Consider the following 55,661-nt stretch of genomic DNA (forward strand, 5'->3'; position numbering starts at 1 on the left):
TTTCCACTTCTTTAGACAAACGCAACATGCCGGCCACCGCGCCACCGGACGACACGCCACAGAAGATGCCTTCTTCACGGGCCAGGCGGCGGGTGGTGTCTTCAGCTTCGCGCTGGGCCATGTCGATGATGCGGTCCACGCGGGTCGCGTTGTAGATCTTCGGCAGATACTCTTCGGGCCAGCGGCGGATACCCGGGATGGCCGCGCCTTCCATCGGTTGCAGGCCAACGATCTGGATCGCCGGGTTCTGCTCCTTCAGGTAGCGCGAGTTGCCCATGATGGTGCCGGTGGTGCCCATGGAGCTGACGAAATGGGTGATGGTGCCCTGGGTCTGGCGCCAGATTTCCGGGCCGGTGGTGGTGTAGTGCGCCTCGGGGTTGTCGCCGTTGGCGAACTGGTCCAGCACCAGGCCACGGCCTTCGGCGGCCAAGCGCTCGGCCAGGTCCCGTGCGCCCTCCATGCCTTCTTCCTGGGTGACCAGGATCAGCTGGGCGCCGTAGGCGGTCATTGCCGCCTTGCGTTCGGCACTGCCGTTGTCGGGCATGATCAGGATCATCTTGTAACCCTTGATCGCGGCGGCCATGGCCAGGGCGATCCCGGTGTTACCCGAGGTGGCTTCGATCAGGGTGTCGCCGGGCTTGATCTGCCCGCGCAGCTCGGCGCGGGTGATCATCGACAACGCCGGGCGGTCCTTCACGGAGCCGGCCGGGTTGTTCCCTTCAAGCTTGAGCAACAGGGTATTGCTGGTCTCACCCGCCATGCGTTGCAAGCGGACCAGGGGCGTGTTGCCGACGCAATCGGCGATTGTAGGGTACTGCAAGGTCATGGCGTATTCGCAATCCAGACTGCGGGGGCGAACATCATACCGGGAAAGGCCGGCGGGCCATATCACGCAAAGTGCGGTGCTTATGGCTTAAAGGAATAAGGCACCGAATGTTCACCGCTCGCCATGGTTGCGGTTGAACACATCAGGCCCCATCGCCGCAATCTGGCCGTCGATCAACGCATCGAAGGGTTTGAGCAAGGGTGCAAATGAAGCTGGCGACTCCAGGACCCCCAGCGCCTGCACAATCGCTTCCACTGTCGACAGCGCGCCGGGGCCAGGTGCCTTGCGCAGCCGATAGCGGGACACTGCGCCTTCGGCCAACGCCACCCTGGGTAGCGCAGCCAACAACGGATTGAGGTGCAAGAGTTTGCGCGCCTTGCGCCAAGTGCCGTCGGGGACCACCAGCAGCAGCGGCTGATCTTCTGGCGCATAGACTTTAAGTGGCTGGGCGTCGTCAGCCGGAAACAGCAGCCGTGCCTGGTAGCCGGGCACGTTCAACAACGCCGGCAGGTCCTCAAAGACCTCTCCCACCACCAACTGCGCGTTGTTCAAACCCAACGCCGCCAACCGCGCGGTATTCAGCGCATGGTTGACCTCGCTCGGATGCTGCAACAGCAACACGCGGGTCCGGCTGTCGAGGTTGGGGATCAGCGGGCACAGGCAGTGGGCGACAGGCCTGAGGCAACGGGAACATTGGGGTCTGGACATGGTTTATCAGGCCTGGTTGAGCTGGGCTTTGAGCAAGTCGCGGAAAGTCTGGATCAGCGGTTCGCGGCTGCGACCTCGACGCATGATCATCGAGAATGGCGCCTGGTAGCCGAAGGTCGCCGGCAGCAAGACGCGCAAATCGCCCTTGTCGGCCCAGGCCTGGGCGTAGTGTTCGGGCAAATAACCGATGTAGGCGCCGGACAGCACCAGGATCAACTGCGCCTCCATACTTTCCACGGTGGCTGCACTGTGTTTGAAGCCGTGCCTTGCCAATTCGGCCTGGCTCCAGTAGCCGCGACCGACCATGCGCTGCTGGGTGATGACTTGCTCGGGGATGCGCCGTTCATTGAACAAAGGATGCCGCGTGCTGCAATACAACCAGTGCTGCTCGCGGTACAGCGGCATGTAGATCAACCCACTCATGCGGTTGGAAAACGCGCCGATGGCCAGGTCCAGGCGGTTGTCCTGCACGCCCAGTTGCAGTTCATAAGGGCTCATCACCGACAGATGCAAGTGCACCGCCGGATGTTCCAGGCTGTAGGCGCCGATCACTTCGGCGAAGGGCAACGCTTTGTCGCTGACCGTGGAATCCAGCACGCCCAGTTTCAGCGTGCCGCGCAACTCGCCCTTCAACGCGGCGGCGTACTGCTCGAAGCCTTCAAGTTCGCCCAACAGGCGCAAGGTTTCCTGATGGAACAACTCGCCCTTGCTGGTCAGGCTAAAACCGCCTCGCCCGCGATGACACAGCACCAGGCCCAGTGCCGCTTCCAGCTGACTCATGTAGGTGCTGATGGCGGAAGTGGACAGGTTGAGTTCGTGCTGGGCATTGGCGAACCCCTGGTGCCGCACGACGCTGACGAAGATGCGCAGGAGTTTCAGGTCGGGCAAGGCGTTGGCCATGGTCGGCTCCGGGTGTGGGTCGTTGCAGTCTACCTGTGCGCATTAGTTTAGAAAAATCTGAACTAAGTATTTGCCCCTGCCGATTCTTTCGTTTCCACGTATTTCGCAGAATCGGCCCCTAACAAACAAAACAACGATGAGGCACTCCCGTGGACAAGATTTTCCACCAACCACTGGGCGGCAACGAAATGCCGCGCTTTGCCGGCATCGCCACCATGATGCGTCTTCCCCACCTGCAAACGGCCAAGGGCCTGGATGCCGCCTTTGTCGGCGTGCCGCTGGACATCGGCACCTCGCTGCGCGCCGGTACTCGCTTCGGGCCGCGTGAAATCCGCGCCGAATCCGTGATGATCCGCCCGTACAACATGGCCACCGGCGCCGCACCGTTCGACTCGCTGTCGGTGGCCGACATCGGCGACGTGGCGATCAACACCTTCAACCTGCTCGACGCCGTGCGCATCATCGAAGAAGCCTACGACGAGATCCTCGAACACGACGTGATCCCGATGACCCTGGGCGGCGACCACACCATCACCCTGCCGATCCTGCGGGCGATCCACAAGAAACACGGCAAGGTCGGGCTGGTGCACATCGATGCCCACGCTGACGTCAACGACCATATGTTCGGCGAGAAAATCGCCCACGGCACCACCTTCCGCCGCGCGGTAGAAGAAGGTTTGCTCGATTGCGACCGTGTGGTGCAGATCGGCCTGCGCGCCCAGGGCTACACCGCCGAAGACTTCAACTGGAGCCGCAAACAAGGCTTCCGCGTGGTCCAGGCCGAAGAATGCTGGCACCACTCCCTCGCGCCCTTGATGGCTGAAGTGCGTGAAAAAGTCGGCGGTGGCCCGGTGTACCTGAGCTTTGACATTGATGGCATCGACCCGGCCTGGGCACCGGGCACCGGCACCCCGGAAATCGGCGGGCTGACCACCATCCAGGCCATCGAGATCATCCGTGGCTGCCAGGGTCTCGACCTGATTGGTTGCGACTTGGTAGAAGTTTCGCCGCCCTACGACACCACCGGCAACACTTCGCTGCTGGGCGCCAACCTGCTGTACGAGATGCTCTGCGTACTGCCTGGCGTGGCACATCGCTGATGAGCGCCCAAGAAGTACTGCAAGCCGCCGCCGACCTGGTGGCGGCCTTCGCCCGCAATGACCGCGCCGCCTACTTCGGCGCGTTCACGGCGGACGCCAGCTTCGTGTTCTACACCCTGCCCCAGCCACTGCTCAGTCGCGACGCCTACCAGGCGTTGTGGGACAGCTGGCGCCGGGACGAGGGGTTCGAGGTACTGTCCTGCACCTCGAGCAACGCCTTTGTCAGCCTGCAAGGTGACGTGGCGATTTTCATGCATGACGTGGCCACCGAGCTGCGCATGAACGGGGAGCAATTCAAAAGCCAGGAACGCGAGACCATTGTCTTCAAACGGCAAGGGCTTGGCGCAGAACAACAAGAAGGCCTGTGGCTGGCCTGTCACGAACATTTGTCCGCTATGCCGGAAGGGCTGCCGCCCCCTTAGCCAATGTGATCGGAGCAGATCATGAATAATAAAAACAACGATAAAAGTATTCGTAAGATAGAAACCAACGGGGTCGAGCAGATCCCGGACCACGAACGTACCGCCGGCCCCAAGGATCTGTTCCGACTGATCTTCGGCGGCGCCAATACCTTTGCCACCGCCGTGCTGGGTTCTTTTCCCGTGCTGTTCGGCCTGTCGTTCCAGGCGGGTGTCTGGGCGATTGTGCTGGGCGTGCTGGTGGGTGCGCTGATCCTCGCGCCCATGGGCCTGTTCGGGCCGATCAATGGCACCAACAACGCGGTGTCTTCCGGTGCGCATTTTGGCGTGCACGGGCGGATTGTCGGCTCGTTTCTCTCGCTGCTGACGGCGATTGCCTTCTTCTCATTGTCGGTGTGGAGTTCAGGTGATGCGCTGGTGGGCGGTGCGAAACGTCTGATTGGCTTACCGGAAACCGACCTGAGCCTGGGCCTGGCCTACGGCGTGTTCGCGATCCTGGTGCTGACCGTGTGCATTTACGGTTTTCGCTTCATGCTGTGGGTCAATCGCATTGCGGTGTGGGCGGCGAGCCTGCTGTTCCTGCTGGGGATCTTCGCGTTTGCGCCGGCCTTCGACAGCCACTTCGCCGGTACCGTGGCCCTGGGCCAGACCGGCTTCTGGGCGGCCTTTATCGGCGCCGCGCTGGTGGCCATGAGCAATCCGATTTCGTTCGGCGCGTTCCTGGGTGACTGGTCGCGTTACATCCCGCGTGAGACGCCGAAAATACGCATCATGCTGGCAGTGGTCCTGGCGCAAATCGCCACCTTGATTCCCTTCCTGTTCGGCCTGGCCACCGCGACCATCGTGGCGATCAAGGCACCGGACTATATTGCGGCCAACAACTATGTCGGCGGTTTGCTGGCCGTGGCGCCGAGCTGGTTCTTCCTGCCGGTGTGCCTCATTGCGGTGATCGGTGGCATGTCCACCGGCACGACGTCGCTATATGGCACCGGGTTGGACATGTCCAGCGTATTCCCGCGCCTGCTGTCGCGGGTCAAGGCCACGTTGCTGATTGGGGTGATGTCGATTGCCTTCATCTTTATCGGACGTTTCGCCGCCAACCTGGTGCAGAGCGTGTCGACCTTCGCCGTGCTGATCATCACCTGCACCACGCCGTGGATGGTGATGATGATCATCGGCCTGATCGTGCGTCGCGGCTTCTATTGCCCGGATGACCTGCAGGTGTTCACGCGTGGTGAAACCGGCGGCCGCTACTGGTTCAGCCATGGCTGGAACTGGCGCGGGCTGGGGGCGTGGATCCCGAGTGCGCTGGTGGGCCTGTGCTTCGTCAACCTGCCGGGGCAGTTTGTCGGGCCGCTGGGCAATCTGGCGGATGGCATTGATATCAGCCTGCCGGTGACGCTTGGGCTGGCCTCGGTGGTGTACCTGACCTTGCTTCGTGTGTTCCCGGAACCGGCGGCTGTTTATGGGCCCCAGGGGCCGCTTCGCAGCCCAACGGGAGCAAGCTCCCTCGCCACAAAAAGCGCCTCAATAGCCTAAAAAAATAATCGGAGAACCGCCGTCATGGCTTTGGATTTATTCGTCGTACTCATCTACGCCGCCGGCATGCTCGTGCTCGGCTACTACGGCATGCGCCGCGCCAAGACCCACGAAGACTACCTGGTGGCCGGGCGCAACCTGGGCCCGTCGCTGTACATGGGCACCATGGCCGCCACGGTACTGGGCGGGGCGTCCACCGTCGGCACCGTGCGCCTTGGCTACGTGCATGGCATCTCCGGCTTCTGGCTGTGTGCCGCGCTGGGCATGGGCATCATTGCGCTGAACCTGTTCCTGGCCAAGCCGCTGTTGAAGCTGAAGATCTTCACCGTGACCCAGGTGCTGGAAAAACGCTACAACCCCATGGCCCGCCAGGCCAGCGCGGTGATCATGCTGGCCTACGCACTGATGATCGGCGTGACCTCGATCCTGGCCATCGGCACCGTGCTGCAAGTGCTGTTCGGCCTGCCGTTCTGGATCTCGGTGCTGCTCGGCGGTGGCGTGGTGGTGGTGTACTCCACCATCGGCGGCATGTGGTCGCTGACCCTCACCGACATCGTGCAATTCGTGATCAAGACCGTCGGCCTGATGTTCATCCTCTTGCCGATCTGCCTGTACCGCGTCGGCGGCTGGGACGAACTGGTGGCCAAGCTGCCCGCGTCGAGTTTCAGCTTCACCGCGATCGGTTGGGACACCATCATCACCTACTTCATGATCTACTTCTTCGGCATCCTGATCGGCCAGGACATCTGGCAGCGGGTGTTCACTGCCCGTGACGAAAAGGTCGCCAAGTACGCAGGCACGTTCGCCGGGTTCTACTGCATCCTCTATGGCCTGGCCTGTGCATTGATCGGCATGGCCGCCCATGTACTGATCCCGGACCTGGATAACGTCAACAACGCCTTTGCCGCCATCGTCAAAGCTTCGCTGCCGGACGGCATCCGTGGCCTGGTGATTGCCGCAGCACTGGCGGCAATGATGTCCACCGCCAGCGCTGGCCTGCTCGCCGCCTCCACCGTCCTGACCGAAGACCTGCTGCCGCGTCTGCGTGGCGGCAAACAGTCGAGCCTGGCCATCAACCGCCTGTTCACGATGCTGACCGGCATTGCCGTGCTGGGTATCGCCCTGGTGGTGAGCGATGTGATCAGCGCTCTAACCTTGGCTTACAACCTGTTGGTGGGCGGCATGTTGATCCCGCTGATCGGCGCGATCTTCTGGAAGCGCGCCACCACATCAGGCGCCATCACCTCCATGACCCTGGGCTTCGTGACGGCGCTGGTGTTCATGATCAAGGACGGGTTGGATGCAAACACGCCGATCTACTACAGCCTGGCGATTGGGTTGGTGAGTTTTGTAGTGGTGAGTTTGCTGTCGCGCCGGCCAGAGGGTGTGGCGGCCAACGCGGTTTGAGATACAACTGGATTTAGAGCGGTTTCTTCAGCGGGCGCGACGTCGGATGTCGTGCCCGTTTTTTTACTCAGCATCCAGGCGGACCTGTTCGAACAAATCACCGCAAGACTTACAGCCAAAATACTGCTCGCTTGAAGGGCATTCGATCTCCCCTGTCGCCCCCGCCCTCACCCGCCAAGTACACGCCTTGCCGCGATACTTCAGTGTGCCTTCGAGGTAACAAGGTGCCCAGTCGTATTCGTCATGCAGCGTGCGTGCGTTAATAGGTTCAGCGCGCTTGAAGAAGGACGCGACTTGTCGCCCATCCAACATAACGTCGCTGGGTCGACAGCGCTCCGGCTCTTCGGAGTGAAAGCCCGAGATGGCAATGCCGTCGATATCCGCAGCGCAAGCCGCGCGCCCGGCAAGTATCATCCATACGCCCAACAACCCTCGCCGCAGGTTCATTGCCACACCGCGCTGCTGGCTTCACCCGGATGTTTGTAGGAAATTTGCGGATGCGTGTAGACGTCCTCCGGTGTCAGGCGGAAATGGCCATACAACTCAGCCACCAACCACCGCAGGGATTGATTCTGCATAGCGGTCACGTCCTCGTAACGGGCAGCATCCAGATGCTTGCCGACCAATTCAACTCCCAAAGAGTCCCCGTTCATCGGGTATCGCTCAGGGTAGTCCTTGGTGCGCTCATAGCGGTCCAGCGCTCGAATCTGCAAGGTCCAGGTGAGTGCCTGGATAGGTTGGATTTGAGCGGTATCGCACGTCGCCTTATCCGTTGCCAGGCACTTGGAGCGCAGGAAGCGCCCAACGTGGTAACAGCGTTTTTTGAGGCTCGCCGTCTGATAGATCACGCCATTTTTCTCGATGAGAAAGTGCGCTCCATTGCCCTTGGCAAGGTAAGCATTAAAGGTGTGTTGCGCCGTCGGAGCGTCCGTCTGGTGGACTACCAAAGCGCTCACGCTACGCAAATCCCCATGCTCGATCGTCGGAAACCGACGGAGTTCGACTCTTTCGGAAATCAACATGCCTTCGCTATCAATGCTCGACATTCCAATGCCCATTCATCCATGTGAAGGCAAAAATATAGAAGGACGAACCGGGAAAAGGGCACGGATGACAAAATAAGAAGAAGGCTCTGACAATGAGGCATGCCTCGTCAGACAGTTGCGGACACTACGAAATGTACGGCGAATACAGCCTGATTACAGGGAACCGAACACGCCCTGAAGAACGATCCGAGGTGTCAGCGCCCGCGCGATTGGATCGCGTGAGCGCTTCCAGGACTTACCTGCGACGTGGGCGACGCTGCTCGTCATCGGTGCGAATCGGCACGGGTTGCAGCGGAGGCTCGATCAAGCCCAGTGCAACACCCAGATCATGGAGCCAGTTTTGAATTTTCTCTTTCATGGTTGCCCCCTTTGAGGGTAATGCTGGTAGGCGCAAGTTCTGTCGCCTTTTCCTACAGTGATAGTAGCCCTAAGTCCTACGTAATGCTTGAACGAAACCACAACGAACTATTACTGAATTCATCAAAATCCTGACGGATCGCTCAAGCAATGGCGCGCGTGTCGTGCAGGACCGCAGCCTTGCTGGCTTGCTGCAGGTCGATCCATGCGTTGAGGTTAGCGCCGAGCATACCCTTTCGCCACATCAGCCAGGTGGTGGCAGTGGCAAAAGGCCCTTTCAACGGATGAACGGACACGCTGTCCTTGCCTGGCAAACTCTCCAGCATGGATTCGGACATCAACGCCACCCCGGACCCGGCGATCACGCACGCCAGCATGCCCTGATAAGACTCGATCTCAATCGCCCGGCCCATGGCCACCCGCTCATGGGAAAACCAGGTTTCCAGGCGGGTGCGATAGGCGCAGCTGCGACGGAAGGTGAACACCGAACGCCCCGCCACATCCTGCGGCCCCTGTACGGGCGGATGGTCGGCCTCGCAGATCAGCACCAGGCGTTCTTCGCACAGAGGCACACCGTCCAGGGAAGCGATGGTGATGGGGCCGTCCACAAATGCCGCATCCAGCCGGCCGGTGATCAACCCTTCGAGCAGCTCTCCGCTGGGTGCCGATTGCACCTGAAGGTTCACCATCGGGTAGGCCTTGTGATAGCCCGCCAGCAGTTTCGGCAAGTGCACCGCCGCTGTGCTGTACATGCTGCCCACCACAAAATCGCCGGCCGGCTGCCCGCCTTGCACCGCGCCGTGGGCTTCGTCGTGCAGGGCCAGCAGTCGAGTGCTGTAGTCCAGCAACACCTTGCCGGCCGGTGACAGCTGCAAGCGCTGGCGCTCACGCACGAACAGCTCTACGCCGAGCTGCTCCTCCATTTGCTTGAGGCGCGTCGACAGGTTCGACGGCACCCGATGCAAGCGCTCAGCCGCGCGCGTGATGGAGCCCTCTTCCGCCACCGCCTGGAAAATGCGCAATTGACTGAACTCCATACCTTTCTCCAAAACTGAACAAGTTACTCACTATTATTCATTTTTTCAGAAAGTCAATTCACTTTAGCCTGAGGGTATTCGTTTACTCGCAGGAATACTGATCATGTCTCCTTTAGTCCGCTTACTCGCCAGCTTTGTCGCCCTGATGATGGCGATGGGGATTGGCCGCTTCGCCCTCACCCCACAAATGCCCCATCTGCTCAGTGAAGGGCAGATCGACCTGACCGGCGCCGGCCTGATTGCCGCTGCAAACTACCTGGGCTACTTCGTCGGCGCGGTAGATTCGATCTTCGCGCGCAGCCACCATCATGTCCGTGGGCGTTTATATGGCGGGTTGTGGCTGTGCGTGCTGCTGACCCTGGCGTCGTACTGGGCCAACGGGTTCTGGCCGCACCTGTTGCTGCGCTTTGGGACCGGTGTCGCGAGTGCCTGGGCCCTGGTGATGATCACCAGCCTGAGCCAGCCGCTGGCGATTGCTGCCGGGCGTCCGCGCCTGGGTGCCTTGGTTTTTGCCGGGCCGGGGCTGGGAATTTTGTTGACCGGTTTGCTGGCGCTGGGCTCCAACCTGATGGGGCAAAACTCGGGCACGTTGTGGCTGGTATATGGCACGGTGGCGCTGGTGATGTTGCTGTCCATCTTGCCTTTCCTGCCCAAACCCTCTCCCACCGGTACGCCCGTTGCCGGGCACGTCGACGCGCGCAGCAACGGCAGCATCGCGCATTTGTGCTGGATTTATGTGTTGTATGGTCTTGGCTACATCATCCCGGCGACGTTCCTGTCGCAGATGGCCAGCGCGCAATTCAAAGGTGCCTGGCAAGCCGACCTGTTCTGGCCATGCTTCGGCCTGGCCGCCGCGATTGGCGTAGTGGTGGCAACCCTGCGCCGCAAGGACCCAGACACCACTCGCCGCTGGCTGATGACCACATTGTGGCTGCAAGCGGCCGGGGTGTTTGCCTGCTTGCTGGGCAATGGCTGGGGCCTGGCACTGGGGGTGTTGCTGTGCGGCGGACCGTTCCTGGCCTGCATGCAGTTGGTGATGGCCCGCCTGCGCGAGGTCGCTCCCCACGGCTACCAGCGCAGCACCGGACTGCTCACCGCCAGCTTCGCCATCGGCCAATTGAGCGGGCCGTTGCTGGCCTCGGTCAGCAGCCACCTGAGTGGTGGGCTGCAACCGGCATTGGTGGTGGCCGGCGCTGGCTTGCTGTTGGCGGGCTCGATCCTGGTCAGCCGGCAACCAGCGGTGCAGGCACACGCCCCTGTTCACGCCGCGCCAACACCAGGAAAAACAGCCCACCCAGGAAGCAGCCGGTAAACCAGGCAAAGTTGGCCATGCCCTGCAACGCCGGGGTAAAGGTGATCGCGACGCCCACCAGCGTCGCGGGCACCAGCGCTTTGACTGCCGTCCAGTTCACACCGCCGTCGAAGTAATAGCGCCCGCTCGGGCTGTCATCGAACAACGCGTCCACGTCGATCTGCTGTTTTTTGATCAGGTAGAAATCCACCAGCAGGATGCCAAACAGTGGCCCGATAAAGGCCGCGAGGATATCCAGGGTGTAGTGGATCATCAGCGGGTTATTGAACAGGTTCCACGGTGTGATGAAGATCGACGCTACTGCGGCGATCATCCCACCCGCACGCCAGCTGATCTTGCTCGGCGCAACGTTGGCGAAGTCAAAGGCTGGGGACACGAAGTTGGCGACGATATTGATACCGATGGTCGCGGTGACAAAAGCAAACGCCCCCAGCAACACCGCCATGCTGTTATCGATGCGCGAAACCGTGGCGATCGGGTCATGCAACATTTCGCCAAACACCGGCAAGGTGCCCGAGACGATCACCACGGTGACCAGGGAAAACGCCAGGAAATTCACCGGCAGGCCCCAGAAGTTACCGCGTCGCACGTCCCGCATGCTGCGGCAGTAGCGGCTGAAGTCACCGAAGTTCAGGGTCGGCCCGGAAAAGTACGACACCACCAACGCCGTCGCCACGATCACCTGGCCGAAGGCCTGCCAGCCCGACAGTGATTTTTCCGCCAGGGTGAAGCTGATGTTCGACCAGCCCGCCTTCCACACGATCCAACCCGCCAGGGCGAACATCACCGCGTAGACCACCGGCCCGGCCCAATCGATAAAACGCCGGATGGATTCCATGCCGGCCCAGAACACCGCCGCTTGCAACAGCCACAGACTGAGGAAGCCAAACCAACCAAGGTAGGACAAGCCCGCAAAATGCGGCTCCGCGTACACCGCCATCTGTGGGAAGAAGCGCAGCACCACGATGATCAAGGCGCTCGACGCCAGGTACGTCTGAATCCCATACCAGGCCACCGCGATCAAGCCGCGAATCACCGCAGGAATGTTCGCGCCAAACACACCAAATGCCAGGCGACAGATCACGGGGTAAGGCACCGCAGCCTGCTGGCTCGGTTTGGCTACCAGATTGGCGATCATTTGCACGATGCAGATCCCGGCGAGCAAGGCGATCAGCACCTGCCAACTGGCGAGGCCCAGGGCGAAGAGGCTGGCAGCGAACACATAACCGCCGACGCTGTGCACGTCGCTCATCCAGAAGGCGAAAATGTTGTACCAGTTCCACTTTTGCGGCAGCGGGCCCAGGTCTTGGTTATACAGGCGTGGGCTGTAGCCTTTGGGCAATTGTTCGGTCATCGCGGGGCTCCTCGAAATACCGGCCTGCGCTTCCGTCACGGGTGTGCATACGGGAGGCGGCCTTGTTTGTATACGAGGTATTCAGCAGAATGCGTGCCAATTGAGCCCAATCCCTCTGGAACGGTGTTCCAAAGGGAGGGGAACAGGCTTGGACACAGGGCATGCGCTCAGCAACGGTGCACAAAAATCCTGTACACAATCAGCGCTGCACTCGATGTGCACACAGATAACCTGCCGTGCAGCAGGCTGCAGTCAGGAAGGTGCCCCACGCCATGTCCATGACCGCCAACTGCGCGGACCAACCTTGCAACGTGGCCCAGTTGCTCAAGTCATAGGTGCCATAGGCGACCAGGCCCAGCAAGGCACCCAGCCATGCAGCGCGCTGCCAGCTTGCGCTGGGCAAGACTACGAACACCACGCAACCGAGCACGTAAAGGAGATAGAAGAGTGTGGCGGGCAACAGGCGAGGTTGGTCCAGCATCAGTGGACCCAGCAGGGATTTGTAGGTGGGGCCCATGAGGACACCGAGCCAGAGGCCGTCCAGGATCAGGAAGGCGAGCAACGTGCCGAAGTAGGCGAACAGCGATTTCTTGCTCATTGATGCAACCTCTGTAGACGCCGACGGGCGTCTACAGAAGAGCAAAGCGGGGTCAGCTTAGTTCAATGCGATCCGCGTGGATCACGATCTGGCCCTGCTTGTACAACGCACCAATGGCCTTCTTGAAGTTGCCCTTGCTCACACCGAACAAGTTGCTGATCACGGCCGGATCGCTCTTGTCGCTGACCGGCAAGCTGCCGTTGTTTTCACGCAACTTGGCGAGGATCTTCGAGTTGAGGCTGGAGGCCGCTTCCTGGCCAACCGGCTGCAGGCTCAGGCTGATGTTGCCATCGGCGCGGATCTCTTTGATAAAGCCTTTTTCTTCTTTACCTGGGCGCAGGAACTTGAACACTTCGTTCTTGTGGATCAGGCCCCAGTGTTTGTTGTTGATGATCGCCTTGAAGCCCATATCAGTGGCTTCGGCCACCAGCAGGTCGACTTCCTGGCCCACCTGGTAGTTGGCGGGCGTCTTGTCCAGGTAGCGATCCAGGCGCGCAGTGGCGGTAATGCGCTTGGTGTGCTTGTCGAGGTAGACGTGCACCACGCAATATTCGCCTGCGGTCATCTGGCGTTTTTCTTCCGAATACGGCAGCAACAGGTCCTTGGGCAGGCCCCAGTCGAGGAACACGCCAATGCTGTTGACTTCTACCACTTTCAAACTGGCGAACTCACCCACTTGAACTTTGGGCTTTTCAGTGGTGGCGATAAGTTTGTCATCGCTGTCCAGGTAAATGAAAACGTTAAGCCAGTCTTCATCTTCACTGGGAATATCTTTGGGGATATACCGATTAGGCAAGAGGATTTCGCCATCTTGCGCACCGTCCAGGTACAAACCAAAGTTAGTGTGTTTAACCACTTGCAAGCTGTTGTAGCGCCCGACCAAAGCCATTTTCAATACCCTCATTACGTGGGCGGCATTCTACCCGAGTTGCGCTCGCCACGCGCGCGTGCCTGAAAAATCGCGGGTTGCCATGGCGCTGCCCCGCTCGTCTGATCAATCGGCCCATTTTTTCCAGGCAGTCGGTCGCGGACAGCTGCATGGTTTCGAGTTAAAACAGTAAGTTAGGGGATTATTTCAGCGATCAACTTCGGCTACTTCCCACCGTCCCAGTTATTCCCGGGGGATATTTGCCAAGCAATTGTCAAGTATTTCCTGTACGATGCCTGGCCAAGTTAATTTTCTACAGGTTAGTGGCCGCCATGCGCGTAAAAGCATCCAACAGCAAAGCAAAGCCAGCTCCCGCCGTTGAAACCAGCGAATCGATCAACAGCCAGATTGCTGCCTTCCTCAAGTCCGGCGGCGAAATCCAGCAGATTGCCAAGGGCGTGAGCGGCCAGACTTTCGGCCCATCCAAGCAGATCAGCCTGGGTAAGAAGTAATACCGCGCAACACACCTGGTCCCTAAGCGTCTTGCCATCAAGGCGCTAGGACTAGAGCTCGAAAGACCCTCTGCAGTACCTTCAATCACGTGCTAATCGACGAACGGGCCTCTCCGCCTGGCATTCGCCGGTATGCTTGCACACGTCTAGCACGGGCATCTGCCCGATTTTCTCCGTCACTGCTCCTCGCTTTTCATGGAGTGAAGCATGTTCAAACCCTGCATGTTCCTGGTCGGCGCCCTGATTGCCAGCCCTCTCGCCGAAGCCCAGATCTTCCAGCGTGAATTGGGTGACTTCGACTTGAAATTGGGCACGACGCCCAGTCGCAGCATGGCCCAGGGCCTGGTCAAGCCGACGTCTCCCGGCAGCGATTCGTTCCATGGCGGGCTGGACCTGAGCCACGACAGCGGCCTGTACTTCGGCCAGTTTTCACCGAACATGGGCCTGTCCTCGTCCAGCACCCTCGAAGTCGATTCCTACATGGGCTTCAAGCATCCCTTCGACCAGACCCTGGGCTACGAAGTGGGCCTGATCCACTACAGCTACCCCAAGCTCAGCCCCCTCGACAGCCAGGAGTTCTACGGTGGCCTGAACCTATTGGGCAATCGCTTCGGCGCCTCTTTCAGCAACGACCCGGATCGCCAGGACAGCACCCTGTTTGCTGACCTCGGCGGCACCCAGCCGTTCGGCATTGGCGTCAGCATGAAGTACACCACTCATCAATTGGGCACGCCGGTTTCAGTGGAAGGCGGTTCCATCCGCACCTTCAGCGATTGGTCGGTGCAATTCTCCCGGCAGTGGATGGGCGTGGACTTGAACCTGATCTACAGCGACTCCAGCCTCAGCGGCGGGGATTGCTCGGCCTATTCCGGACACAACTCGCAATGCGATGGCCTGTTGACGTTGAAGGCCGCGCGGTCGTTTTATTGAGGGGCTGAACTGTCGCACCCGGCGCGGGTTCACATGTGATAACCCACTCTGCGAAGGACCCGCCCATGCTGCGTCGGCTCAAACTACTGGTGGTACTGCTGACCCTGAGCCTGGTGCTCGCCGGTTGCAATCGCGTGGGCCTGGCCTATCGCAACCTCGACGTGATCATCCCCTGGACCCTCAACGACTACCTGGACATGAACGCCGGGCAGAAGAGCTGGTTCAACGACAAGCTCAAGGAACACCTGGCCTGGCACTGCACCACGCAATTGCCAGGTTACCTGGATTGGCTGGACCGCCTGCAACGGATGGCCGACGACAACCAGGTCACCGACGCCGCGCTCCAGGCCCGCACCACCGAAGCCAAACAAGCCATCGACGACGTCGCCCGTGAGATCACGCCCTCCGCCATCGAACTGCTCCAAGGCCTGGACGACCAGCAGGTCAAGGAAATGAGCGACGCCCTGGCCAAGGACCTGCGCAAACGCCAGGACGAATACCTCAAACCGCCCCTGGCCCAGCAGATCAAGGAGCGCGCCGAGCGCATGAACAAGCGCCTGGACGCCTGGATCGGCCCGCTCAGCGCCAGCCAGCAGAACCGCGTGACCGCCTGGTCCATTGCACTGGGCGAGCAGAACCAGGAATGGATCGGCAACCGCGCCCGCTGGCAGGCGCAGTTTATCGACGCCGTGCAACAGCGCAAAAACGCCGACTTCCCACAAAAAATGCAGCAGTTGCTGGTGGACCGCGAAAGCCTGTGGACCCCGCAATACCGCAGCGCCTACGCACAGACGGAAGCTGCGGCCCGCAGCCTGATTGTCGACGTAATGACCGAAAGCACCGTGCAGCAACGGCAGAAGCTCACCCAGAAAATCGACAAGGTGCGTAGCGACTTCCAGGCGCTCAAATGCCTGAAAAGTGCGCAGTCCTAGCGGGGGGCCAAGGTTCCCAACCAGGCCACCAGCCCCAGGATCAGCACCACCGCCCCAAACTCCAGAGTGATGCTGCGACGCAAGGCTTCACGCGCTGCTCGGTGGTCACCCGCCGCCAGGGAGCGCTGCAACAACGGCGTCAGGTGTGAGCGATTAAGCGCCGCCAGCCCCAACATCAATCCAAACAAGCCCAACTTCAAGCACAACAGGATCGCGTAGACGCCGCCCGTAATGCCATTCAGGTTCGGCCCGACCACAAACAGATAATTAGCCACGCCCGTGCCAATCAGCACCGCAACAAAGACCGCGCCGACACGCTCGAAGCCTGCCAGGGCATGTGCCAACACTGGCACCGCCTGCTCAGACGTACTCCTCAACATCAGCCCGAACGCCGCCAATGCCCCGACCCAACCCGCCGCCGCCAGCAGATGCGCACTGTCGCTGAGAAGATGCCACAGCCCCAACGAGCCTTCATGCATCACCCCATGCCCGGTCCAGGCCAGCGTCACCAACGCGACACCGCCGAACCCGGTGGCCAACCGGGTATTGAGTGCAACCAGAACCAGCGCCGCAATCCGCAGCCACCACGTCCAGCCCAATTCGGTGTGCCAGAGCATCATCTGCAGGTGCGTCCACAGCGTTGGCCAATCCTCGGCACCGCTCATGGACTGGGTCATGGACAGCAACGACGCCACCGACAGCAGCAAACCCAGTGCCGCCAATGCCCGTAGCTGAGGCTTCAGATTCAGCAACCGGCTGTCTGCATAAAGGCCGAACAGCCCCAGTCCAAACACCAGCATCAAGTCCAGATACAGGGCGAAGCGCAGTAACACCGGGACCAGTTCACTCATGGCTGGACGCTGAACACCACATTGCCAAGGATCGGGTGGGTATCGGACGACACCGCGCGCCAATCCACCCGATAGGTGCCCACCGTCAGCGTGGAGGCCGGCTTGATCAGCATCACTTTGGGATCAGCACTGGCGGCGACACTGGCCTTTACCAGCATTGGCGAATTGGGCATGCCGGGCATATCGGTCATGGTCAGCTTGGCGCCGGAAAACTGCGTCAGCAGGTTTTCCGAGAAGCGCAGTTCAATCACTGCGGGGGCAACACCTTGGGCACCGGATGCCGGGCTGGAAGACAGCAGCGTGGGATGGGCTGAAGCCGCCACGCTGGTGCATAACACAACGCCCGCCAGGGCAGTTTTCAACATCGACATGCAAGGCTCCAGGCCGCTCATGGCGGCGAGTTATAGGAAGAGTAAAAACGTCAGAACCACAAGCGCACACCCACGACCCAACGCAGTTGCCGCGTGTCTTCGCCTTCATCCCTGGCGTATTGCGCGGTCTGGCCGTAGCTGCGATTCCAGGTCACGCCCACATAGGGCGCAAATTCGCGGCGCACTTCGTAACGCAGCCTCAGGCCCAACTCACTGTCCGACAGGCCCGAACCGACGCCGCGCTGCGGATCGTTGCGCCCATAAAAGTTGAGTTCGGCGGTGGGCTGCAGGATCAGTCGATTGGTCAGCAGGATGTCGTAGTCGCCCTCCAACCGTGCAGCAGTGCGCCCGGCTTCACCGACAAACACCGTGGCTTCGGTTTCAAAGTTGTACAGCGCCATACCCTGCGCGCCGAAGGCCGCCCAGGTCTGGCCGTCACCGGGTTTGAAGTCCTGGCGCACACCGCCAACAAGGTCCCACCAAGGACTGATGGCATGCCCCCACAACGCCTGGACTTCAGCGCTTTCGGTGCGACCGGCACTGCGCTCGCCTTCGCTGCGCAACCACAGGCGATCGATATCACCACCGAGCCAGCCCTTGATATCCCAGTTCAACGCGCCGTCGCCCTCGCCGCCTTGCCATTCCAACTGGTTGATCAGCAGCAGGGAATGGATGCCACTGTCGTGAACCACGTGCCCACCGGGCGCGTTGTAGACCGCAGCGCGATCGGCGTCCGTCAATACGGGGATCGGTGTGCGGCTCTCAGTGAGCGCCGGTATCGCCGGGCTCATGCCCTGGAATTCATCGGCCTGTGCCAGCGGAACAAACGCCAACGCAATTAAGCCGGATAAGACACGACGGCTCATGCTCGTTTCCTTATTCATGCACGCGTACCTCACGGAACATGCCCATTTCCATGTGGTACAGCAGGTGGCAGTGATAGGCCCAACGCCCCAGCGCGTCGGCAGTCACCCGGTAGCTGCGCCGTGAGCCCGGCGGCATGTCGATGGTGTGCTTGCGCACCTGGAACTGGCCGTTTTCGTCCTCCAGATCACTCCACAGACCGTGCAAATGAATGGGGTGACTCATCATCGTGTCGTTCACCAGCACCAGCCGGACGCGCTCGCCGTAGGTCAGTTGCAAGGGTTCGGCATCGGAGAACTTCACGCCATTGAATGACCAGGCGAATTTCTCCATATGCCCAGTGAGGTGCAGTTCGATGGTGCGACTGGGATCGCGTCCGTCAGGGTCTTCGAAGGCGCTGCGCAGGTCGGCGTAAGTCAGGACACGCCGGCCGTTGTTGCGCAGGCCGATGCCGGGATCGTCGAGCTTGGGCACCGGGCTCATGGCTTGCATATCCACCAGCGGGTTGTCTTGCTCGCTCGCAGGATGGGCCTGCATCGACATGGCACTGTGATCCATGCCCGCCATATCCGGCATGTCCGCCATGGCGCCGTGGTCCATCCCACCCATGCCCATATCCTCCATGGTGATCCAGGGGCGCGGGTCCAGTGCCGGTACGGTGGCCATCGCCCCGGTTTGTCGGGCAAGCGTGCCGCGGGCATAACCACTGCGGTCCATCGACTGGGCAAACAGTGTGTAAGCCTCGGCCGTCGGCTCGACCAGCACATCGAAGGTCTCTGCCACGGCGATACGGAACTCGTCGACGCTCACCGGCTGCACTGGCTGGCCATCGGCGGCAATCACGGTCATCTTCAGCCCCGGAATGCGCACATCGAAGTAGCTCATTGCCGAACCGTTGATAAAGCGCAACCGGATCGTCTCGCCCGCCTTGAATACGCCGGTCCAGTTGCGCTCCGGCGGTTGGCCGTTGAGCAGGTAGGTGTAGGTTTCGCCGCTGACGTCGGCCAAGTCCGTGGGGTTCATCTTCATTTGCGCCCACATCAGGCGGTCAGCCACCGTGGCCGACCCGCCTTGCTTGCCCACATCCCGCACGAAGTCGCCCACGGTCGGCTTGTGCAGGTTGTAGTAGTCGGACTGTTTCTTGAGGGTTTTCATCAAGGCGACCGGGTCTTCGTCGGTCCAGTCCGACAGCATCACCACGTAGTCGCGCTGATAGGTATACGGTTCGGGCTCCCTCGGGTCGATCACCAGCGCGCCATACACACCCTGCTGCTCCTGGAACCCGGAATGGCTGTGGTACCAGTACGTGCCGTGCTGCTTGACCGTGAATTGGTAGACAAACACGCCACCCGGCTCGATGCCCTTGAAGCTCAAGCCCGGAACGCCGTCCATGTTCGACGGCAGGAGAATGCCGTGCCAATGGATCGATGTCGGTTCGACCAGGCGGTTTTTCACGCGCAGGGTTACGGTGTCGCCTTCGCGCCAGCGCAGCAGCGGGCCGGGCAGGCTGCCATTGATGGTCAGTGCCGTGCGTTTACGGCCAGTGAGGTTGACCGGGCTTTGGTCGATGAACAGATCAAATTCGGTGCCGGCCAGCACCGTGGGCTGGCCGGGACTGGTCAAGGCCCAGACCGGGCTGCGCCAGAGGCCGAGCCCGCCCAGCAAGCCGCCGGCAGCCAGGCCTTTGACGAAGGTACGTCGGGTAGTGTTGGAGTGCATGCCGATTCAAATCCATGAGTTGAATGGCAGCAGAGTAGGCAGGGCCGGCTGTCAGCCAGCTTAGCGACAGATTACCGATCTGACAGTTTCGCCCCGGCGTTGCGACAGCGACGGGGCGTGAGAGGGATCAGGCGATCTGGGCCTTGGAGGCCACCTCGGCGAAGGTCGCCGGGTCCAGAGCGTCGGGCTGTTCATCCAGCACCTGACGCGGGTGATCATTGCCAGGGATCGAACTGTCGATCAGCGCCAGCAATTGCGCACCCAGCGGAGTCAGGATGAAATTCTCGCCATTGCCGCCCTCGTCTTCGGGGCGCGACTCGATAAAACCGCGCTTGAACAGCAGCGCTTCGTAGTCCGCAGCGGTCTTCTTTAGCGCGTCCAGGTTGCCGGTGGACTCGCCCGCCGTGGCCTTCTCGGCCGCTTCCTGCTCGGCGTATTTGCGCGGGGCGAAGCTGCCCTCGCCGTTCTGCACTTCATGCAGCAGACGTTCGATCAGATCCCAGTTGTAAGTCGTCATCCTGATTCCTCCTGCGGGCGGGTGGAAAGTGGCCCGTTAAAGGTGTGACCCGCCGCGCCACTGGCCGTTCAGCCCAAGAGACGAGCGTCATTGGCGTGAACTTTCCAGGTGCCCACGACCTCAACTGAATATCCCTGCCAAGGAGGTCCACCCATGAAAACCCTGATGAACCTGGCCATTGCCGCCACCTTATTGACCGCCCTGCCCGCCTGGGCCTGTACGCCCGACGAGGCCACGGCCAAGCGCGAGCAACTGGCCCAGGAAGTGGCCAAGCTGACCGAGCAGAACCCGACCAAGGCCAAGGAGATGAACGACGAGCTGCAGAAGATGGACCTGGACACCGAAAGCGCGGAGTTCCCTGACAAGTGCCAACTGATCGATGCTCGCCTGAAGGAACTCAAGGAAGCGGCCGCCAAGGCTAAAAATTGATGGCATAAAAAAACCGGACAATCGTCCGGTTTTTTCACATCACCTGCGCCTTATTCGGCAGCCGGGGCTTCAGGCTTGCGGCGCTTGAGCGGCGCCATGCCGTCCTTGCTGACGAGCGACAGGTTGTCGGTCTTCGGCCGGTTGGCGATCTTGCGCTTGGTCGGCGACTTGGCACTGGTTTTCTTCTTGTCGCCCTTGGCGTCGGTCTTTTTCTTCTTCACGCCAACGGCCTTGCCCGACGCCTTGACCTTCTTCGGCCCGGTGTAGGTGCCTTTGACTTCCTTGATAGTGCGGCGCTCGAACGACTGCTTGAGGTAGCGCTCGATGCTCGACATCAGGTTCCAGTCACCGTGGCAGATCAGCGAGATCGCCAGGCCATCGTTACCGGCGCGCCCGGTACGCCCGACACGGTGTACATATTCGTCGCCACTGCGCGGCATGTCGAAGTTGATCACCAGGTCCAGGCCGTCCACGTCCAGGCCACGGGCGGCGACGTCGGTGGCGACCAGGATCTTCACGCCACCGGCCTTGAGGCGATCGATCGCCAGCTTGCGGTCCTTCTGGTCTTTCTCGCCGTGCAGCACGAACGCCTTATATTCCTGGGCTACCAGGCGGCCGTAGATGCGGTCGGCGGCGGCGCGGGTGTTGGTGAACACGATGGCTTTCTGATAGGTCTCGTTGGCCAACAGCCAGTTGAGGATCTGCTCTTTATGCACGTTGTGGTCGGCGGTGACGATCTGCTGGCGCGTGGTCGCGTTCAGGTCGCTGACGTTGTTGACTTGCAGATGCTCTGGGTTGTTCAGCACCTTGGCGACCATGTCGCGCAGGGTCGAACCACCGGTGGTGGCGGAGAACAGCATGGTCTGCTGGCGGTTGACGCACTCGGCTACCAGACGCTGCACGTCGTCGGCAAAGCCCATGTCGAGCATGCGGTCGGCTTCGTCCAATACCAGCACTTCGACTTCCTTGAGGTCGAGGTTGCCGGCATTGAGCTGCTCGATCATGCGGCCTGGGGTGCCGATCAGGATGTCCGGCACCTTGCGCAGCATGGCGGCCTGGACCTTGAAATCTTCACCGCCGGTGATGATGCCGGACTTGATGAAGGTGAACTGCGAGAAGCGTTCGACTTCTTTCAAGGTCTGCTGGGCCAGCTCGCGGGTCGGCAGCAGGATCAGGGTCTTGATGCTGACACGAACCTTGGCCGGCCCGATCAGGCGGTTCAGCACAGGCAGGACGAAAGCAGCGGTCTTGCCGCTACCGGTTTGAGCTGTCACCCGCAGGTCACGCCCTTCGAGCGCGAGCGGGATGGCCGCTGCTTGCACAGGCGTAGGCTCGACAAATTTAAGCTCGGCCACGGCTTTGAGCAGGCGTTCGTGCAGGGCGAATTGGGAAAACACGGGTGCTACCTCGAAGAAATACAAAAAATCAGCTGCATAGGTTACCGGTTTCGGGCGTCCAAACCGAGTTTCTTTACGCGAACGGTGCTAATCGGCTGCTTTTTTGTCAGTGCATTTGTCCATGACATCAACTTTGTTGCACTTAAATGCTCTAATCGCCCTGTGTTGTCTTATAGAAGAATCGGTTTCACCCATGGATATCAAACAGCTCTGGCTCAACGTCCAAGACCTCTGGGGCGCCCTCGACGAACACCCGCTGCTGCATGCCAGCCTCGGCTTGCTGGTGTTGCTGGTGGTGGCACTGTTGCTCGGACGAGTGGCACGTTACCTCATCCTCCACGCCGTCAAGCTGCTCGGCCGGCAACCGGCCCTGCACTGGCTCAACGACCTGCGGCACAACAAGGTCTTCCATCGCCTGGCACAGATGACGCCGTCCTTGGTGATCCAATTCGGCCTGTACCTGGTGCCGGACCTGAGCAAGACCGCCATCCTGTTCATCGGCAATGTGGCCCTGGCACTGACCATTCTGTTCCTGGTGCTGGCCATGAGCGCCCTGCTCAGCGCCCTGCTGGACATCTACGCCCGCACCGAACACGCGCGCACCCGCTCGATCAAGGGCTACGTGCAGTTGGCGAAGATGGTGCTGTTCGTGTTTGGCGCGATCATCATCGTCGCCACCCTGATCGATCGTTCGCCGCTTTTGCTGCTGTCAGGGCTGGGCGCCATGTCGGCGGTGATCCTGTTGGTGTACAAGGACACGCTGTTGTCGTTCGTCGCCAGCGTGCAGTTGACCAGCAACGACATGCTGCGGGTCGGTGACTGGATCGAGATGCCCCAGGTCGGCGCCGATGGCGACGTGGTGGACATCACCTTGCACACGGTCAAGGTGCAGAACCACCCGTGAGTTATGAAAAACTGACTATGACCCGTAGATAATCGCAAAAATGGACAACCCATTTCATCTTGACCTCCTCATCCCCCGCACCAAGCTCCCATCCTCCATCCTGATTGTCAGCAGTGGCTTCGGTGCGTCTAACGCCTACTCAGCGCTTCCTTACGCATTTAGTAGGTAACCCGAATAGGTGAATCTATTAGCAACGAGACGCAGCGAAGCAGCTCCAGCCTCTTGATGGCATAAATCAATCTGCCTAGGTTTTGTACCTTAAGTATTGCCTTTACAGCGTAGGCTGAAGGCCAGCGTGACCATGGCTGCAAAGCTCCTGTCCAGCTTGTCGTAGCGAGTCCTTATTCTGCGGTTCTCTTTTAGCAAGCCAAACATCCGCTCAATGTTATTTCACTGCCGATACTTAGAGGATCAGAGAGTCGGGCCAAGTGAGGTCGGGGTTTACGTGGTATGGCGCGCAGCGGGATCACCGCCAGCATCCGGCAACGGTCGCAATATTGACGCAGGTGTTATGCGTCATGGCCTTTGTCAGCCAGTAACCAGCGACTACGCTTGCGTGATCGCCCCGGCTTACCGGGAACTCGCACCTGATCAAACAGCGCCTGGACGTGGGCTATATCGCTGGCTTGCCACGGCGAAAGGTTAAGCGCGAAGGGACGCCATTGGCATCGCAGGTAATGTGAATTTTGGTAGTAAGCCCACCTCGACTGCGTCCCTGGGCATGATCTAGCGGTACTTCAGCCCCCCCTTTTCCCGGCGCCTGAAGAGGCTTGGGTTGCACGTACAACTGTGGAATCGATCATCAAGGTGTCCAGATCAATCAGTCCTTCCCGGTTCACTCGAATATGCAAACGCTCCAGTATTCGGTGGAACATGCCGTCGTCGCGCCTGCCACGAAAACGCTGATACACCGTTGACCAAGGCCCAAAGCACTCCGGCAAGTCACGCCAGCAACGCCCGAGCACAGGATCCACAGGATTCCATGGAGTGCCAGAGGATCATCACCGCGTGGGCGGCGCAGGTTCTGCTCTGGAGAAACCAGATCCCTGTTCAATTCCCACGATGCGTCGGAGAGTTCGTAACGCTTTGCCATGCGGGCCTCCAGCCAGTTATGGCGGCAAAGCTACCCGCATCGACTTTTCGTACAGAACCTAGATGACTCAGCGACCGTTGGTCAATTGGCGTCAGTAGTTTTCAGCGCGAATAACCAATAAATAACCTTGGTTTAATAGTACCTAGACATCGAAATTTCAAACTACAATTTCCTTATATAAATACTGACCTTGTCCCCGTGAGCCACAGAGCTAAAGGCTTGACGAATAGTGCAACAAGAGCAGTAGCAAAAAAAATCGCAGATAACCAAACCTGACAATTCATTAATAAATAATCAAACATAAGCAATGCGCAAATAACAGTGTACTGTCCGCATACTCTAAATGGCGCTTGACAGCGCCACTGAAGGGAAACTTAAATCCCTACCCAATCCATAATCGCGCCTTCGAGCATGCCAGCACTTGTAAACAATACGCCTCGAAATGTACCTTTTAGAAAATACCGGTACGTGACGTTGCCGCTCGTGTCCTTATTCAGAAAGTCGAGTCACGTGGATGACGAGGATGGCTCTGACCAAGAAGCTACTTTGGCGGTTAACTATTCCATCAGACGGTTCAGTAGCAATGGCGGAGATACGACAGTACGTAACGTACCGGTAATCCTTAGACCGGATGGTTCAATATGGAAACATGGTTCGCTTTACATTTTAGCAAGATCCATGGACTTTGACGCGCCGTCGGATCAAACATTGAAAGGATTCGCCAAGAATCTTGTAGACTACATGAATACGTTAGCACAAGACGGCGTTGATTACCTTGCCACACCCAAACGAGAAGGCGCACGCCCGACATTTCATTACAAGGCCGAGCTGAATATAAGGGTTAATCTGAATGAAATTGCACCTAGCACTGCAAACGGGCGTATTTCAGCAGTCGTGAACTTCTATCGCTGGATGCAGGGTCGTCACGACTATCATCCAACCGAAGCCCTATGGACAGAAAAAGTTTGCAGAATTCCATTTCATGACAGAAGAGGCTTCTATCGAAACAAAAAGATAATAACGACCAACCTAAGGATTGTCGCAACAGGTGAAGACTCTACAGACGATTACATTATCGATGAAGGTAAGCTCTATCCGTACAGCCAAGAGGAACAGGTCACTTTAGTTCAAGCCTTAGTTACAAGTGGCAATACTGAAATGTTTTTGGCTTCCCTTCTATCCATATTTACAGGCTCAAGGATCAGCACAACCTTTACCATCCGCGAGTGCAACATCGTAAATCCGGAATTCGTTAAAACAAATGAAATAGCAGTCAAAATAGGTCGCGGGACACTGGTTGATAATAAATTCAACAGATCCATGCTTATATACATTCCTGCTTGGCTGAACGCCTTACTTTACGCTTACATAAATTCAGATCGTCATAACAGACGAGCAAAAAAGGCCTCAGCTAAAAACGGCGGGGAGCAATATGTATTTCTAACTCAACACGGCAACCCTTACTATATCTCAAAAAATGATATTGAAAGAGGGCAAGACAAACCAATTCAAGAAGGCTACTCGGTTCGTCAGTTCGCCTCTAAAAAACTCCAAGTTCTATTAAACAACACCGACACACCATTCAAATTTAGATTTCATAACCTTAGGGCTTGCTTCTGCATGAATCTAATTGATCAAAAATTGAAAGGCATACCTAGCTCGGATGAAAATCGTATTTATGCCGTGCTAACTGAAGCGCAGCGAAGAATGGGCCACAGCGACATTTCAACAACGCAGCGATACTCCCGTTTCCGGGAAACGAGAAATATCGGCCTGCAGGCTCAGAGTGACTTCGAACTTCACCTTCAGACCTTGGCGAAAAACTATGTTTACGCCTAAAGTTCGCTCAATACTGCGTAACAATCCAGGCATTACAGTCATTGACGTCGACAAGACCTCCATGATCGAAATTCATAAAATAATTGATAACAATGGGATTCAAAATCTTGCCTTCCTGGTAGTTGACGAAGACCTTTTTCATGTCGGGTCACACTGCTTTACTCAGAGGCGCCGGATATCAGGGAGCTCTCTTTACAAGTGCAACCAGTACGATTACTGTCGCCATAAAGCCACGGCAATTGATGGATGGGCCAGAGCGCTTATCGACAATCTCAAAACCGGCGAAATTAGGCCTACAACATTCATGGGGCGATGCCGGTTATTGAATCAGCAGTTCGAGTGGGCCTATAAGAATGGTTATTCCGACCTATTGAAAAGCGATCAGAATTATTATGAATGCTATTCATCATACTCTAACGTTGTTTACAATCAGTGGGTAGCCGGAAAAAACGCAGACTCAACGGCTTCCGGAAAACAAACCTATGCATTCAGTATTATCAAATCTCTATTTCCTGATTCAGGAACACACTTCAAACAGGCTCTACCGAGAGTTTATGTTAACACTAAGGCTCCTCCTAAAAACGAGACAAAAGTTCCTAAGGAAGATGAGTTGTCGCATGCTCTCGCGATCTCGTCCGACATTTTCAGCGGACTAACAAAATCGCTAATTAACCTCGACAAATATCCATTTCAAATTTCCTTATTCGGCAAGATGCAGTGGATCGTTCCTCATGAATATTTCTGCCATCCAAGAAATTTTGTTCCTCTCCAAGGCGCAAGTGAGGTCTGGGACTACAACACGGGTTCGTTGATTGCCAACCAACCCAGAAATCGCAGAAAGCGGTATAGGAACGGCCTTCTGTCGCTCGAGAGCGAAAATGCCAATCCCGCTATTTTAACTCAACATAGGCATCGGCTCGCCAAATGGGCGCATGACTGTTTTCTTCTTTTATTCGCGGCAAACACTGCAATTAACGAAAAACAGATCTCTGTCCTAGAGTGGCATACTGGTACCTACGACGTAGTGCCGGCTCACCAAGGTTTCCGTACTGTGAAGTGGCGAGCAGGTAACAAGCGTCAGAGCTTTACCATAGCTGCGAAATTCGTCAAGAGATTTGAAGAGTACCTTGAATTAAGAAAACTCATCACCAGCAACTATGCTTCGAAGTATCTTTTTCTGCATGTACCTGTGATGCCAGAAGATAGGGTGAGACCTCTACAAAAAGGCTGCTTATTAAAACTTATATCTGCGATGCGCTCATTGGTAGACAAGGATTTCCCCAAGGTCGGCTACCGGCAGCTGCGCCTATATAAGTCAAACTACCTGCTCAAAGAGTACGGACTTGTCGTAGCAAGCCAGCTTCTACAAAGTAGGATCGGCACTATAGCCAAGGCCTATTCATCAGCTGAAGATGATGTAGCCACTAAAGAAATCAGTGCATTTTACAATCTGCTATCAGATGCTATTAAAGCCTCAGCCCGAAAGCGCCAGCAGAACATACCTGCCGGACACTGCATTGAACCCGGAAATCCTATAGCTGTGATGGAGATAGAGCCGGAAGTTAGCCAACCAGCTTGTGAAAACTTTATCACATGCCTGTTTTGCACAAATTTTGTTGTGCATGCTACAGATAATGACATCAAAAAGCTTTTCAGCCTCAAGTATTTTCTCAACGAAATTCGCCACCAGTCTACTTCGACTGAAGAATTCAATAAGTTGAACGGCCCAACAGTGGGACGAATTGAATCAATCTTAACAAGTATTAGCAAAAGCTCACCGGGGTTCGCCGAAAGAGTTTCGACCATCCAGGCCTCTGTATTTGATCATGAAGAACTTTCTGTATACTGGGCAGCCCTGCTTAACCAATTAGTTCACGTAGGGGCAATTAAATGAAATCATCATCCACTGTATCGCTCAAGCATGGTATCGATGCCTACATGGGCATCCCCGCCTACTTGGTCACTCCTGCGACCGTAATTAGCAGGGACATACACGGAAATATTTTAAGCGTCGTGAGAGATATTGAATGGCAGACGCCATTGTTGAGAAACCACCAAAACAGAAAGGCTTACATCAGTTTTAGCAAGTTCAGGACAAGTACCAAACTTGAGATTAAGAACCTCGAACAAACACAAAAAATTGTTGCAGTCTGGATTTATCGGCCCTCACAGAGAACTGGCTCCTACCCGAGTATTGACACAGTACGATCCTTCTTAACTGATCTCCGCAGACTCTCCAATCAAGCCACGAATAAAGGCATCACATTGGCGGAACTTCTCGAACATCCTGTCCATTTTAAGTCGCACGTCGACAAAATAAAGTCGTACACGACCCTCAGAACTCTACAGATGATTATCAACAAGGTGATTGAAGAGCACATACTTCCTGTGTCTACAACTATCACCAAGATACTCGACCGGGCAATTCGAGAATCAGAGGATGAGTCAGAGCAGCACCCCGTTATTCCAGGGCAAATTTTGTTCGAAAAGATTACTCATTACACCTCCCTACTTCAGGAATATCAAGAAAACGAAGCAAAGCTTTCTGAATTGAACCGACGAGTAGGGTCGAATCGATTCTATGGCCGATTCAAAAGAAAGTCTAAAGATCCGCACAAACCCAACGTTGAGTTCGACGTCGCAATGGAAGAATGTGGTCTCTCAGCGATTCGTGACAAATATAAGATGAGGCAACTCTCGAATGTTGGCAACTTTATCAGCAGGTGTAACTACGCTGCAAAAATGCTTATTCACGTCTTTACCGCCATGCGGGATCGGGAAGCCTACCTTTTAAAGGATGGTTGCGTTAAAAAAACAGGGCCTAAGACATACGTTGTAGAAGGACTTACGGTAAAGCTAACAAAAGAGCCTCGACCAGCCAAGTGGGTCACCTCCGAATCAATTTTACTTCCTTACGATTGTGCTTGCAGCATCACTCGACTGATCAAAACATATATGCCAGCTTGCATAGATACTGAAAATCGCCTTTTTCTTTCAGTATCATACCTTCCCGTGGCCAATGAATACGAAAAAAAACAAAAAGATACTGAACTGTACCAGAGTGCCCTACACCCAACCCGCTGGGAAGAGACTTTTCAGCAAACAATAATTACAGATGGGGACTACCAGGAACTGGTGATGCTTGACCCACTTCGTAACTGGGCCGCAAATCCAAAGTTTCAAGTAGGTCAAAACTGGAACCTAACCACGCACCAATTCCGGCGATCAATGGCCGTTTATGCAGCTCAGAGCGGCTTGGTGTCCCTACCCTCTTTGAAAAGAATGCTTCATCACACACTGCTACAGATGTCCATCTATTACACCCGGGGATTTGCATCTGCCAAGTTTCTTTTCTCCGAGCAGAATCCTGATTTGGCGGAGTTCTTCAAAGCGCAGGCAGTGAATGCTGAGGCTAGCCTCTTTCTCAAGGATGTAATTATGGAAAAAGCGAATCTGCACGGCGCTGCTGGAACCTGGTATGAGCGCAACGTTAAAACGGAATACGTCACCAACGTTGTTACAAACTTCAAGGAAACTTTGAGCAAAATGAAACAGGGACTTCTTTCATATAAAGAGACGATCCTTGGTGGCTGCTTCAAGATTGGGGAGTGCAAGGAGCGAGCGCACCTTAATTACGTGAGCTGCGTAGACTGCAGCAGCGCCTGCATCAAGGAAAAAAAGCTAGACCAAACGATCCTAATTCAATCAAAAATCATCGAAAGCATTCCCGAAGGAACATTTGCCTACAACACAGAACAAACCAAGCTTAGCATGCTGCAATTTTTCAAAGACAAAATCTCACAGGTGATCGCATGACCTCAGATGTTATCCAGCAATACGAAGCTGCTCTTCAACGACTGATCAGCAATCAGTCTGCTTCACCAGGAGTGAAAATCAGCCGCAATACCGTGGCTAAAGCATCACTGCAAAAGTGCTCGCCTAGCGGTAAACATCCTCGCCCCAAAGTAGGCGCTCCAAAAAATAAAGCACAACGTGTTGAGCTTGTTAAGGATGATGCGAACTCATGACTTCCGATGTCATTCTTCAATATGAAACAGCACTTCAACGACTGGTTGAAAACAAGCCAAACATCTTGCCGCTGGGCAGCAAGATCACAATCAACAACGTGGCCTTGGAAGCTGGGCGCGGGAAAGGCTCTATCAGAAAAGATCGGGAGTGCTTTGATGAGCTTCGCGAGAAGACCAAAGCTGCCGCAGACAAACAAAAAAAAGAAAATAGCGCGAAACCCAACAAAGCGTCTGAAAAGCTGTTCAAAGACCTATATCACCAGAGCTTAGCCAGGGAATTGATGCTGATTTCTCAGATTGATGAGCTGGAGAAAGATTTTTCTATATTGAGCAACGTGACGAATATCGCTACGCAGAAGGAAAAAAACAGAAAGGCGGCTGAGAAATGAGCACTCTGTACAAAATCTTAAAGTTCTTGTGGCCAGATGAGCGTAGTGACTGGGAGAATAAGCAGGAGCGCTTATCCATCGACGCTACCAACGAGTTGGAAGACTACTATTCGACTGACCAAGGTAGGCTTTCGATGGATCCTGAAGAAGCCAGGACAGCCCTCCTCCGCTTCGCTCAGCAGAATAAAAAGCACCCGCAGGTAAGTCATCACTTGGGGATCTTACAGGCTGGAATACTCATGCAGCGGTATGCATGGAGGCGCTTGGATAGTGTATCGGCTGCTCGATATGAGCTCATCGAGTCTGCTAATGGCCTTAGTACCGTGGTAGCAGCAGAGCGACATACATCCACTATCACCTGTCAGGATGGGCTGGAAGGTATCCACTCTCCGTTGGGCAATGCCGTAAAGGTCATTACTCGCGATGACCTGGCTCGCATACCAACCTCGTGTCGGCAATCCAAGCATATGACGACGAATCTTAAGGAGCTTTGTGATGGGCGGTAAAAGGAAGCCTTTCATTACCACCAAGGCAGTAAGTGAGGCGGTTGTAAGATCGGGTGTAACTTGCGGATGGACGCTTCCACTGATCCAAGAGGTATGGGAGCTATCGTCGCTTCACCTATCAGAAGCAGTCATTAGAGATGTTTTTTCCACGATCCTTGCTAAACCCACCGTGTCAGCGCTGTTCGACAGGAACGTGTATAGCGTTACAGGACAAGAGGCACTTCAATTCGTACCGCCAGCAGGATGTATTAGCGACCCAGCGTACACTCTTAGCGAGATGCTGCGAGACGTGATCAAAGATCAATGGCCGATGGACAGGCTGCCACCATGCGACAGCGAGTGGAATGATTTCACCGAGGCTCTTTTTGAGACACTGTTCAATTCAAGGCGTGCATCGCGCCGCTTAAGGGGATGGAAACTTGAGCTAGATCTTGGTCTTTGAGTTGAAAACTCTGTAATATCCGGATAGACTCACAAAGTCCACGAGGACGGGATTACCTGGACTCCTGCGGTCAGCTTGCAAAGCTAACGTACCAGGCCAGAATATCCTGCTCAATCAATATGCCATAAATGCTTGTCGTCAAGCTGACAACGACGTAGTAGACATTTATAGTTCGGCATTTTGATTGAGTAGGTTCTGAAGTACACGTCATGTACTATTTACCCTCATCTGTTTCTACTTGCACGCCTGTGGAGTTCCGGGTGGGTCATTCCACGTGACCAACTTCTTCCAATCCCGGTAGTAAGCACCTTCTAACATACGTGTAGAGCCCTAGCTCGCCCACATTCACACCTACTTCCTTGAGTAGTGACCTCGTAAAGGCCGATAGTGACCCTTTCGACGTATACACATGGGAGTGCTCTTTTCCAGTCAAGAACGCCAAAGTGCCTACGTATCCTTCTCACTGGACAGCTCAAAGATCGACGTGATAGCTTTTGCCGACCGATGTATCTGGATCGGGCGGTCGGCTCGCGAAGGCTTTAGTGCCACAGGTTTCGAAACCCTTCTTCACGCACGCATTTCGACAATAGTCAGCGGGCAGCCGACGCCTCGACGATATTGGAGAACTGCCAATGCGCGTCCCAGTACATCCAAAAGACCTCATCCGCAACAGTAGCCTGAAGAAACTCGCCAAGAATCTGCAGAAGCAGTGGTGTGGCCCAAGCCCACTCACCCACACATCAGCCCTGGAGCTTCTTGCCCAGGGACTTGGTTACAAGGACTACAAGGATCTGGCAGTTTCCACGAGTGAGCAGATGCCAGCAGGTTCCTTCTCAAGCCAGTCTGCGGTGAGGCAGGCACTGATGCTCTCCATCAAAGCGGCGATGACACCCAGCGAGTGGTTTGCCTCAGACCAAGCGGCACTGGCGCGGATGATCGACTCGCTGCACCTTAACGCTCTCTCAGCATTCAAGATGCCAAAAAAGGTTCATCAACCGCCACGTCATGGTGAACAGTCCACTGGGTCGAACATGTCAGCTTTGAGAACTCAGATGGCGAAGTCTGCATGGAAGCCCTCCTCCCCCCAGTTATCAGACGAAGAACTTGAGTCTCTCAGTCGGGCCGTTGAGACCACGGAGAGCCTGCGAGATCAGGCACTGATGAGCTGCATGATGGCCGGCCTTCGAAAAGGGCAATACTTAAGCGCGAGGCCCAGCGACTTTTCTGAAGATGATGAACGCACCCTCTTTGTTTCTCGGGGCCCCAAAAAAGCGCGAGTCACATTGCCTCCCAAATACTGGACACCCATCAGCCGCTTCATTATCACCGCGAATCTGGCGGGAAACGCCCTTCTGTTCCAATCCAAAAGGAGCCCAGAAATCCCTATGTCGCCTTCGGCACTTCAAAAACTGTGCGAGGCTTGGGCACACAAAGCTGGCATTGATCCTGCCAAAGTCAGTCCACTCACGATTCGCATGTCCTTAAAGTTGAACGCGGCTATGCAGATGGCCACTGTGAGTAGTCCGCTCCCAATCGTGGCAAAACAAATGGGCCACTGGCCAACGGAGTCGATGACGAAGTATTACCTGAGTAGCGGCTTGGACTCCAAACTCAGCGATTGAGACGAGACGTTCAGGGTGGGAGTGACGGTGACCAAGACGGCAATTTTTGACGCGTTCGGGACGGTTGGGCGGATAGGTCGAAGAACGAACCCATACCGCCAATTGCTGCGGGAAGGCATCAAGCAAGGCCGGCGCCCTCACCTGGTGATGCACACGTCATCATGACGCTGAACTTGGAGCTGCTTGAGCTCGCCGAGCACGTCGGCATCCTGCTTTCAGAATCTCGGCGAGTTGAGATGGAGTGCGCTCTGCTGGCCGAGCTCAACTCCATTGAGGCATACCCCCAATGCAATTGAGGCGTTCGCTATGCTCCGGGGGCGTGACGTTGCTCTCGGTATCAGTAGCAGCCTTGGCAAGCCCTATCGCGCGGCGGTGGAGCAGCTTTTCCCGAGCATGAATAACCAAGCATTCAGCTTCGAGATCGGCGCTGCCACACCCGATCCTCGTATTACCAGGCCCCACTAGAGAGGCTTGCTGGTTGCGATGAGCCTTCAACCTGGACTGCAGACAAAATCTTCCGCACCAGCTCAAGGTTTTCCAAAACCAACCGTTTGTCATAGGTATGTATCCCTTCGAGCGAACCGCTTTGATCCCACCAACCGATGAATACGCACAGCGATTGAGTGCCGCCATTTCGTTTCCCAAGACGATCCTGGGCAACCGCCAGCACGGTGCCTGGCAACGTCTGATCAGCGTCATCAAGTCTTCGGAAACCCTTTCTGCATTTGATAAAGCAGCAGCCTATGTAGAGGGCTACGCACATGCGCTGGTCGACAGCGACCAGATCCACATTTCCATCGAACGAGATGTATTGATCATCGAGACTGTCGACGCATGGCGATGCGCCCGAATTGATTCCAGCACCTCCACCAATTTGTAGCCACCAGTGAGTACCATGACTTCTATTTTTCAACGCTATGCCGACGACGAACCGTCTGAATTACGCATCCGGATGCCGCAGCGGGTTCTGGCTACAACCGTCAGTCATTACCCAATTGATGTTCTGGTAGGTCACTGGGAAAAGTATTTGGTAGAACCGTCCTCCGCTCGCGATAGATCTCCGTGGGCTGAGCGGTTTGCCATGGGCATGCCAATACCTAAGTGGGCGCGCGGCGTGAAGTGGAACGTTGGCCAGCAGGCTCGTTTCATTACCTCTGTGTGGTCAGGGGGAGACCTGGGAAGCTACCTTACAAATGACTGGTCGGAGCCGGCGAGCACTGGCAGGGCATTGGCGGAGAACAGCGAGATTCTGGTCGATGGCCAGCAACGGCTCCACAGCCTTGAAGAGTATTTCCTTGATCGTCTTGCGGTGCCAGATGCACAAGGTCAGCCAAGGGTCTGGTCTGAACTCGGCAATAGCGAACGGAAGCGTTTTTTGTCGACGATCTTTAGCCACGCGAAGGTGTCTTCTGGCGACGAAGTAGCATTGCGAAAAACGTGTGATCTTTGCGCCCAGGGCGTTGTGCCTCGGTCATTTGAACAGCGCGCCTTGAGGTAGTATTCGACGCTGCGGTTGTAGTGGCATGCCCTAGCAGGGACGGCTGTCGTTAACCAAGTCCTGTCTACGACAGGTCTTGGCCCTTCGGGCTTCCATCCTCATGCCCTTCGACCCTCCTGGTCTGCGCGCTCCGCTTGCAGAGTGATCCGACTCACCTTCCTACTTGGACATTGGCTACCGCTCCCACATACTGCTGAGCATCCGATCAAAGACGAGGCCGGGCAGATGGGTTGGCTATTTTGGAAAGACAAGCGCCCCGAGTGGATTAGGGCGGAAGAACGAGAGTTCATCAAAGCTGCGAACCGGTTGAAGACGCTTCAGGTAACACCTCGCGGGGGCATGCGCATTGACCCCCAGGAGCTCAGGGATCAGATCATTGAGGCCCGAGAGTTATACAAAGACTTGGTTCAAAAATAACGGTAGCAAGCAGGCAACCTGCTTGAAGCTTTTGCCCTTTAGAAAGTTTCAAGCCTCGCCTCTATCCCGGCCTTTTTCGCCATCGCGATCATGATGTCGAGGCGGTAGGCATCCACGATATATCCTCCATACTCATCACCGCTGGTATTCAGGTGCAGGTAGCGTTTGCCAAACCTGGCCAGCTACTCATCAAACTCGGCAAGCACCTTTACAACAGTCGTCCCCTCGCCTTGCTCGTACGGATACAGTTCTTGAACGCCACAGGGCTTGGTCAGATACGGTGCCAGATATTGGAATCAGGCCGACCCTTCGTCTGTAGACGGTGATGGTGATGGTGCAGAGTCATTCCTAGAGTTTGTATCGCGGGCACAAGCGTTTCTGGGGCGGCTTGCCGCCTATCCAGCGAAGGACATAGTAGTTTTCTCGCATGGACAGTTCATCAACGCAATGGCGTGGTTGATCGAGCGACAACCTACGGAGATCGACAGTCGCGTTATGACAGATTGGCGAGAGTACGAAATCGCATATCACGTTGAGAATTGCGACGGGTACCGGCTGATCTGCGATCAGGGGAATTTTGGCTGGAGGCCTATGCCAAAGAATGCTGAGGGCGCGGCTCTTCGAGCGCGGCTGTCGTAAACCAAGCCGCCCCTAAGGACGTCTTGCCCCTTCGGGCTTCCATCCTCACGTTTCTAGCCGTGCCGGCTTGAGCGCTCCGCTTGCTAGTTTTCAACACGAGCGATCTTACAGTCCATAATAACCTGCATTAAAAGACCTGCAACGAATGTAGAACTAATAAGGTAGGCCCTACCACAAGAACATAAAGCGCAACAAAGTTTCGAGCCGCGTTTACGGATCTGCCCAATAAAAATTTGGAAACCTTCGAAACAACAACCATAAAAAATAGAAGCAACAGCGGGAAGATCGAAAAAACGACGATATTCATAAGCCCCATAAATAGCCCGCCAATACCACCTATAATCGCCATTGCCAGGGCGAGCTGATAGTCCAGCAGTTCATGTCCCAGCATCAAACTGAGAGGCGCTGCAGTCGCACGTAGAAGGCTGCCCGGCAGCAGGTGGAAGTAATCACAAGCCAAAAAAATAAATGGGATACAGAAAAATAACGCCGCCCACCCCAACATATCCATCAGCTGGCTTTTGATATCCATGCCAACCCGAATGGATAACCAAAGCCCCATGAACGTTACACAGTAGACAGATACAACAGGCTTAGCAGAAGCTGGCAGGATAAAAAAAGCCATTACAGACGCGATAGCCAGCCATCCCATAGCTTTGCCCAAAAAAGCCATCTCTTTTTTGTAATCCGCATTGGCACGCCAACGCAAGAAAAACAGGCCTAATGACGATAGTGTCGCTAAAACCTTCTGACCCTCAGGCGTCTTTCGTAGGTTCCCCTCTCCCCAAGCGGTCATCATAAATATTTGGATGATGAGCAGGATAATGCTTATAGCCATGACGCCTCACGTTGGTCAGGTAATACCTAGCATGAAAAAAGCTGACTAGGCGCACTGCATCTCACAAACTGATCGGCAGGAGCGCCCATATCTTTAAATAGCCACGCCTGAATCAAGCACTTCGCGGCCTCACTGGGGTCATGGACGGGAAGCGTCCCAATCGGTTGGCGATGGGCTATCAACATGGTAGGCCTGGATAGGAACGAGAACACCAACGGGCGTAAGTGTCTCGCTTCTTTGCTAGTGGAATCACTCAAGATCACGGTTAGCCAGAGATATCTCGATCAGCTCTATACGATAAGTGTCACGATTGGTGATAAAGCGCACGCACATCGCGCCGATGGAAATTGCAAAGAGGAACGCTATCAATATAGTTACGATTTTAGTCGATGCCGGACTGTCTAAACTTGTTGAAAATAGAGCTGACCAGTTGCCTTGAGTGAGCATGTTGCCGAGCGTGAAATTTAAGATTAAGAGAGAGAACACTGCAAATTTTTTACCATCAGCCTCAATGAAGTAACCCAAACGCCGCTCCAGCCTCTTTATCTTAAGCTCCAGGTGACGTTTGGCGCTTTTTAGGTCTACCGCGTCGTAGCACCTTAGTTGAGCGGCAAAGGCCTGATCATGGTCAATCTCAGCATCCCTGAGAATGCGTGAGCGTTCCCTCCACATCCATATACTGCAGAACATTAGAATGGGTGGACATAATAGGGACAGCGTCGCAATTAGTTGGGACAGCACTGCGCTCCAAACAGCAAGGCTGACCCATCCGCTCGATAGTTGAGAGACAAACTTGTGCCAGATGGCGAGCAGTGTGAGCAAAAAGAATGGTACAGAGGCGGCAATAACCCCATATTTCGAAACTCGATCTACGACGAGTTCAAATTTGGTCAAGGCGTGGCGCGGACGGTAGGGCTTCATGGCCTCAAGGATATTTAAAAGTATTTTGAGATTCTGCATACATTCTCATTTCAAGAGTTACTGACAGCATTGGAGACAGGTGGTGTCATCAGTAGGGCCTAGACACACACTCGACCCGCAGGCTTACTTTGGTAAGCCTGCGTCATCTGCCTCGTTTTTGTTGATGCGTTCTAGCACGCGCTCTAGGAATCGTCGCTCTTCACCATAGAAGAATGCGGAGGATTCATGAAGCGCTAAGTGCTTGGTGTCCTCCTGCCACTCGCCGTACCAAGCGTCTGGTTTGTCGACATAGATACCAGGTCGGTTGGAGAATTGGTCACCGGTGATGTCGACGATCAGCCCATCGACTTCAAGCCAAGCATGTGAAGCGCCGTCCTTCATCCCGCAAACGTAGAAGAATTCGCCGATCCCTACGGTGTTCAAATAGTCGCCCATGAGCTCAGAAATGATCCCGCAGCATCCGCGTGGGAAACCTTGGATGTGCATGGGAACATTGCCCGTCTCTACGATTATCTGGACTGCCAACCTGAAGCTCGTTGCCAGTTCAAGCGCTGCTGAACGAAGCATTTCCTAGCCCCCATAAAAAAGGGCCCCGCAAGGCCCTCTATTTGTACTCAACCGAACTTACTGAGCCAGCCAGCTCTCGACGGTGTCGGAACCGTATTCAGCTTTCCACTCCTTCAGAACCTTGTGGTTGCCGCCCTTCGTCTCGACAACTTCGCCCGAGTGAGGATTTTTGTAAACCTTCACAGCGCGAGCTTTACGGGTGCCCTTGGTCTCAGAAGCTGCAGGCGCACTGCGGCTGGAAGACTGTGGGTCGAGAATCGCGATGATGTTGCGCAAGCTGTAACCATACTCACCTAGCAGGTCACGAAGTTTCGTCTCGAATTCAATTTCACGCTTCAGACCATCATCGTTTTTCAGTGTTTCAAGCTCTGCCAATTGGGCAGCAAGCTGTTGTTCAAGCGCGCGGAATTCAGCGAGACGGGACATGTAACACCTCAGATATTTAGTGTTGCCAGTATAGTCAGCACTATCCAAAGTAGACAATCGAAGGTGCCCTTCGACGCTTAACGCTCATGCTCACGCCTTGCAGACATGTGAGCACCCAAGTGCTTCGTCTCAGCCTGCCATTGAGCCAGAAATTTTTCCCAATCATGGGCGTATGGGCCATCGATCAGGCGCGTCGAGCCGATGCTCGCTTGTAGAAAACGCTCACGCCACGGCTGTGGAATACTTGCCTCGTCCACAATGTTGATACTGGAACGGTGGCGCTCAATCTGGACTGCTTTGCGGACGGCATCGGTATCGAGGCTTGGATGACTCAGCTTTAAGTCGACCCGTTCCTGGTCGTCAATTTCGTCTAGAACATCCAGAATCGCGGCAGCCTTCGGATCGCCTGGCATCAGGTGCGAAAGTGTCCAGAGGGCTTTGCGCCTGACAGACTCACGCGTACGAAGATCATCAGCCATGTTCAATGCCTCGATTGGAGCCGGCAGTCAGTCGACGATAAAGGTCGGCTAAGAGGCGAGCATCCAGCAGTGCGTGGTGTGGAAGTTCTGGCAGCACCACGTCGCCGATAGCATCCGCTTCGAGATGCCTGAATAGCAGGATCAGGTTGGTTGGACTATTGGCAACGTTAGCAGGCCAACGATGATTTACGTATGCCAATTGGCAGAAGAGATCCCAGTCCCAATTAGGAGCGTCCGAACAAATCTCAAGCGGGCCATCAAGATTGCTCAAGAAAGCGAGCAGTGAGGTTTGAGCTTCGACCAAGGGTTGCCCATGTTTAGGTAGGTTGAGCTGAGGCAGGACGTTCTGGATCACGAAGTAGCTGCAGTCTCCCACTAGATATGTGTTTGTGAGCTCGACGTAGTATTCGTGGCCGGCTTCGGACACGAGTGCCAGCGAAATCAGCTTAGTATCTCGGTTGAGCTGAGTGAATTCGCAGTCTAAAAATAGCTTCATTCCCTCCTCCCTTGAGTACCTGTTTCAGGTCTGCCTGAGTACCTTTGACAAAACGATCTAAGCCAGCTGATTTTTCCAGGTACCTAGGGGACACGTTTGGACGGCATAGGATACCCATATGATCGTCCGCGTCAGACTAGAGTAGTCATGCGTTCAAACTCCCTCGCATTCAACTCCATTCTTAACAACAGGCAGATAGTAGTGCCAAAGCCTTGATCTTGATACGTGAAAATTAAATTATCGGAGGTTTGATTCTCCTGCATTCGTAACCCAACTTCTTAATAGCGCGCCGTTTTATGTCTTTAGGCCTGAGCTCATGGATTTTTATTACGCCCTTTGATAGGCCACCACCAATACTCTGATCGAGCTCCATAACCAGCTGAGAGCAGAAATGCTTCTCGAGATCAGTTTTCATAAATCCCGGAAGGTGTAACTTATCAACAGCACGATTAAATCGCTCCGGCCAAGCACAAGTGTAAATAACCAAAAACAATAGTCCCATTAAAAAATTATACCCGGCCAAAATAAGCCAAGGCGCATTGTAATCAAAAATCAGTTTGGAATTTACAAGTAAAAAGCAAACCAACCAAAACCAAAACCCAAACCTGACAAATCCAGATGTAAGGCTGCGAGGCAAGTTGTAGCCGTCCCGCTGAATACCCGCTACTGATTTTTGCAACAGACTCTCCTGATGTGGACTTAACTCGGTAGGTCTCTTTAAAAGATAAACTCTTCTATTATCCTTCAAAAAATCAGAAAGCGACTTCGGACGAGTCCCCGTTGGAGCAGACTCAATGACACTGCTACTTGAAGTCGCCAGGGCAACGTGACTTACGCAACTCACCGTTCCGATCCGAATCCCCCAACTCGGCAAAGTATTTGCAGACGAGACAAGTAAATCTCCAGCTTTCATAATATTTAGCTCCATACTACCCATAGCATTTCCCTAGACTACTCATTTGAGCGTTAAATTGCGCACAGCGTATTTCTGAATTTTCGAAAAGCGACGAGCCGTTAAAAAAAGATTCTAGAAATTTCCCGGTAACGCAGCCTCCGCCCCCCATCGATAGACATCATCACCCAAAACTTTCCTCAAGAAATTCACGGTTACGTGATATTTAACCGCTGCTGCGCTCATAAAATCGTTCTTTGCGGCGTAAAATTCTGCCTGCTCGCGAATAAACTTGAATGCCAGAATATCATTCGGAAATTCCGGCTCATCGTACAGCGAATACGGCGTAGGGACTTCGCCTACGAGGAACAGGTCGTACCACCCTCGGAGCTTTATGAACGGATTGAGCAGTAACACATTGTCCCCCCTTTTTAACCAAGTCCCTTCCCGCTCCCAAGAGACAATCGAGCCAGGATTATTCTGTTCATAGGGCATCCATGCTGAAGACAGCACTGTGATGCCAATCCACTTTTCAGCTTGCTCGGCTCTGTAAGCCTCAATCAAAGCCTTACCAAAGTAGAGTTGGTGCCGACCGGTAGTATCGAGATCAACTTCAAATTCCCCAAAAGAGATTGCCCCCCTTGCAGGAATCCCTTTTGCCAAAAGCGCTGAAAGCAACATTGCACCGATGGCGTAAACATCCAGAAAGGCCCAATTAGCATAACCTTTGGGATCTTGGTAAAAAATAAATGTATCGGAGAAATAAATAGTCTTGAAAAGACCATTCATTCTTTCCCAGTAACCAAATGCTTTTAGAGATTCATCAATCACCCCGTAAACTTCCTGAACGCTTTTAGTCTCGACCAACTGACTAAACCCCAGGATATCCAAGAATAGCAGGTAACGTCCTTCAGAAAGCACAGCTTGATTAGTCATGATAAAACACTCTCACTTCGAGTTCGCCATGCGTCTAAAACTTCCAGAACACTGCTCGATAACAATCCGCTCGAGCTTCATTGTCTTTTTAATTACCTCTGTTTCCCAGGCCCTGCCAGCCCTGCCCTCAGAACCTTTCGATAACATCCAGAGAATATTTTCTCCAATGACTGCGGGTAATGGGCACCTAGGCTGTGGGTACTTGCATAAGAATCTTATGAGGCAATCCCCCCGAACAAATACCTTCAAGCAGCCAGCCAAATCAGAGTGTGTACTCAGTCTCGACTTCTAAGGAGCCAATATATCCTGGGTAAGCTCGCTTGCCATGATCCTCAAGATAATCGCGCTCATACTCTTCGTTCGTTACATAGATATCAACCATGTTATCTACGCAATCCATCGTAATATGGCCTGCTTTGTTTTGGGTAATAACGTTATAGCCGGTGTAGTAGTGAAGATGCCGCGATGGAGCTTCACCGATTACAATGATTTGAGGATCAAGCTTCTCGAGCCAAGAGTCTGGAATTTTACCGGATGCTCTACCGTGATGAGAGGCGAATACGACGGTTGTTTTTTCCAGTTCGATGTCATCTACAATGCTCTCCATGAAGTCAGTCTCGAGATCACCTAACCAAAGAAAGCTTGCCCCTCCTTTTACAGAGTACCTCAATACACAGGACACGTTATTGAAGCTTTCACCAGCATCGCATTTACGCAAAGCTTCCTTAAAGTCTGCGTTAGAGGTATCCGGCCAAAGAACATGAACCCCGGAAGATCCACGGTCGTCATCGCCTTGATTAAGCCACTTACGCTTTGAACCTTTCTCAAGGAAAAAAGCCTTCCCGCTATCCCTCAAGGCACAATAATGAAGAAACGAATCCGTTAGATCCGGTTTTTGAGCCTTGTTTTTTACGCAATAAAAATTCGCTATAGGAAATTTTTTATCGAGTTTCTCGATGCCTTTGAAGTGATCCTCATCCGGATGAGTGCAGATGAAGCGTCGCATACTTTTGGTTTTTGATACTTCCTTGAGCTCGGCGATAATCTCATCGGAATTCCCAGCATTCAGATTACAATCAATCATGGTGAAGTTGTCACCACCATGAAGAATATAGAACATATCGCCATTACCAACGGACAAGCTTTTTATCGTAGGCATTTTGCCTCCCTGCATGATTATAATTGACTACTTGTATTAAAGTTAAATCCGTATGAGTCTAGGGCTCCACCGGCGCTTGGGCTGGTTTCTTTCTTGACCTCGGATTGGGTAGGGAACCAAGGCACTCGAACAGGCGTTCCGCATAGACAAAACCCATCCGCTTTACAGCATCCTTGTCGAAATAAAATAACCAAGCCATCAAAAGTGACCCAGAAATAAGAATTGTGAGCCCTGCTGCAAGCCCTGGATCTGCCAAATGAATCGGCTCAAAATGAGGCGGCTTGACTCGAATTACTCCCGCAATCAGTCCGCCATACCCTAATCCGCAAAGGCAAGACAGAATTCCTACAGCCTTCATCGCGAGCATATTGCGATGAAAGCCATAGGCGATATTTTCTTTCAGTAGGAGATTTTTATTGCCACGAGTTAATTCCCTGAGGCGCTTAGTCGCGCCAATATAGATATCATCAGCTTTAGCAGGATCCGATTTTTCATGCTTTTCACTAGGCATATCAATTCCCAGCTTTGACGATATCTGTTGGTGATATCTCTGCTTACTGACGCTATCCAGGAATTTATCACTGTGCCGCAAGGCTAAAGTCGTAGGCATTCCTCCCCATGTCTTTAGCAGCTTTTCTTCCAGCTTTTTTCCTCGACCACGAGCAACGCTCGCCAACGCGTAGATTGCACCACACCCGCCCAGCAGTCCAATGACACTGGTAAGTACGGGATGTTTAGCACCATAAACGCACAGTAAGGGCACAAGCAGCGGCAGTGAAACCAGAAGCCCTGGTATCACTCTAGCCTTTCGCTCGTAGGGATCTTTCACCAACTCTAATATCGCAACCATGTTTAATCCATCAGTAGATTTGCAAATATCGGCCTGAATTACTGTGCACGAGCTAGATTACTCACCTAACCATTGTTGGCACTCTGGCTGATTGAGAAGTACCAGTTGCTGTGCTTTAGGATCAGGATTGTGGTTCCTGAGACCAAGCTTTTGTAGAAGATACCAAAGCTGAGATTGACGGGTGGTCAACGTACTTTGGCCATCCTGCATACCGTAATCCAACTCAATGGCACGACGACGCCCTTCGTCCAACTCAGGGTTAGCTCCAATTACAACCTGTACATAGGTATGCCATAACTTATCGTAAGGTGGTGTAGACGGCAGGTCTTTCGGAACCAACGAAAGTATTCTTGCGAGAACAAAATCTATGTGTTGGTTACGTCTAAAACAATAGGCCCGCACATGCCATCTGTAGCCATCGAACCCTAAAGCATGTGGCGCGACAGTCCTGATGGTTGGATCTGGCCCACTCATCGATTGGTAATTAATCTCAAGCGCTTCCTGCCGCTGAATAGCTCGAAGAATTTTTATAAGCGCCGGCTTATCGACTAGACGGATAGGGTTGGGCACCGAATCCATCGGAGGCGCCCAACCGATGAAGCTTTCTGCTTCATCAATCACGCCCATCTCCCGTGCGAGAAGCTCGTCCAAATAGCGCAAACCGTCGTCAGGAGCAAATTTCGGGGTGAACGTGTCCGTGGCCACATAGGCCTTTACGGTCTTGTCATAGACTGCATTTCCTGGCGCCTGCTCCAAGTAACTAGCGAAGTCTAAAGAAGCCTGCGGAGCAGAAATTCCGAAGAAATCGAGCAGATCAGCCCGATTTACCCGTCCTTCCCACAAAAGCCTGAAGTCAATGAACTCCAAACGGCGCATCTGGCCCCAGCGGCCTGCCTTTTTTGGTGGGTGGTCAGTCATCTGTTGAGCCTAGTGCAATGAATGGTGCGATGGTAACACTACTAAAAACTAGACTCATCTAATTTTTATGAGTACCGTATTGCCATCACGACGATTCGCGTCTTCTTTTGGGGGTGTGCACCATGGCTGGACAAATTGCGTTTTTCCCGGTGGGTAACGGCGACATGACCATGGTGCGACTGGCTAACGCCGATGCCACTACCATCATCATTGACGTCCGGATTCGCCAAGCGGCAGATGATCCTGAGGATGAGACGCCGGATGTTGCGGGGGAGCTGAGGAAGCAGTTGCTGACAGATGCTGACCAACGCCCCTACGTGGATGCGTTTCTTCTCAGCCATCCTGACGAAGATCACTGCCTCGGCGTGCGCAAGCATTTTTGGCTTGGGCCGATTGAGGACTACCCGGACGATAAAAAGCCGCAAGCTGAAAAGCGAATCGTGATTCGTGAGATGTGGTCGTCTCCTATGATTTTTCGGCGACGTAACTCGCTCGGCCTAACACTGTGTGACGACGCCCACGCCTTTCACGTTGAAGCAAGGCGCCGAGTCCTTCGCTGGAAGGAGCTCGGCTACGCAGTGGTTGGTAATGGGGTTCGAGTTTTCGGTGAGGATGAAGGAGGTAAAACCGACAACATCCAACCCATCCTAGTGAAGACAGGGGAGACATTCTCGACCATTGGCGGGCATACCTACGGTGACTTCTTCAGCGCAAAACTCTTGGCACCTATGCCCAAGCAGGATGACGAGACAGAAGAGACTCTTTCGAAAAATCACTCAAGTGTGATTTTGAGTATCGAGTTGGCTCCGTCGTCATTCAGCCGAAATAAAACTCGCTTTCTGACTGGTGGCGATGCCCATACCTCTATCTGGGAGCGAATCTGGGAACGTTACAAAGAAACTCCTGAAGTGCTGGAATACGATCTGCTCCAGGCTCCGCACCACTGTTCGTGGCACGCACTTTCGCACCACAGCTGGTCGACTTATGGGGAAGATGCAGAGGTATCCGAGGGTGCAAGATCTGCGTTGGGTCAAGCTCGTCAGGGTGCGATCATTGTCGCCAGCAGCAAAAAGGTGGTCGATGACAAAAACGACCCACCTTGCATTCGAGCTAAGCGGGAGTACGAGTCCATCCTGGATGACGTCAACGGGATTTTTCTGTGTGTCGGCGACAAGGCCAAACCAGAGACGATCCGGTTTGAGGTCACATCATCGGGATTGGTGAGAGCAGCTGTAGGGATCGCGGCAGCGAGCAGCGCTGTGGCAGCGGCGGCACCTCGGGCAGGAGTCAAGAAGTGAGCCTCAGTCTCATCGAGTGGGGTAACCCACTCGAAGATGGAGCGCAGGCACTGACACTTCCCTTGTCGGTTGAGATCTATCGAGCATGCGAAAGGCATGAATACTTCCAGATCCAGGAAGTCCGGTCGCTATCAGACGGCACAGGCCTGACCGAGATAATTGTGGTGAAGGCCGGAGACGGGTCGGTTGGGGCCCACAACCCAAACGGTATCTTGCGTAAGGAGTGGTTAGCACTCACTGTGAACGCGGAGGAAGACCCACCTGTTGGGGTGAGGGCTTTAAGAAGTGAGTTCCCTGTTCTAGGCCATCAAAATTACACCCGTACCGGCGAGCCACTTTCCTTATGCTTGTACAACAGCACATGGTCAGAGATTCAGCGCTCCTGGACTCCTCAAAAGTTTCTTGCGAGGGTGCTCTGGTGGTTGCGGGAATCAGCCGAAAATTCGCTTCATCTCGGCGATCAGCCTTTGGAGCAATTATTTTTCAACACATCGTTCCAAATTATCTTGCCCGCCAAACACGCCCAGGAATCTTTAAACCCTGCTCGCCGCTTGGTTCTTGTTGAAGCCGAGTCCGGTAGCACTGAGGTCACCACTTACCTTGGCTACTATGTAGATGCGAATGCAGCAACGGCATGTGGAATGAAGGGTATCCCTACCCTTCGCGTTAATTTGCCGCCTGTTGAAAGCTCGCGCGTCGAGCGCTTCCCAGCGACCTTGGGAGACCTTGACCAATGGGTGGCTGTTCGTGGCGGTTCCTTTTTTGACGAGCTTACCAAAGCAATCAAGCAGTTGATTTCGGTCACTGATCTTTCATCCAATGAACAGCGTCCAAAATGCGTTCTTATTTTGCTATCGGTTCCGAGACTCCGGAACGGGACAGTGGACAAGGTTGACGACCTCGCCTATTGGGTTACCAGTTCCCTGCTCCATCTGGGTGAAGCCTGCGGGTTGCTTTTTTATGATGAATACCGAGGAAGCTGGAGCCCCGTTGAGCTCATAGGCCAAACGCTAGAGGAGCGATGGAAAGCTATTTCAATTTTGCCAACCCAGCTTCGATATAAGCTCGACAAGCCACTCATCCGGTCATTGTCGTGCCTGGAATCTGCAGATTCGGATTTCGAAGGAGTGATCGCTGGGGTAGGTGCTCTCGGCAGCTCCATGGTGGAAACGTGGACGAGAGAGTCTTGGGGTCAGTGGACTTTGATAGATCCTGACCAAGCTATGCCTCACAACCTGGCACGGCACATCATTTCGGATTCTGCTATCGGATCCCCGAAAGTCAGAGCCGTTAAAAGCATTCTGGATCAAATATTCCCCGAACAACCACCGCATATGGCGATTGACGCGAGCGTTGTCGACGAAGATGTGAATGTCTCGGCGGCACTAAGCAACGCAAGCTTAGTAGTGGACGCCACGACGACGTTGCATGTACCGAGGGAATTAGGTGAGCGTGATGGAACACCTCGTACTGCAAGCGTATTCCTCACACCTTCAGGTAGAAGCTCAGTATTGCTTCTCGAAGACCGCGACAGGGGCGTTCGAATATCGAGCATCGAAGCCCAATACTACCGTGCAATCCTTGAGTCGCCGTGGGGAGAACTTCATCTTGATGGACACAGCAAAGGTGAATGGGTCGGGAACGGATGCAGAGATATTTCCCTCAGGCTTTCTGTCGAACTGATTCGCCTCCATGCATCACTCCTCAGCCGGCAGGTAAGGCTGAGCCAAGCCAAATCGGGGGCGCGAGCGTGTGTATGGGATGTAAACGATGAAACCGGCGGCGTCGCAGCGCATGAAATACCCATTTCTGAATCAAAGGAAGCACGGTCAGATGGCTGGACAGTCCGGTGGGATCAAGGATTTATTGAACAAATCCGCAGCCTGAGAAGCCAGGCGCTACCTAATGAAACAGGTGGAATATTGCTTGGATACACTGACCATCAGTTGAAAACTATCAATATAGTCAAAGGAATGCCTGCCCCTCCAGATAGCGTCTCTACACCCACCTCCTTCATTCGAGGGTACGAGGGCCAGGAAGAAGTGCTTCTTGATACGCGTCGGAGAACAGCCGGGATCGTCGACTACATCGGTGACTGGCATTCGCATCCGCCCAAGCACTCGTCACGTCCGAGCTCCGACGACATGAATCTACTAGCTTCCTTAGCCCTGACCATGGCCAACGATGGCCTGCCAGTTGTCATGTTCATCATGGGCGAAACTGATTGCACAGTTACTATCGGAACGTGCTCCGACCAATTGAAGGACTATTAAGTGCTGCTTCTGATCGTAGGCTATCTTGTGCTGTTGCTGTTCATCGCGACCTACTCGATAGGCGCAATGGCGCTAGGTTGGCTTGCACAACCTTATGAGGTGCTACGGATTCCGTTGATGTGTGGTGCAATTGGTTGCGTGGGGGGCTGCCTTTACTGCCTCAGGGCTGTGTACTTGAACAAATGCGTCCACAAAAGGTGGGATACGGACTGGTATGCGTGGTACTTCATCCGCCCCATTACGAGCGTGATTGCTGGTGCCGTTAGTTATCTTTTCCTCAAAGCGGGCTTGCTGGTATTGGAATCCAGCTCTAAATCTGACGCGAGTGAAATTGGTTTCTTCGCGCTGGCTTTCATCGCAGGGCTCAACGTCGATAAATTTGTCGCAAAAATTGAAGAAGTAGCTAAAGCAGTGTGGGGGATAGATAAGAGCCGCGCCTCCGAGACTCGCTCCCCGCCCGACAATAGATGAACAGTGACATTTTACAGCTCAGTACAGAATTTCAGGAGCAACAATGCGCATACGCATCAAGTACCAGGATGGCGCAGGTAATATCACAGAAAGGGATATATCGGATCCCTGCAAGGAAACTGATAAAAACATTGATGCCTTTTGCCACATGCGAAGTGAGCGTAGAAGCTTCCACCTTGACCGTATAATGCATTCCGTGGCAACAGATACCGGCGAGTTGCTCAATCCGTATCAGCTAGTGCCGCTGATGCGAGACCTTGACTCACTTGATTCGCTCACTTGGAGAGTCAGACCAGCTATTAAGGCTTTGAAGTTTTTTAGCCTAACCACCCGAGGCTTTTCCAAAAGGGAGCGTCAGCACCTAAACAAATTCGTCAAAGAATTGGTTGCTCTTCCTCAAAGCGACGAGGAAATCAGTGACTGGGTCTACGATCTTTGGTGCGCTGATTTGTACCAGTACCGTGACGGGGACTACAAAGAATACAGAGGGATACTGGAATACATCCCGCCCTCGCTTCTGGAGGTGTGCCGCGCATACGCTATTAGAATAGTAGGAGGGGCCGCTAACAAACCTGAAAACTCAGCATGGAGTGAAAGGATTGAAGAAGAATTCGGGCCACGCCCGCCGGTCTGAATCCTCGATAACCGTTCCATGGCTGTTGACGCAAAGAAACAACCAGCCATGGTACAGTTAAATCATGAGTTATCTTAATCGCTGATCTATAAGGACGTAACGCTAGCTAGCCAACCAATCAAAACATGGTTAGTCACTTTTCGCCTAAGTAGCCGCAGACCACTGCATACACTGCAGGCTCTTGGATATAAATAACGGCTAAACTTAAGAATACCATCCCAAAAATCGCGGACACCACTCCCCTTACGATACCGAAGTCATTGACGCCTCGCTGGAGTTTTACCGAGCAAACAGTAAATGCAAGGTAAAATACGCCGATTAAAAAGTTCGACGTCCTGGAAACAGAACTTGCGGATATTGCTGCAGTGACATTCGCTCCAAATTCCCAGAGCTCACAGCTATGTGCTAAAGCGGTCATTCTCGAACCCAGCGCTGGCATCTCAGCGATCTTCATAAAGACTAGGCAAATCGAGATATAAAAAAATGAGTTGATCGTAGAAAACAGCGCCCCCTTTCCAAACATGAAACGTGCGCCTAACCAGAAGCAAGCTCCATAGAGGATCAGGAGCATGCAATTCAGGACAACCATGACGGCTACAAAGTCTTTACCCAGCTCTATCCCAATCCCTTTCAGCGATGGAAAGCTTAGTAGTGATAACGCAACGGCCATTACGAGCCCGATCAAGCTGGCTTGCGCACACCAGTAATTGCGCAGCTTCATATCTTTGAAAAATTCGGTCGGAGTAATTATGGAACGCTGTAGATCTTTAGCTCCAGCCACGAACGTGGGAAAAACGCTCTTGATCACAGAAAATATACCGTCAGACACGCACAGCCCCTTAGCTAATTAGTGAACATTTATCATCGGCGGCACTCACAAATTCCTTAGCGAAACTACAATATTTTTTCACTGGTATTTTTCGAGCGTTATCTGTTCGTTCGCAGCATACTTCTCAATGCGTAGAGATATGCCACACGCTTTTTAATACGGTTATGATTTACATCAACTAGAACAACGCGATCCTCCACCCTTCGATGGGCTGCTATACCACGAACTGGGGGTGTGCTCCGCTTAAACCGAATCGGCGCTCAAAAATTCAGGAAAGCCCTCATGGCCCAGCCGCTTTTCGACTTTGACCTCAAACGCGTCTCGCACAAGCACTACATAACAGGCAAAGCCGCCATCAATTTCCCTCATCCCGAAAGCACCACAGGTGGGTGGCATTTCCTTTCCTATTTTGATCGGGAATCGGGGGTGGCTAAGGTGTCGTTGGCAGGTATCCATTATCCTGACACCACAGCCTACTTTGGTGACCTTGGCATCATCGACGTGACCGATGAGCTAGCAAAGCGTGGGTGGTCAGTGAATGGCCATCGCCTGTTCATGGCAGATCACTACAGAGCGGCTGCGGACATGATCGTTAGATGGGCATTGAGTGAGTCCATCCACTGCAGCGTCGAGATTGATGATTGGTTCCCCTCTCGTGCGGAGAGACAGCGACTGCTTGAGATTCTAGATACAGGAAGGTCAAAGCTTTCCGAGGTTGGCCGATGGCAAAAAGTGAAAGATTGGCTGCGTACGCAAACCTCAAGCTCGGGTAGACACGTATTACCCATCGCGTGCTCGATAGACCAAGCACGGCGGGCAAGCACAGACGGTGAGTGCAGCCTTCTGGCCCCCTGTCAGCCCAGGTCGTCCTCTTCCAAAACATCAAGCAAACCTATGCGACTACCCGCACCGTTTGAGCCAGCGGTGAGATGAACTAGGCTCTGTGCATCATCCCAAGGAAGACCGCCATGCCAGATAACTCGAACTACAAGATCGCCACTGCGGACGCCCTGACATTGCTGCTGCATAACCAGTACGCACTAGGTGCAGCAATAGAAGAAATAACCAAGTGGCTTTTAGAAAATGGAGTGGGAAGCGTCGCCGCTCATGCGATGTCGGCCATGGAAGCGCTGGATGCAAATGCTCAAGCCATCACCGATTCCATTTTGAGGATTCGACAGTCTTAAGTGCTGCTACCCCGAGCCATGCGCACCTATCGCGCACTGCCAATTCGACTGAACGATGAGGAAAAGAATGTTCCCTCCAATGGCGAATCCCAACCTCGAAATTACCGCCACTGAATTCGAGTTCTTGGTCAGGGACTGGATCCTCAAGCAAGGAGGTGAACTGACATCGCTGGAGGTTACGCACGACGCAAAAGTCGAGGCCTATGACTCAACCTACCAGATCGACGTGCTGGCGAAATTCCAAGCTTTTGCAGGCGCCGAATTCATCGTGCTGATTGAGTGCAAAAAATACCGCAACGCAGTCGAACGGGAGCTGGTTCAGGTACTGCACGACAAGGTGAGATCCGTCGGCGCTCATAAAGGAATGCTGTTCACCACAACAGGGTTTCAATCTGGAGCGATAAAGTACGCTACGGCACATGGTATAGCGCTGGTCTCGATAATCGACGGTGTGGCTACCTACGAAACTCGCTCGGCGTATCCGGTTGCGGCGAAGCCACCGACTTGGCTCAACCTTCCGAAATTTGCGCTTTGGCACGTCGGTGAAAATGACGCCGGCAACATCACGATGAAATCCTTGGGTCGTGCTGGTACCGAAATCACCGACATGTTTGGTGACTAAACCTAACTTTACAGCCTAGGCATCTATAAACCTCCATGTTAGTGGGTACTCAATGAAATCGATGGACGTACCGCACTCATGTTTTATGTCGGCAGTCGTCTTGGGTAACGAATTCGCCGCAGTCACCGGCTTGATATAGAACCCTACCCAGCGAGAGGGGTTTGCTCTTGTATCAGATCTCGGGAATACATCGAATGTCCGCGCAACACAGCCTAGTAATACTCGCTCGTGGAGGCTACGCCGCTCGAGGATTGCTGTATTTGATCATCGGTATTTTCGCGTTGCTCGCAGCACAAGACTCGACAAAACCGAAGGACAGCCACAAGAGCCTGGAAGCATTGCTGAGCCAACCATTCGGCTATTTTCTGGTTGGGCTTGTGGTAGCGGGTCTGCTTGCATTTGCGGCGTGGCGCGTGCTTCAGGCAACGCGTGATGTCGATCATCATGGCAAAAAATTCAAAGGTTTGGTAATTCGCGCAGGTCTGTTCGCGGGAGGTATGGTCAACGGCGCTCTCGCATTTTTCGCGTTGGGCCTACTCATTAGCGGTATTAAAAGTTCGGGCGATTCCGGAGGGCAAGCCAAAGACTGGCTAGCGCATTTTTTGACTTGGGATCACTCGAATCTATTGATCTACCTGATCGCTCTCGTTCCCCTTGGTGTGGGGGTTGCTCACATCATCAAGGGATGGAAGGCGTCGTTCGAGAAATACTTTGAAGCTGACGAAGACGTCATGCGGTATGTCCGTCCGGTGTCGCGGTTCGGCCTAATAGCCCGAGGGGTTGTTTTTATAGAGATTGCGTTGCTGCTTGCAATCAGTGGTTCCACTTATCAAGCCATGGATCCACCTGGTATGAAGGAATCACTGGATGCGCTCCAAAATCTACCTGCTGGTTGGTTGATTTTGATGGTGATGGCCTTAGGGCTGATTGCTTTCTCGGTTTACAGTTTCTCTGAAGCCTTTTGGCGCAAGATCAACATGGATGTGCCGGGAGTACCGAGCAGGGGTTGATGAGAAACGAAAGTCTTACTGCCATGAGGAGCCTTACTCGCACCAAGGCCTCCATGTTGGCGGGTGATCTACGATATCGATGGACGTACTGAGTTCGTCTTGCATGTGCTCGAAGACTTTGTCGAGACGCGGATGAGCTTTGGATTCTCGCAGTGCATTTACTAACTCCAGAAGCTCTCGACCCTGGGCTAGCGGCATCTGGATATCGCAGTACACCGTGTCATCATCTTGTCCCATGCCCTCACCCGCTCAGTCTTTTTTAGATTTGTTTCTTGCGGCCCGATGCTGCTCCAGGTGTCGCATCTCTGCTTCCCAACTCGCCAGGAATTTATCCCAGCCTGAGGCGTATGGCCCATCGACCAACCTGGTCGACCCGATGCTTGCCTGATGGAAACGCTCCCTCCAGGGTTGCGGAATGGTATGTTCCAAGATGATGTCGATTCCGGAGGGATGACGCTCCACCGAGACAGAATTACGAACCTCAATGAGTTCGAGAGGCTTCTGAGTAGAGGACGTAGCGTTTAGATCTAGGTCGTCGAGCTCATCAAGGGTGGCAAGGAGCTCGGATGCAGTGGGATCGCCAGGACGGAGGCTGGCAAGCGCCCACGAGCCCTTCGCCTAGCGCCCTCAAGCTGACGGAGTTCATCGTGGGTCATTTCAGCCGCATCCTTGTTGATTTATATCGGGCAGTAGCCATGGCGTGCCGCCTTCGGCGGATGGCTGGCGTGAACCGAGCCGTGGCAAGCCACGTCTCGGCCCTCCGGGCTTTCATCCAGCACGCCTGCGCGCTCCGCTTGCCCGATACTCGCTAGGAAAGGAAAGTCTGACGCAGCGATCATGAAGCCGGTGCGGGTGTAAGCGTGCCCTACGTACAGGATTATTACTTGTGGAGCTTACTGAAGCGACTCGATAGCGCTGCGGCTTCGGTAGCCTCCCAAGCTTCAGGATCAGACGTAGCGTTGAACATCACCCATGCCCTCCACAGGAAAAAGGCGGCAACCAAGCTCGACTCAATTACTGCAAATACCGTAGTGGTATACATATAATCTGAATTTTCTCCGAAGAAAAACAGCACTGGAAATATCGAAGCGATCCAGCCGGCGACGAACGTTAGGCAAAATGCGATGGCCGCAGTGACCGTCAGGAAAAGCGGGACTTGATATCTATACTGGGTTGCAAATGATTTCTCGCCGTTCTGCTTCGCTAGGCCGTACAAGATGCCTGTGTTTTTTTCCTTGTCATTACTTCTTTTAAAAAGGCCATACAAAGTTACACTCTCGCCGGCTTCTAACTCTTCGTAAAACTTATTCGACACTTGCAAATTTGGGATAACTGCACCGTCAATGCTGACTTTAGCTTTATGTCCGCCGTTCATTCGATCAACAGATCGAACGTAGTCAACTTTTCCTGAAACTTTCACGCAATCGAACTTCATCACTCACTATCCCTGCCTTCGCTTAAAAAAGTGGATCTGGTTCTTGCCAAGACATCGCTCAGTGACTATTGCAGGCGGGCATACGTGGGCCATAAACGTTGAACTTGATGAGCGCGTCTCACATCGAGACGTCCCTGGCGGTGTCTTAGGTGCTGCTCTCATGACCAATCCATCATCAATCCAAACATCCCGCCGCTATGATCAAATGACTGCCTGGCAAACCATATGTCACGATAATATCACTATCGTCTGTTTATCGAAACACGCTTACCGTGGCTCTATCCTCGCTTTTGAGGATCCGTCTCATGCATCTGAAAGAAGCGCTGGCAGGAGCATTGCGTGGAGCTCGTGCTCATCAGGGGTTGAGTTACGAAGAGTTGGCGGGGGCAACGCACAGAACGTACGTGGGGAAGCTTGAGCAGGCCCGAGCGAATGCGACGCTGGAGAAACTGGACGAGATAGCTGACTACCTAGGCCTCGACCTTTTGACTATGGTCACTCTCGCCATTGCTGCGCAGGGTGAAGAACTCCCGTCAGAGGCATTACAGCGTACTGCCTTGCGTGTCAGGGAATTCGAGATATCTGGAGGGTGGCAGTTGGTGGAGGAGCAATTCAGTGATGGAAAGCTCATCAAGCGCTTCCAAGGCAAGCCTAAACAGCCGCTTAATGCAGATTCCATTCGAGCGCTAAAAGCACAAGGTCTCGACAGGAAAGCAATCTCTGAAACGCTTGGGATTGCGAGAAGTACCGTCCAGAAATATTGGAACGCATAAGACTTATTGCGCTCGCGGAGTCTAATCGATGTGGGCGCTCCTTCAGAGCTGGCTGTCGTGCTATACCAAACCCCTTACGGCACTTTTGTCTACTCCGAGGCCCCATGGACGAGCGACTTTCCAGTCTGATAAACGACTACCTACGGGCTGTTCGGACAGCTTTGACATTAATGCAGAAATCGGGGATTCCCCTTCCCCATAGCTCTAGCGAGTGGGTTGATACCGATCTGTCGCACATCTCCAGCTTGAATGACGGCATCGATTATCTTAAGCATGGAAACGGATGTTGGGTGGATCTGCCAGACGGCGGTGTGGATTTCGATTTCGGCAGGCGTGGGGAAACTTCTGGCCTAGACGCTTGGCGGCTTGCACGGTTCGCCAAAAAGAGGCAGGAAACCTATGGCTTTTCGACAGATAAGGATCTCTACGAGTGCTTTAACGACGCGGTAGGCAAGAACTTGGTAGTCCCATTGGATACGGCTCTGCATCGCCTTGCAAACCAGTCTGTGGAATACGTTTCAAGCATTGACAGCAGGAGCGAAGGCGACTTGCTTCCTCATAGAGAACAGGACAAGGTTCTCACTCTGCAAATCCACTATTTTTATGCAGCCGACCTGATGCTGAAGCACTACGATTCGCTGGTCAGCAAATTGGATAAAAACAAAAAACTAAGCAGGAATGATGAGATCAATTTCAGGATATACTTGACCTCTTGGCTGGGCTTTCTAGCCGTGACGTGCGAGGGCTATAAAGACCTCAACATGTATTTGCTACTCAATAATGAAAGACCCGTTAACTACCAAGAGCTGATCCCCAAATGCAATAAACTCAGCAGCTCGATTAAAAAGCATTACCATGATTTGCGTAAATTTCGAAATAATGTATTTCATCTGCGCACTAGCACTGACGACACAGTAGCGTTTCTCTCGCCTGAGGCAGATCGTCTTTCCTGGGCGCGATCAATCCACAGAGATCTCAAGTCTTTTTTTTCTGACTATCGAGTGCTTTGTGAATGCCATTACATGTTCAATGGGCGACGAAGCGAGGGTGAATTTGGTCAGAGGGGCAAGTGAGGATTCGAAGGACGACCTGACTACGACTCATGGTGAGCGAATCGCAAAATTTTCGCGGGTGAGACATTAATGAAACATGTCAGGCTAATACGCCACGGGGAAAGCGCCGCGAACGCTGGTGAAGCCAGCTCGGATCACGCGAGCATCCCTCTAACGCCAAAGGGTGTCGAACAAGCGCACTTGGTGGCCGGGTCATTCGCCCAA

General features: G+C 54.2%; 56 protein-coding genes and 5 pseudogenes (2 of these 61 only partly in view). 30 read left to right on the top strand and 31 right to left on the bottom strand.

All coding sequences use genetic code 11. The features are described 5' to 3' along the window. The 3 genes from cysM to ACP7EW_RS05180 all read right to left on the bottom strand — a co-directional run. Positions 1-826: the 5' portion of a cysteine synthase CysM gene (cysM, locus tag ACP7EW_RS05170; protein WP_426215703.1), read on the bottom strand. Its footprint begins 77 nt before the window's first position; only the first 826 of its 903 coding nucleotides appear in the window; the start codon lies at positions 824-826; its stop codon lies beyond the left edge, outside the window. A 111-nt stretch (positions 827-937) separates the two neighbouring features. After that, positions 938-1,534, bottom strand: a complete 597-nt coding sequence (locus ACP7EW_RS05175) for a tRNA-uridine aminocarboxypropyltransferase (RefSeq protein ID WP_426215705.1) — start codon at positions 1,532-1,534, stop codon at positions 938-940. 6 nt (positions 1,535-1,540) lie between these two features. Beyond that, positions 1,541-2,434, bottom strand: a complete 894-nt coding sequence (locus ACP7EW_RS05180; protein WP_028617381.1) for a LysR family transcriptional regulator — start codon at positions 2,432-2,434, stop codon at positions 1,541-1,543. 149 nt (positions 2,435-2,583) lie between these two features. Between ACP7EW_RS05180 and speB the strand changes: the two genes are divergently transcribed. From speB to ACP7EW_RS05200, 4 genes are read left to right on the top strand one after another with little or no spacing between them, the layout of a single operon-like run. Next, the gene (gene speB, locus ACP7EW_RS05185) at positions 2,584-3,534 is read left to right on the top strand and encodes an agmatinase (RefSeq protein WP_016976505.1); all 951 of its coding nucleotides are present in this window, start codon (positions 2,584-2,586) and stop codon (positions 3,532-3,534) included. Beyond that, entirely contained in the window at positions 3,534-3,956 is a 423-nt protein-coding gene (locus ACP7EW_RS05190; protein ID WP_314529107.1) for a YybH family protein, read from the top strand. Before speB ends, ACP7EW_RS05190 begins: the two co-directional genes overlap by 1 nt. 21 nt (positions 3,957-3,977) lie before the next feature. Continuing rightward, positions 3,978-5,492: a purine-cytosine permease family protein gene (locus tag ACP7EW_RS05195; protein ID WP_016976503.1), complete on the top strand. Its 1,515-nt coding sequence runs from the start codon at positions 3,978-3,980 to the stop codon at positions 5,490-5,492. A 24-nt stretch (positions 5,493-5,516) separates the two neighbouring features. Beyond that, positions 5,517-6,899 (top strand): sodium:solute symporter, encoded by a 1,383-nt coding sequence (locus tag ACP7EW_RS05200; protein ID WP_095017156.1) that lies wholly within the window; start codon positions 5,517-5,519, stop codon positions 6,897-6,899. A 63-nt stretch (positions 6,900-6,962) separates the two neighbouring features. Here ACP7EW_RS05200 and ACP7EW_RS05205 read toward each other — a convergent pair whose 3' ends face one another. From ACP7EW_RS05205 to ptrR, 4 genes are all read right to left on the bottom strand, one after another. Beyond that, the gene (locus tag ACP7EW_RS05205; RefSeq protein WP_426215708.1) at positions 6,963-7,346 is read right to left on the bottom strand and encodes a hypothetical protein; all 384 of its coding nucleotides are present in this window, start codon (positions 7,344-7,346) and stop codon (positions 6,963-6,965) included. Continuing rightward, a complete protein-coding gene (locus ACP7EW_RS05210; RefSeq protein WP_426215711.1) occupies positions 7,343-7,945 on the bottom strand; it encodes a peptidoglycan recognition protein family protein in 603 nt (200 codons plus the stop codon). The genes ACP7EW_RS05205 and ACP7EW_RS05210 overlap by 4 nt, the downstream gene beginning before the upstream one ends. A gap of 235 nt (positions 7,946-8,180) precedes the next feature. Further along, positions 8,181-8,303: a PA1414 family protein gene (locus ACP7EW_RS05215; RefSeq protein ID WP_003193089.1), complete on the bottom strand. Its 123-nt coding sequence runs from the start codon at positions 8,301-8,303 to the stop codon at positions 8,181-8,183. A 142-nt stretch (positions 8,304-8,445) separates the two neighbouring features. Continuing rightward, a complete protein-coding gene (gene ptrR / locus ACP7EW_RS05220; RefSeq protein ID WP_426215713.1) occupies positions 8,446-9,339 on the bottom strand; it encodes a putrescine utilization regulator PtrR in 894 nt (297 codons plus the stop codon). 103 nt (positions 9,340-9,442) lie between these two features. Between ptrR and ACP7EW_RS05225 the strand changes: the two genes are divergently transcribed. Next, the gene (locus ACP7EW_RS05225) at positions 9,443-10,651 is read left to right on the top strand and encodes an MFS transporter (RefSeq protein ID WP_426215715.1); all 1,209 of its coding nucleotides are present in this window, start codon (positions 9,443-9,445) and stop codon (positions 10,649-10,651) included. On the opposite strand, the gene ACP7EW_RS05230 is transcribed toward ACP7EW_RS05225, so the two are convergent. From ACP7EW_RS05230 to ACP7EW_RS05240, 3 genes are all read right to left on the bottom strand, one after another. Next, positions 10,563-12,005, bottom strand: a complete 1,443-nt coding sequence (locus tag ACP7EW_RS05230) for an NCS1 family nucleobase:cation symporter-1 (protein ID WP_426215717.1) — start codon at positions 12,003-12,005, stop codon at positions 10,563-10,565. The genes ACP7EW_RS05225 and ACP7EW_RS05230 overlap by 89 nt on opposite strands. Before the next feature lie 199 nt (positions 12,006-12,204). Next, positions 12,205-12,603 (bottom strand): DUF2177 family protein, encoded by a 399-nt coding sequence (locus ACP7EW_RS05235; RefSeq protein WP_426215719.1) that lies wholly within the window; start codon positions 12,601-12,603, stop codon positions 12,205-12,207. Between the two features lie 52 nt (positions 12,604-12,655). Beyond that, entirely contained in the window at positions 12,656-13,492 is an 837-nt protein-coding gene (locus ACP7EW_RS05240; protein WP_017845295.1) for a CvfB family protein, read from the bottom strand. 311 nt (positions 13,493-13,803) lie between these two features. Between ACP7EW_RS05240 and ACP7EW_RS05245 the strand changes: the two genes are divergently transcribed. The 3 genes from ACP7EW_RS05245 to ACP7EW_RS05255 all read left to right on the top strand — a co-directional run bounded on the left by ACP7EW_RS05245 (position 13,804) and on the right by ACP7EW_RS05255 (position 15,845). Next, a complete protein-coding gene (locus ACP7EW_RS05245; RefSeq protein WP_003193095.1) occupies positions 13,804-13,983 on the top strand; it encodes a hypothetical protein in 180 nt (59 codons plus the stop codon). A 207-nt stretch (positions 13,984-14,190) separates the two neighbouring features. Further along, positions 14,191-14,913 carry a TorF family putative porin gene (locus ACP7EW_RS05250; RefSeq protein WP_033900652.1) on the top strand — a complete coding sequence of 241 codons (723 nt, stop codon included), beginning with the start codon at positions 14,191-14,193 and terminating at the stop codon, positions 14,911-14,913. A gap of 65 nt (positions 14,914-14,978) precedes the next feature. Beyond that, on the top strand, positions 14,979-15,845 hold the full coding sequence (locus ACP7EW_RS05255) for a DUF6279 family lipoprotein (protein ID WP_426215721.1): 867 nt from the start codon (positions 14,979-14,981) through the stop codon (positions 15,843-15,845). Here the strand turns inward: ACP7EW_RS05255 and copD are convergent. From copD to ACP7EW_RS05280, 5 genes are all read right to left on the bottom strand, one after another. After that, positions 15,842-16,696, bottom strand: a complete 855-nt coding sequence (gene copD, locus ACP7EW_RS05260; protein WP_426215723.1) for a copper homeostasis membrane protein CopD — start codon at positions 16,694-16,696, stop codon at positions 15,842-15,844. The two genes, ACP7EW_RS05255 and copD, sit on opposite strands and share 4 nt — an antisense overlap. After that, a complete protein-coding gene (gene copC, locus ACP7EW_RS05265; protein ID WP_426215725.1) occupies positions 16,693-17,067 on the bottom strand; it encodes a copper homeostasis periplasmic binding protein CopC in 375 nt (124 codons plus the stop codon). The genes copD and copC overlap by 4 nt, the downstream gene beginning before the upstream one ends. A 50-nt stretch (positions 17,068-17,117) precedes the next feature. Further along, a complete protein-coding gene (locus tag ACP7EW_RS05270) occupies positions 17,118-17,933 on the bottom strand; it encodes a copper resistance protein B (RefSeq protein WP_426215727.1) in 816 nt (271 codons plus the stop codon). Positions 17,934-17,943: 10 nt separating this feature from the next. Further along, complete coding sequence (locus ACP7EW_RS05275) at positions 17,944-19,650, bottom strand: copper resistance system multicopper oxidase (protein WP_426215729.1); 1,707 nt, start codon at positions 19,648-19,650, stop codon at positions 17,944-17,946. A 127-nt stretch (positions 19,651-19,777) separates the two neighbouring features. Next, complete coding sequence (locus tag ACP7EW_RS05280; RefSeq protein ID WP_010208626.1) at positions 19,778-20,167, bottom strand: hypothetical protein; 390 nt, start codon at positions 20,165-20,167, stop codon at positions 19,778-19,780. A 153-nt stretch (positions 20,168-20,320) separates the two neighbouring features. Between ACP7EW_RS05280 and ACP7EW_RS05285 the strand changes: the two genes are divergently transcribed. Continuing rightward, positions 20,321-20,596 carry a hypothetical protein gene (locus ACP7EW_RS05285; protein ID WP_033900637.1) on the top strand — a complete coding sequence of 92 codons (276 nt, stop codon included), beginning with the start codon at positions 20,321-20,323 and terminating at the stop codon, positions 20,594-20,596. Between the two features lie 50 nt (positions 20,597-20,646). Here the strand turns inward: ACP7EW_RS05285 and ACP7EW_RS05290 are convergent, their stop codons facing one another. Then, complete coding sequence (locus ACP7EW_RS05290) at positions 20,647-21,993, bottom strand: DEAD/DEAH box helicase (protein ID WP_426215732.1); 1,347 nt, start codon at positions 21,991-21,993, stop codon at positions 20,647-20,649. 193 nt (positions 21,994-22,186) lie between these two features. On the opposite strand from ACP7EW_RS05290, the pseudogene ACP7EW_RS05295 reads away from it, so the two are divergent. Next, positions 22,187-22,888 (top strand): annotated as a pseudogene (locus ACP7EW_RS05295) (mechanosensitive ion channel domain-containing protein); the annotation flags it as partial. Between the two features lie 253 nt (positions 22,889-23,141). On the opposite strand, the pseudogene ACP7EW_RS05300 reads toward ACP7EW_RS05295, so the two are convergent. After that, positions 23,142-23,990, bottom strand: a pseudogene (locus ACP7EW_RS05300) (IS5 family transposase). Between the two features lie 510 nt (positions 23,991-24,500). On the opposite strand from ACP7EW_RS05300, the gene ACP7EW_RS05305 reads away from it, so the two are divergent. The 9 genes and pseudogenes from ACP7EW_RS05305 to ACP7EW_RS05345 form a co-directional block, all read left to right on the top strand. Then, positions 24,501-25,829 carry a site-specific integrase gene (locus ACP7EW_RS05305; RefSeq protein WP_426215734.1) on the top strand — a complete coding sequence of 443 codons (1,329 nt, stop codon included), beginning with the start codon at positions 24,501-24,503 and terminating at the stop codon, positions 25,827-25,829. Further along, a complete protein-coding gene (locus tag ACP7EW_RS05310; RefSeq protein ID WP_426215736.1) occupies positions 25,816-27,723 on the top strand; it encodes an integrase in 1,908 nt (635 codons plus the stop codon). Before ACP7EW_RS05305 ends, ACP7EW_RS05310 begins: the two co-directional genes overlap by 14 nt. Beyond that, the gene (locus tag ACP7EW_RS05315; protein ID WP_426215738.1) at positions 27,720-29,645 is read left to right on the top strand and encodes an integrase; all 1,926 of its coding nucleotides are present in this window, start codon (positions 27,720-27,722) and stop codon (positions 29,643-29,645) included. The genes ACP7EW_RS05310 and ACP7EW_RS05315 overlap by 4 nt, the downstream gene beginning before the upstream one ends. Next, complete coding sequence (locus tag ACP7EW_RS05320; protein ID WP_426215740.1) at positions 29,642-29,857, top strand: hypothetical protein; 216 nt, start codon at positions 29,642-29,644, stop codon at positions 29,855-29,857. Before ACP7EW_RS05315 ends, ACP7EW_RS05320 begins: the two co-directional genes overlap by 4 nt. Next, positions 29,854-30,246 (top strand): hypothetical protein, encoded by a 393-nt coding sequence (locus ACP7EW_RS05325; RefSeq protein ID WP_426215742.1) that lies wholly within the window; start codon positions 29,854-29,856, stop codon positions 30,244-30,246. The genes ACP7EW_RS05320 and ACP7EW_RS05325 overlap by 4 nt, the downstream gene beginning before the upstream one ends. A gap of 1,580 nt (positions 30,247-31,826) precedes the next feature. Next, complete coding sequence (locus tag ACP7EW_RS05330; RefSeq protein WP_426215744.1) at positions 31,827-32,816, top strand: tyrosine-type recombinase/integrase; 990 nt, start codon at positions 31,827-31,829, stop codon at positions 32,814-32,816. A 586-nt stretch (positions 32,817-33,402) separates the two neighbouring features. Then, positions 33,403-33,696: a hypothetical protein gene (locus tag ACP7EW_RS05335; RefSeq protein WP_426215746.1), complete on the top strand. Its 294-nt coding sequence runs from the start codon at positions 33,403-33,405 to the stop codon at positions 33,694-33,696. A 15-nt stretch (positions 33,697-33,711) separates the two neighbouring features. Further along, the gene (locus tag ACP7EW_RS05340) at positions 33,712-34,314 is read left to right on the top strand and encodes a DUF262 domain-containing protein (RefSeq protein WP_426215748.1); all 603 of its coding nucleotides are present in this window, start codon (positions 33,712-33,714) and stop codon (positions 34,312-34,314) included. 705 nt (positions 34,315-35,019) lie between these two features. Further along, positions 35,020-35,370, top strand: a pseudogene (locus ACP7EW_RS05345) (histidine phosphatase family protein); the annotation flags it as partial. 127 nt (positions 35,371-35,497) lie between these two features. Here ACP7EW_RS05345 and ACP7EW_RS05350 read toward each other — a convergent pair. The 11 genes from ACP7EW_RS05350 to ACP7EW_RS05400 form a co-directional block, all read right to left on the bottom strand. After that, positions 35,498-36,208 (bottom strand): hypothetical protein, encoded by a 711-nt coding sequence (locus ACP7EW_RS05350; protein ID WP_426215750.1) that lies wholly within the window; start codon positions 36,206-36,208, stop codon positions 35,498-35,500. 249 nt (positions 36,209-36,457) lie between these two features. Next, complete coding sequence (locus ACP7EW_RS05355; protein ID WP_426215752.1) at positions 36,458-37,168, bottom strand: hypothetical protein; 711 nt, start codon at positions 37,166-37,168, stop codon at positions 36,458-36,460. An 84-nt stretch (positions 37,169-37,252) separates the two neighbouring features. Then, a complete protein-coding gene (locus ACP7EW_RS05360; RefSeq protein WP_426215754.1) occupies positions 37,253-37,696 on the bottom strand; it encodes a hypothetical protein in 444 nt (147 codons plus the stop codon). 57 nt (positions 37,697-37,753) lie between these two features. Further along, a complete protein-coding gene (locus tag ACP7EW_RS05365; RefSeq protein WP_426215756.1) occupies positions 37,754-38,122 on the bottom strand; it encodes a histone-like nucleoid-structuring protein, MvaT/MvaU family in 369 nt (122 codons plus the stop codon). A 77-nt stretch (positions 38,123-38,199) separates the two neighbouring features. Next, a complete protein-coding gene (locus ACP7EW_RS05370) occupies positions 38,200-38,601 on the bottom strand; it encodes a hypothetical protein (RefSeq protein WP_426215758.1) in 402 nt (133 codons plus the stop codon). Next, positions 38,594-39,097, bottom strand: a complete 504-nt coding sequence (locus ACP7EW_RS05375; protein WP_426215760.1) for a hypothetical protein — start codon at positions 39,095-39,097, stop codon at positions 38,594-38,596. Before ACP7EW_RS05375 ends, ACP7EW_RS05370 begins: the two co-directional genes overlap by 8 nt. Positions 39,098-39,329: 232 nt before the next feature. Next, positions 39,330-40,010 (bottom strand): hypothetical protein, encoded by a 681-nt coding sequence (locus ACP7EW_RS05380; protein WP_426215762.1) that lies wholly within the window; start codon positions 40,008-40,010, stop codon positions 39,330-39,332. Between the two features lie 114 nt (positions 40,011-40,124). Further along, entirely contained in the window at positions 40,125-40,925 is an 801-nt protein-coding gene (locus ACP7EW_RS05385; RefSeq protein ID WP_426215764.1) for a hypothetical protein, read from the bottom strand. Positions 40,926-41,187: 262 nt separating this feature from the next. Next, a complete protein-coding gene (locus tag ACP7EW_RS05390) occupies positions 41,188-42,084 on the bottom strand; it encodes a ComEC/Rec2 family competence protein (protein ID WP_008438068.1) in 897 nt (298 codons plus the stop codon). Between the two features lie 58 nt (positions 42,085-42,142). After that, the gene (locus tag ACP7EW_RS05395; protein ID WP_426215766.1) at positions 42,143-42,934 is read right to left on the bottom strand and encodes a hypothetical protein; all 792 of its coding nucleotides are present in this window, start codon (positions 42,932-42,934) and stop codon (positions 42,143-42,145) included. Between the two features lie 57 nt (positions 42,935-42,991). Further along, the gene (locus tag ACP7EW_RS05400) at positions 42,992-43,852 is read right to left on the bottom strand and encodes a helix-turn-helix transcriptional regulator (protein WP_368979103.1); all 861 of its coding nucleotides are present in this window, start codon (positions 43,850-43,852) and stop codon (positions 42,992-42,994) included. A 122-nt stretch (positions 43,853-43,974) separates the two neighbouring features. On the opposite strand from ACP7EW_RS05400, the gene ACP7EW_RS05405 reads away from it, so the two are divergent. Genes ACP7EW_RS05405 through ACP7EW_RS05420 form a run of 4 tightly spaced genes read left to right on the top strand, consistent with a single transcriptional unit; the run spans position 43,975 to position 48,528 of the window. Beyond that, positions 43,975-45,150, top strand: coding sequence for a metallohydrolase (locus ACP7EW_RS05405; RefSeq protein WP_168224312.1), 1,176 nt, complete (start codon positions 43,975-43,977; stop codon positions 45,148-45,150). Further along, positions 45,147-47,423 (top strand): Mov34/MPN/PAD-1 family protein, encoded by a 2,277-nt coding sequence (locus ACP7EW_RS05410; RefSeq protein WP_426215769.1) that lies wholly within the window; start codon positions 45,147-45,149, stop codon positions 47,421-47,423. Before ACP7EW_RS05405 ends, ACP7EW_RS05410 begins: the two co-directional genes overlap by 4 nt. Then, positions 47,424-47,894: a hypothetical protein gene (locus ACP7EW_RS05415; RefSeq protein WP_047573592.1), complete on the top strand. Its 471-nt coding sequence runs from the start codon at positions 47,424-47,426 to the stop codon at positions 47,892-47,894. It abuts the gene before it with no gap. A gap of 43 nt (positions 47,895-47,937) precedes the next feature. Continuing rightward, entirely contained in the window at positions 47,938-48,528 is a 591-nt protein-coding gene (locus ACP7EW_RS05420; RefSeq protein ID WP_426215772.1) for a hypothetical protein, read from the top strand. Positions 48,529-48,661: 133 nt separating this feature from the next. On the opposite strand, the gene ACP7EW_RS05425 is transcribed toward ACP7EW_RS05420, so the two are convergent. After that, the gene (locus ACP7EW_RS05425) at positions 48,662-49,357 is read right to left on the bottom strand and encodes a hypothetical protein (protein WP_426215774.1); all 696 of its coding nucleotides are present in this window, start codon (positions 49,355-49,357) and stop codon (positions 48,662-48,664) included. Positions 49,358-49,639: 282 nt separating this feature from the next. Between ACP7EW_RS05425 and ACP7EW_RS05430 the strand changes: the two are divergent. From ACP7EW_RS05430 to ACP7EW_RS05445, 4 genes and pseudogenes are all read left to right on the top strand, one after another. Then, a pseudogene (locus ACP7EW_RS05430) lies at positions 49,640-50,113 on the top strand (hypothetical protein); the annotation flags it as partial. Positions 50,114-50,325: 212 nt separating this feature from the next. After that, on the top strand, positions 50,326-50,544 hold the full coding sequence (locus ACP7EW_RS05435) for a hypothetical protein (protein ID WP_426215776.1): 219 nt from the start codon (positions 50,326-50,328) through the stop codon (positions 50,542-50,544). Between the two features lie 79 nt (positions 50,545-50,623). Continuing rightward, the gene (locus ACP7EW_RS05440; protein ID WP_426215778.1) at positions 50,624-51,166 is read left to right on the top strand and encodes a restriction endonuclease; all 543 of its coding nucleotides are present in this window, start codon (positions 50,624-50,626) and stop codon (positions 51,164-51,166) included. A gap of 194 nt (positions 51,167-51,360) precedes the next feature. Continuing rightward, the gene (locus ACP7EW_RS05445; protein WP_426215780.1) at positions 51,361-52,176 is read left to right on the top strand and encodes a DUF1206 domain-containing protein; all 816 of its coding nucleotides are present in this window, start codon (positions 51,361-51,363) and stop codon (positions 52,174-52,176) included. A gap of 33 nt (positions 52,177-52,209) precedes the next feature. On the opposite strand, the gene ACP7EW_RS05450 is transcribed toward ACP7EW_RS05445, so the two are convergent. After that, positions 52,210-52,413 carry a hypothetical protein gene (locus ACP7EW_RS05450; protein ID WP_426215782.1) on the bottom strand — a complete coding sequence of 68 codons (204 nt, stop codon included), beginning with the start codon at positions 52,411-52,413 and terminating at the stop codon, positions 52,210-52,212. 643 nt (positions 52,414-53,056) lie between these two features. Beyond that, a complete protein-coding gene (locus ACP7EW_RS05455) occupies positions 53,057-53,611 on the bottom strand; it encodes a hypothetical protein (RefSeq protein WP_426216391.1) in 555 nt (184 codons plus the stop codon). Between the two features lie 305 nt (positions 53,612-53,916). On the opposite strand from ACP7EW_RS05455, the gene ACP7EW_RS05460 reads away from it, so the two are divergent. The 3 genes and pseudogenes from ACP7EW_RS05460 to ACP7EW_RS05470 all read left to right on the top strand — a co-directional run. Continuing rightward, positions 53,917-54,384 (top strand): helix-turn-helix domain-containing protein, encoded by a 468-nt coding sequence (locus tag ACP7EW_RS05460; protein ID WP_426215784.1) that lies wholly within the window; start codon positions 53,917-53,919, stop codon positions 54,382-54,384. A gap of 104 nt (positions 54,385-54,488) precedes the next feature. Continuing rightward, the gene (locus ACP7EW_RS05465) at positions 54,489-55,457 is read left to right on the top strand and encodes a DUF6896 domain-containing protein (RefSeq protein WP_426215786.1); all 969 of its coding nucleotides are present in this window, start codon (positions 54,489-54,491) and stop codon (positions 55,455-55,457) included. A gap of 69 nt (positions 55,458-55,526) precedes the next feature. Continuing rightward, positions 55,527-55,661: pseudogene (locus tag ACP7EW_RS05470) on the top strand (histidine phosphatase family protein); its annotated part runs 474 nt beyond the window's last position; the annotation flags it as partial.

It is taken from the genome of Pseudomonas sp. DWRC2-2, from assembly GCF_049897885.1.
Taxonomy (GTDB): domain Bacteria; phylum Pseudomonadota; class Gammaproteobacteria; order Pseudomonadales; family Pseudomonadaceae; genus Aquipseudomonas; species Aquipseudomonas azotoformans_A.

Bases quoted from the DNA above. Each gene is read 5' to 3' on its own strand.
- ACP7EW_RS05250 (WP_033900652.1), top strand. From the start codon at position 14,191: ATGTTCAAACCCTGCATGTTCCTGGTCGGCGCCCTGATTGCCAGCCCT.
- ACP7EW_RS05420 (WP_426215772.1), top strand. From the start codon at position 47,938: ATGCGCATACGCATCAAGTACCAGGATGGCGCAGGTAATATCACAGAA.
- ACP7EW_RS05455 (WP_426216391.1), bottom strand. From the start codon at position 53,611: ATGAAGTTCGATTGCGTGAAAGTTTCAGGAAAAGTTGACTACGTTCGA.
- ACP7EW_RS05240 (WP_017845295.1), bottom strand. From the start codon at position 13,492: ATGGCTTTGGTCGGGCGCTACAACAGCTTGCAAGTGGTTAAACACACT.
- ACP7EW_RS05330 (WP_426215744.1), top strand. From the start codon at position 31,827: ATGCGCGTCCCAGTACATCCAAAAGACCTCATCCGCAACAGTAGCCTG.
- ACP7EW_RS05255 (WP_426215721.1), top strand. From the start codon at position 14,979: ATGCTGCGTCGGCTCAAACTACTGGTGGTACTGCTGACCCTGAGCCTG.
- ACP7EW_RS05180 (WP_028617381.1), bottom strand. From the start codon at position 2,434: ATGGCCAACGCCTTGCCCGACCTGAAACTCCTGCGCATCTTCGTCAGC.
- ACP7EW_RS05280 (WP_010208626.1), bottom strand. From the start codon at position 20,167: ATGACGACTTACAACTGGGATCTGATCGAACGTCTGCTGCATGAAGTG.
- ACP7EW_RS05320 (WP_426215740.1), top strand. From the start codon at position 29,642: ATGACCTCAGATGTTATCCAGCAATACGAAGCTGCTCTTCAACGACTG.
- ACP7EW_RS05400 (WP_368979103.1), bottom strand. From the start codon at position 43,852: ATGACTGACCACCCACCAAAAAAGGCAGGCCGCTGGGGCCAGATGCGC.
- copD (WP_426215723.1), bottom strand. From the start codon at position 16,696: ATGAGTGAACTGGTCCCGGTGTTACTGCGCTTCGCCCTGTATCTGGAC.
- ACP7EW_RS05435 (WP_426215776.1), top strand. From the start codon at position 50,326: ATGCCAGATAACTCGAACTACAAGATCGCCACTGCGGACGCCCTGACA.
- ACP7EW_RS05390 (WP_008438068.1), bottom strand. From the start codon at position 42,084: ATGCCTACGATAAAAAGCTTGTCCGTTGGTAATGGCGATATGTTCTAT.
- ACP7EW_RS05235 (WP_426215719.1), bottom strand. From the start codon at position 12,603: ATGAGCAAGAAATCGCTGTTCGCCTACTTCGGCACGTTGCTCGCCTTC.
- ACP7EW_RS05275 (WP_426215729.1), bottom strand. From the start codon at position 19,650: ATGCACTCCAACACTACCCGACGTACCTTCGTCAAAGGCCTGGCTGCC.
- ACP7EW_RS05375 (WP_426215760.1), bottom strand. From the start codon at position 39,097: ATGAAGCTATTTTTAGACTGCGAATTCACTCAGCTCAACCGAGATACT.
- ACP7EW_RS05245 (WP_003193095.1), top strand. From the start codon at position 13,804: ATGCGCGTAAAAGCATCCAACAGCAAAGCAAAGCCAGCTCCCGCCGTT.
- ACP7EW_RS05195 (WP_016976503.1), top strand. From the start codon at position 3,978: ATGAATAATAAAAACAACGATAAAAGTATTCGTAAGATAGAAACCAAC.
- ACP7EW_RS05285 (WP_033900637.1), top strand. From the start codon at position 20,321: ATGAAAACCCTGATGAACCTGGCCATTGCCGCCACCTTATTGACCGCC.
- ACP7EW_RS05395 (WP_426215766.1), bottom strand. From the start codon at position 42,934: ATGGTTGCGATATTAGAGTTGGTGAAAGATCCCTACGAGCGAAAGGCT.
- ACP7EW_RS05370 (WP_426215758.1), bottom strand. From the start codon at position 38,601: ATGGCTGATGATCTTCGTACGCGTGAGTCTGTCAGGCGCAAAGCCCTC.
- ACP7EW_RS05405 (WP_168224312.1), top strand. From the start codon at position 43,975: ATGGCTGGACAAATTGCGTTTTTCCCGGTGGGTAACGGCGACATGACC.
- ACP7EW_RS05355 (WP_426215752.1), bottom strand. From the start codon at position 37,168: ATGCAGAATCTCAAAATACTTTTAAATATCCTTGAGGCCATGAAGCCC.
- ACP7EW_RS05350 (WP_426215750.1), bottom strand. From the start codon at position 36,208: ATGGCTATAAGCATTATCCTGCTCATCATCCAAATATTTATGATGACC.
- ACP7EW_RS05365 (WP_426215756.1), bottom strand. From the start codon at position 38,122: ATGTCCCGTCTCGCTGAATTCCGCGCGCTTGAACAACAGCTTGCTGCC.
- ACP7EW_RS05460 (WP_426215784.1), top strand. From the start codon at position 53,917: ATGCATCTGAAAGAAGCGCTGGCAGGAGCATTGCGTGGAGCTCGTGCT.
- ACP7EW_RS05315 (WP_426215738.1), top strand. From the start codon at position 27,720: ATGAAATCATCATCCACTGTATCGCTCAAGCATGGTATCGATGCCTAC.
- ACP7EW_RS05380 (WP_426215762.1), bottom strand. From the start codon at position 40,010: ATGAAAGCTGGAGATTTACTTGTCTCGTCTGCAAATACTTTGCCGAGT.
- ACP7EW_RS05270 (WP_426215727.1), bottom strand. From the start codon at position 17,933: ATGAGCCGTCGTGTCTTATCCGGCTTAATTGCGTTGGCGTTTGTTCCG.
- ACP7EW_RS05175 (WP_426215705.1), bottom strand. From the start codon at position 1,534: ATGTCCAGACCCCAATGTTCCCGTTGCCTCAGGCCTGTCGCCCACTGC.
- ACP7EW_RS05190 (WP_314529107.1), top strand. From the start codon at position 3,534: ATGAGCGCCCAAGAAGTACTGCAAGCCGCCGCCGACCTGGTGGCGGCC.
- ACP7EW_RS05210 (WP_426215711.1), bottom strand. From the start codon at position 7,945: ATGTCGAGCATTGATAGCGAAGGCATGTTGATTTCCGAAAGAGTCGAA.
- ACP7EW_RS05445 (WP_426215780.1), top strand. From the start codon at position 51,361: ATGTCCGCGCAACACAGCCTAGTAATACTCGCTCGTGGAGGCTACGCC.
- ACP7EW_RS05440 (WP_426215778.1), top strand. From the start codon at position 50,624: ATGGCGAATCCCAACCTCGAAATTACCGCCACTGAATTCGAGTTCTTG.
- ACP7EW_RS05230 (WP_426215717.1), bottom strand. From the start codon at position 12,005: ATGACCGAACAATTGCCCAAAGGCTACAGCCCACGCCTGTATAACCAA.
- ACP7EW_RS05340 (WP_426215748.1), top strand. From the start codon at position 33,712: ATGACTTCTATTTTTCAACGCTATGCCGACGACGAACCGTCTGAATTA.
- ACP7EW_RS05385 (WP_426215764.1), bottom strand. From the start codon at position 40,925: ATGACTAATCAAGCTGTGCTTTCTGAAGGACGTTACCTGCTATTCTTG.
- ACP7EW_RS05465 (WP_426215786.1), top strand. From the start codon at position 54,489: ATGGACGAGCGACTTTCCAGTCTGATAAACGACTACCTACGGGCTGTT.
- ACP7EW_RS05205 (WP_426215708.1), bottom strand. From the start codon at position 7,346: ATGAACCTGCGGCGAGGGTTGTTGGGCGTATGGATGATACTTGCCGGG.
- ACP7EW_RS05215 (WP_003193089.1), bottom strand. From the start codon at position 8,303: ATGAAAGAGAAAATTCAAAACTGGCTCCATGATCTGGGTGTTGCACTG.
- ACP7EW_RS05360 (WP_426215754.1), bottom strand. From the start codon at position 37,696: ATGCTTCGTTCAGCAGCGCTTGAACTGGCAACGAGCTTCAGGTTGGCA.
- ACP7EW_RS05310 (WP_426215736.1), top strand. From the start codon at position 25,816: ATGTTTACGCCTAAAGTTCGCTCAATACTGCGTAACAATCCAGGCATT.
- copC (WP_426215725.1), bottom strand. From the start codon at position 17,067: ATGTCGATGTTGAAAACTGCCCTGGCGGGCGTTGTGTTATGCACCAGC.
- ptrR (WP_426215713.1), bottom strand. From the start codon at position 9,339: ATGGAGTTCAGTCAATTGCGCATTTTCCAGGCGGTGGCGGAAGAGGGC.
- ACP7EW_RS05325 (WP_426215742.1), top strand. From the start codon at position 29,854: ATGACTTCCGATGTCATTCTTCAATATGAAACAGCACTTCAACGACTG.
- ACP7EW_RS05200 (WP_095017156.1), top strand. From the start codon at position 5,517: ATGGCTTTGGATTTATTCGTCGTACTCATCTACGCCGCCGGCATGCTC.
- ACP7EW_RS05225 (WP_426215715.1), top strand. From the start codon at position 9,443: ATGTCTCCTTTAGTCCGCTTACTCGCCAGCTTTGTCGCCCTGATGATG.
- ACP7EW_RS05450 (WP_426215782.1), bottom strand. From the start codon at position 52,413: ATGGGACAAGATGATGACACGGTGTACTGCGATATCCAGATGCCGCTA.